We start from the raw sequence: 57,671 nt of genomic DNA, 5'->3' as shown, positions 1-57,671 counted from the left end.
GGAGCCACAAACGTTGGAAATATGCCGATTTGTAATTTTAAATATTCATGAAAACAGCAATTGCAATCCTAAATTGGAATGGCGAAAAATTATTGCCTCAATTTTTACCTTCAGTTATTAACAATTCTAAAAATGCAACAATTTATGTAATTGATAATGCGTCGACTGACAATTCAATCGAATTGTTGACAACTCAGTTTCCTTCTGTCAAAATCATTCAGAACAAAGGAAATTATGGTTTTGCACAAGGCTATAACGAAGGTTTAAAACAAATTGATGTAGAATATTTCTGTTTATTAAATTCGGATGTCGAAGTAACTGAGAATTGGATAGAACCAATTGAAAAGTTATTCGATAATAATTCTGATATTGCGGCTATTCAACCCAAAATATTAGACTACAAAAACAAAGAATATTTTGAATATGCTGGTGCCGGAGGAGGTTTCATCGATAAGTTTGGTTATCCATTTTGTCGCGGACGTGTTTTTTCAACTTTAGAAAAAGATAACGGACAATATAATGATTCCACACAAATTTTTTGGGCAACTGGCGCAAGCTTATTTATTCGAAAAAAAGATTTCTTTGAACAAAATGGTTTTGACGAAGAATTCTTTGCACACATGGAAGAAATCGACTTGTGTTGGCGATTAAACAATACTGGACGAAAAATTTATTATTGTGGAGAATCGACTGTTTATCATTTGGGCGGTGCAACTTTGGATAAAGCCAATCCAAAAAAATGGTATCTAAATTACCGAAATAGTTTGTGGATGATGCTTAAAAATCTACCTGCAAACAAACTTTTTCCGATGCTTTTCACACGTCTTTCTATGGATGGAATTGCTGCTGTTGCATTTTTACCAAAACAAGGACTTCCACATGTTTGGGCTGTTTTCTTATCACATATGCATTTTTATTTTGGTTTTATAAAAATGTATAAAAAACGTCAACAACATCAAATTAAAAATTATTCGGATAAAGAATTATTGCCATTTCAGTATTTCATACAAAAACGTCAGTACTTTAAGGATTTAAAATAATCTGTCTTCAAATATTAAATCATTTCTTAAAATTTCTATAAATTTTTAATTCTATTATTGTAGAATATAAAAATATTACTATCATTGTAGAACAAATCAAACTACAATGAAAAAAATAGTTACATTATTTACTTATTTCGTTCTACTTACCACTATTTCTTTTGCACAAAAGCTTGAAGTGAATTATCAAGAGATTGTAAAAGTAAATGCAGAAGAATTTAAAGGTTCTGTAAAATTTTCTACAAATGGTAAAGAAAGTACAATTCCGACTGATGTTTACAATGACATGATTAAGAATATGCAAGAGCCAAAAGATTTTATCTTAACAATCAATGAATACGAATCATCTTATAATAAAGTCGAAAAAATAGATAATCAACAAGGAGGAAATGGAATGAGAGTTTCGATGAGTTTTGGAGATTCAGGAAATGGTTTATTCAAAAATTTAACTACAAAAGATTATTTGAAAAGTGTAAAATCATTTGACAAAACTTATACAATAAAAGATAAATTAACCGAATACAAATGGCAACTGACGCGTGAAACAAAGAAATTAATTGGTTTTGATGTCAAAAAAGCAACAGCAATTGTGGATAGTACAACAACTGTAATCGCATGGTATGCTCCAAGTATTGCGATAAAAGATGGACCTGGAATTTATAATGGTTTGCCTGGTTTGATATTAGAAGTAGAAATCAAAAACTCAAAAAATAAAGGAATCGAAAGTAGTACTATTCGTGCAACAGAAGTCAAAGAAATCCCAAACCTCAAACCAATCGAAAAACCAAAAGATAAAAATACAATCACCAACGAAGAATATAAAGCGTTAAGTGAAAAAGCAATGGAAAGGCTAAAACAGATGAGTTCTGAAGGTGTTAGTAAGGATTAAAGAAAATATTTTCATCCTTCATTAAACATTTTATACTATTTCTTGTCTAAGAGCTATAATCACATTTAAAATGAAAAAAATAATTTCAGTTTTTATTTTACTAGTTAGTTTTTCAGCCTTTTCGCAACAAGAAAAAGTAGAAATTTCATACACAACGCGTATTATTTTGCCAGACGATTTTACGTTTCAACCTCCGGGAGGTGGCAATGGACGTACGATGTCAAAAGAAATGCAAGAGCAATTCAAGAAAAATATTCAAGAACCTCAAGAAGCTAAGTTGACTATTTTGGGAGATGAATCTTTGTATAAAATGGTTGAAAAAATATCAAACGATCAAAGTCAAGGAATAAGAGGTCCACGTGGAGGCGGAATGCGAATGATGTCGATGAATGGAGATAATATTTATAAAAATAGTACAAATCATTTGCTTTTAAAAGAGCAAAACATGATGGGGAAAAGTTATGTTGTGAAAGATTCTTTGCAAAATTTTGATTGGAAATTAACACGAGAAACAAAAACAATCTTAGGGAATGAAGCTAAAAAAGCAACTGCTATTATCGATAGCGTTCAGACAACAGTTTGGTACATTCCAACATTAAAATATAAAACTGGTCCAGAAAATTATTGGGGATTACCAGGTTTGATTGCAGAAGTACAAACAGAAATTAACAGAGGCATGTTTAAAGGCTCTAAAATTATTTCTTTGACGGATATCAAAACATCAACGAATTCAAAACCAATCGAAAAACCAAAAGATAAAGGTGCTATTTCGCAAACAGAATTTGATAAATTGATGCAAGAACAACGCTCACGTTTTGAAGAAATGCGAAATTCTGGCGTAAATAAACGAGATTAAGGTTTCTTAAAATTCGATTAATTTTCATAAAAAATTGGTTCAATTTCATATTATAAAACTTATATTTAATTCTAAATTAATCTTAAGAAATAAAATACTATGAAAGCTTTAATCATCGTAGATATGCAATACGATTTTTTACCAGAAGGTTCCTTAGCTGTGAATGATGGAGATAAAATTATCGAACGCATAAACAAATTACAAGAAAAGTATGATGTTGTTGTGGCAACGCAAGATTGGCATCCTGCAAATCACAAAAGTTTTGCTTCTCAACATACAGATAAACAACCTTTTGATGTAATCGAATTAGGTGGAAATCGTCAGGTTTTGTGGCCAGATCATTGTGTACAAGGCACTAAAGGAGCAGAAATACACAAAGATATCAAGCAAAATAAAATAAGTGCAATCATCCGAAAAGGTATGAATCCAGAAGTTGATTCGTATAGTGCTTTTTTTGATGTGAATAAAAAGAATCCAACAGGGCTAAATGGATTTTTGAAAGATCATAATGTAACGAGTGTATACATTTGCGGTTTAGCAGCTGATTATTGTGTGTATTATACAGCAAAAGATGCTTTAGAATTGGGATATACAACATATATTTTAGAAGGAACAACAAAGGCTATTAACCAAGAACTTTTTGATGAATTGAAAGAAGATTTTATCAAAAAAGGAGGAAATGTCTCGACGTATTTATTATAAAAAAATAATAAATTGCTAGATAAAAATGTCATTTGAAAATCCTTAACTTTTTGAATGACATTTTATTTTTAGAATAATTTAAGCAAATATCTGTAACATTAGTCAATAAAAGCAGACTAATTAGACAAATACAACAATTATGAGAAAAGCAATCTTAACATTTGCCTTAGGAATTATCACAACAACAATTTCTATCGCGCAAGACAATAAAACACAAAATATAGACGCAACTTATGTTTGCGAAATGAAATTGGATTATGACAAAACAATGGCACAAGTTCCTCAACAATATCGCTCACAAGTTGGTCCAATGTTGAAAGCTGAAATTGATGCTGGTGTTTTCATGAACTATTTCTTAAAAAGTAATTCAAAACAATCAACTTTTGTATTAGAACAAAAAGTAGGAAATGCTCAATCTCAAGGAGGAATGATTGCTCAACAAATGGCATCATTCGATAATAAACCAACTTATAAAGACTTTACAGTAACTCCAAATTTGTATTACAAAGAAGTTGATATGGGGGCAAAACAATATTTGATTAAAGACCAAATTCCTGATTACAAATGGAAAATTTCTCGTGAGAAAACTGATATTGCAGGATACAAAGCAACAAAAGCAGAAGGCGTTATGATGGATTCTATTCCAGTAACAGCTTGGTTTGCGCCAGAAATTCCAATAAAAGATGGACCAACTTCTTTAGCTGGCTTACCTGGTTTAATTGTAAAAGCTCAATTTGATTACCAAGGAACAACAATGATTTTCACTTTAAAAGAATTAAAACTTTCGGATAAAGAATTAAAAGTTAGCATTCCTACAAAAGGTGAAACTGTAACGCATAATCAATTCATGAAAATTGTAGAAGATATGCAAAAAAAGATGAAAGAAATGATGAATAGCGGTGTAGATACCCAATAATTCATTAAACAAAATATAAAACACATCTGTTTCTAACACATAAACAGATGTGTTTTACAAAAACTCTATTTTGAGTCATCAACTAAAAAATACATATGAAGAAATTACTCTATCTAATTTTATTTACTTCAGCTGCTCTAATCTCATTTGCACAAGAATGTAAATTAAAAGGTGCTGTTGCAAATGATGCTGGAATTCCTGTTACAGATGCTTCTGTCTCTATTTTTGATAGTAAAAACGAAGGAAAAGGTTTTGTTTTTACAAGTAACATGGGTGAATTTGAATTCAAATTGCCTTGTGGACAAAAATATGACATCGAAATTGAGCAAGCTGGTTACGAAACATATGTTGAGAATGTTGATTTGACTGAAAATGTCAACAAAAAAATAAAGCTTAAACAAGGAAAAGAAATTTCTTTAAAAGAAACAATTGTAAAAGCTCAACAAGCGATCAAAGTAAAAGGTGATACAATTGAGTTTGATGCAGATTCTTTCAAAGTTGGAAATGAGGAAACATTAGAAGATATCCTTAAAAAATTACCTGGAATTGAAGTTCAAAATGGAAAGGTAATGTACAAAGGTAAACCAATGTCGCAAGTAACAGTTGGTGGACGTGAAGTTTTGGGTGGTAACGAAAAATTATTGAACAAAAATTTACCTTCGGATGCGGTTTCTAAAATACAATTAAACACGAAGTTTAAATCAAATCCTTTTGCTTCTTCCTTACAAGAAGATGACGAACAATTCTCGTTAAACATCGAACTAAAAGATGATATGAAGCGTCTTGCTTTTGGTAATGTGACGTTAGGTGGAGATGCGGACAAACATACAGATGCGCAAGCTAAAATTTTCTATTTCTCAGAAAAAACGGACGGAACTTTAATCAATGATTTTAATACATTCGGGAAACAAGTTTTTGATCAAGATGATTATATGAGCTTCTTTGGTGGATATTCTGAATTTAATTCTGAAGGAAGTATTTATTCATTAAGAGGAAATTCGAACAATCTAAACCTGATGACAAAAAATGATGCGCCGAGTATGAATACCTATAATGGTGCTGTGCATTTTGGTGTTGAACCAAATAAGAAATTAAAAATCTCTGGTTTTGGTTTACTTAATACCAATAATATTCGTTACGATTCTAAATCTGAGCGTTATTACAATAACATCGAAACACCTTATACAACAGTCGATCAGGAACAAAATAAGAGCAATATTTTGATGGGAATGTCGCGCTTGCGTTTAGATTATAATCCGAATGATAAAGGACAAATTAAATATCGCTTAAATTTTAATTATTTAGATAGCGAAAACGAACAATTGGTTGATAGCTATTATAACGATCAAAAAAATAGCTTTAGAAATGTAAATTCTGAACAAAAGAATTACTCTTTATCACAAACTTTATCTTACATCCGTAAAGTTGGACGCGATGATAATGTTGGTTTATATTTCCGTCATCAATATCAAAAAGATACGCCAGATTACAATGTTTTATCAACAGCAAATCCGTTCTCATCTTTTAATTTGTTCAAGAATTTATCTCAAGTAAATAATCAATATAATATCAATCAAGATCAAAATTTTGTTTTGAATACTGTTCAATTATATGGAATCTACAATCACTTGTTGACAAATACATCTAACCTTAAAATTAAGGTTGGAACAAATTTTAGTACGCAAGATTTTGAAAATAAAATCTATGATTTTCAGAAATTAATGAATGATAATTCATTAATCACTAATACAGATTTAGATTACAACGAGACCTTTGCTGATGTAACTTTGACAAAGAAACTAGGAAACTTTCAAGTAGATGCGGGAGCTGGAGTTTCGTTCTTTAATGAGAAATCGAAATACCAAGATGGTGAAAAATTAAATCGTTCGGAAACGAAATTTTTACCTCACCTGAATTTGCAATACAAGTTCAACAATGCAACAAGTGTTCGCGCAAGTTATTCACAAAGCTATAGCTATCCGTACACAAAAGATTTTAATGATTCGTACACCATTCAAAGTTACCAATCTATTTTCTACGGAAATAGAAACTTAAGACAAGCTTTGACACATACAGCAAGTCTTAATTTTAGTCATTTTAACTCATTCACATTCTTTAATATTTTTGCGAATTTGAGTTATACATTACAAGAAAAAAGTATACAAACGCAATCTGTTTTAAACCGTGATTTTATCATCTCTGGAAACGATACAATTGTAAATAACTATCAATTCAATACCTTAATTAATTCTGGTAGTAACCAAGAAACTTATTCAGGATATTTCATGATTGGGAAACGTTTTGCTAAATGGTACAATGCACGATTAACAGGTAATATTTCTACTTCTAATTATTATACCATTACACGAAATATTGAATATGAAAATGGAGTTGTTAAAAATGATGATTTGAACAATGTAAACAACAAAAGTTTTAATCAAACATATAATTTAGAGAACTCATTCACATTCAAAAAGAAATTTGAATTGAAGGCTGGGGTTAATTTAAACCTAAGTAAATATCAATCATTATCTGAACAGAAATTTACGAACTGGCGTCCATACGGGGAAGCTGCTTGGTCCGCTACAAGTAAATTATTAGTTCAGACCGATTTCTCTTATCGCTTACAATACCGTGATGGAGTAGAAATAAACACAGCAAAAGAGTGGAATGCTTCTGCGCGATACAATATTGCGAAGAAAACTTATTTAACTCTTACAGGTGGAAACTTATTAGGAAACAACGTAATTGTTTCGAATGGATTTAATGATAACTACATATCGACTACAACTAAAAATGTTTTGGGAAGATATTTTATCGTGAGTTTACGATATAAGTTCTAAAATAAATGAATTAAATAGTAAAAGCCCTTCTATAGAAGGGCTTTTACTATTTAATCACTTGTGGATAATCAAACAAATTATTTGGATCATATTTCTTTTTCAACTTTTGTAATCGAACCAAATTATTTCCGAAATAAGCATTATTTGCATCAGGAAAATTAATATCTGGATAATTTCGGTACTGTTTTACATTTCCAAGATTTCTTAATAATTGTTGCACTTCTTCAAATGATTTTGTCAACTTTTCTTCTTGCGAAGGCAAATCCCAATATGCTTGTAATTCGCTCAAATAATTAATATCACGATGTGGATAAGCAGAATCTGAAGCTTTGACTTCATTGATTTTTCCTCCCAAAGTATTGATCTGATAAATCATTCCTTTAGAAGCAACAACTTTTGCAAAAATATCTTCCAAACCTTTTTCGATGTCTTCAATTCCTGTGTACAAACCAGCCGAAGAATTTTTGAAATAAATTGGTTCTGTTACACCATAATAATTTTTGAGCGCAGCAGCCAGATTTCTATTTTTCATCGGTTTGTAATCATTCGCTAGTGGAATTAAACTCGAAAATATTTTCTCAAAATCAGTTTGATTTGCTGCAAAATTGGTAAATAAAATCGTTAAAAATTTTCCATTCAACACAAAAGCCGAAAAAGCTTCGTTGGGTAACTTTTCCGTTGCTTGAAACCAAAATCGAATTAATTTGACAAATTTATCAGAAGTCAAATTATTAAACTTCATACGATATCCGCTGAAAGATTGTGGCGCAGGATAAGTTTTGAAATGTAATTCCGTCACAACTCCAAAATTTCCATTTCCGCCGCCTTTGCACCCCCAAAGTAAATCTGGATCTTTATCAGAGTCGATTGTATTTCCTTTGTAATCGATCATTTTTACACGAAGCAGATTATCACAGGTCAACCCATATTTTCGGCTAAAAAAACCATAGCCACCGCCCAAAGTCAAACCACCAATAGCCACAGTTCCACATGATCCAGCTGGAATAATTCTTTTCTTAGGTAAAAAATTCGCATAAATTTCTTGCAACAAACAAGCTGGTTGTAATTTTACTTTATTCTCTTGCAACCACGTAATTTTGTTCATCAATCCAAGATGAATCAACAATCCGTTATCAACATTCGAAAAACCTTCAAAACTATGCCCTCCACTTCGAATTGCAATTTTTAGTTTCTTTTCGTTTGCTAATGCAATTGCTTTTTTTATTCCAGTTTCTGATTTACAAACTGCTATAATCTTAGGAAATTTCTCAATTCTTTTATTGAATGATTTTCGGTATTGATTATACTTTTCATCATCTTTTGTCAAGATTATTAAATCATCATCCAAAAAATCATCAAACGAATAAAAAGACATAAAAAAAATCCCTAAACTACCTGTACCAAGTAGTTTTAGGAATTCTCTTTTTGTATAATTTGGTTGTTTCATCGCTAAAATTGGTTTAGCTAAAGATACAACTATTTAATATTATTCTCTTTTAACCAATTTCTATAATTCTCAGCATTTTTCAAATGTTCCTGATAATCATTGGTATAAATGTGGTAACCTGGTTTTTTAGGATCTGCAACAAAGAAAATAAAATCGTGATTTGCTGGTGATAAAACCGCATCAATTGCTCCTAAATTTGGTAAACAAATTGGCGCTGGTGGTAAACCTTTGTTACGATATGTGTTGTACGCATTCGAAGACCACGTCCATTTTTTGTACACACGTTGCACTTTTTGATCCCAACCATTTTCCATTTTATATGCATAAATAGAAGTTGGATCGGCTTCTAAACGCATATCTTTTGCCAAACGATTCATATATGCTCGTGCAACCTTTTGTTGTTCATCCATATTATCAGACGATTCTAATTGAACAATAGATGCTAATGTTGTCACTTGTAAAGGTGTCATGTTGAGCGCTTTTGCTTTTGCCAAACGATCTGCATTCCACACTTTGTCGTGTTGCGCCACCATTTTGTCCACAAACTTTTCTGGTGTTAATCCCCAATACACGAAATACGTTTCTGGAATGAAATATTGCTTTACCGTTTCGTCGTTTAACGTTGTATCGTTTTTTTCTTTCACAAAATCACGAATAGCTGTCAAAACTTCGATAGAATCCATATCAATTTGTTTGGAAACTGATCCCGCCAAATGGTAAATTGTTGGTTCATTTTTGATACGAAGTTTCACTTCTTCTTGCTCTCCTCCTTGCAAACGATCAATAATATCGCGGTTAGAATCTGAGCTTGAGATTTTATATTTTCCAGATTTTATCGTTGCTGGATAATCTGCATCTTCTGCATATTGTTTGAACAATTTTTCATCCTTCAAAAATGGTTTTAAAGAATCTAAAACTTGCTCAAATTTAGCTCCACGAGAGATATAGATATAACCATCTTTGGTTGCATTTCCTTTGAAACCGTCTATAAATGTACATCCTACAAATGCGAATGAACAGATTAATATTAATACTAAATTTAATTTTTTCATTGGATTGAATTAAATTTCAATTTCACCTTCAAAAACTTTTACTGCTGGTCCATTTAACCAAACATTGACAAAGTTATGATTATTTTCTTCAAAATTTACAGATAAATCTCCTCCCATTGCTTTTACTTTGATATCTTTTTTGTCTACCAAATTTTTAACATAAGCAGAAATCGCAGCAGCTGTAATTCCTGTTCCGCAAGCCAAGGTTTCGTCCTCAACTCCACGTTCATATGTACGTATCGTAAGACTTTTATCTGGCATTACTTCAACAAAATTTACATTAGAACCTTTCTCAAAATAGGGCGCTCCATTGCGAATCGCTTTTCCTTTTTTATAAACATTAACATCTTTTACATTTTCCACAAATTCTACGTGATGCGGCGAACCTGTGTTCATAAATAAATATTTGTCGTGATCTTCTACTTCATTTACATCAATCATCTGTAAACGAATAACTTCTTGATCTACGATACCATGATGCAAACCATCAATCGCATTAAATGTCATTTTGTCATTAGCCACATCCAAATCATTTGCAAATCGAATAATACAACGTCCTCCGTTTCCGCACATTGTACTTTCGTTTCCATCCGAATTGAAATACACCATTCTGAAGTCTGAATTTTCATCATTTTGTAACAAAATCAAACCATCAGCTCCTATCCCAAAATTACGATCACATAGCCTATTAATCAATTCTGTAGAGATTGGAAACGTTTTTTCTCGATCATCAATCATGACAAAATCATTCCCAGCTCCTTGGTATTTATAAAATTTTAATTTCAACTTCTTAAATTTTAAACAAAGTAAAGACATTTTTGTCACTCTTAACTAATGTTATAAAAGATTTATAATATAGTGTTAACATGCGTTAAACGGTTTGAAATGTTAAAATTTTGGTCTTAAATTTGATTTAATCTAAAAACATTAAAAACTTATATAATAAAAGATGAAAAAATATACAGGATACTTATTAGTTGGATTAGTGAGCTCTATGACAACTATGGGAGGTTTTTATTTGATGAATGATAATGGAAATAACCCATTTATTACGAATGCAAGTAATCAAAAGAATGGTGACTTTGAATTTGTAGATTATAAAGGAAATTACAATTACGATGCGCCAAACTTTGTGCAAGCATCTAATAAAGCTGTACATACAGTTGTGAGTATCAAAAATTATTCGAATCAAAGACAGCAACAACAACAGCAATTCTTTGATCCTTTTGATTTCTTTTTCGGGCAACCAGAACAACAACAAAGAGGAAGACAACAGCAACCAGATCAAGATCAACCATCTGGAATGGGTTCTGGTGTAATTATTTCACAAGATGGTTACATTGTTACAAATAATCACGTGATACAAGGCGCTTCTAAAATTGAAGTGACTTTGAATAATCAAAAAAGTTATATTGCTGAATTAGTTGGAACTGATCCAAGTACAGATATTGCCTTATTGAAAATTAGTGAAAAAGGTTTACCATTCACAAAATTTGTCGATTCTGATGCGATTAATGTTGGAGATTGGGTGTTAGCAGTTGGGAATCCATTTGGTTTGACTTCTACTGTTACAGCAGGTATTGTTTCGGCAAAAGGTCGTAGCATTAATATTTTAGGTAAAAATTCTGAATCACCAATCGAATCGTTTATTCAAACCGATGCAGCGATTAATCCAGGAAACTCTGGTGGTGCTTTGGTAAATGCAAACGGAGATTTAATTGGTATTAATACAGCTATTTCTTCACCAACAGGAGCTTATTCTGGTTACGGATTTGCTGTCCCTGCAAACTTGGTGAAAAAAGTTGTGGAGGATATCAAATCGTACGGAATTGTACAACGTGGATATTTAGGTATCAAAGGTTTTGATTTATCGAATGAAGATGCTGTAAAACAATACAACAAGCAATTCAAGAAAAATATTAAAACCGATAATGGAGTAATGGTAACTGAATTGGTAGCGAAAGGGTCTGCAATTGATTCTGGAATCGAAGAAGGCGATATTATTACAGCTGTAGATGGAAAACCAATTACATCTTTCTCTTCGTTATCGTTCATCGTAGGAAGCAAACGTCCTGGTGACAATGTTGCGCTTACTGTAAGACGTGGAAACTCTGAGAAAACATACAACATTACATTGAAAGATGCTAAAGGAAGCACTAAAGTGAGAAGCAAATCTGACTTAACGCCAACTGAAGTTCTTGGAGCAGAATTTGAGCCATTAACAGAACGTCAAAAAGATAGTTTCGGAATTAATTATGGTGTGATGGTAAAACATCTTGATAATTCAGGAAAATTAGCTGCAGCAGGTGTTCAAGAAGAATTTATTATCTTATCGATCAATGATAAAAATGTAAGTTCACAAGACGATATCGAAAAAATATTAAAAAATTATAAAGGTCGCGTATCAATTAAATTTGCAGATTATTACGGACGAATCTATACAAAAGGATTCACGATGGATTAAAATTTTGAGTCGATTTTAAATTTTAATAAATCATTATAAATAGCTACAACAAGATAAGTTGTAGCTATTTATCTTTACACTAAGTTTAATTTCAAAACCAAACGTATGACTTTAAGGAAAATCAGTACAATCTTCATTCTTTTATTCTCCTCTTTTGCATTCAGTCAAAACTTATTTGGCGTTTCAGGAAGTTATTCTAATCAATCTGGGAACTTTGCCAAACTAGGTCTGTTTTACACTTTTGGATTAGGTGATACATTTATCACTCCACGAATAGATGCCAACGCAAACATGGCTTATATGCGAGATAATTTTCATGTCATTCCAGAAATTGGTATTACAGGCTATTTTACCTCAGGCGGCTCATATATTTTTCCTTTTGTAGAAAGCGAGTTTACACCGTATACAATCACTCCAAAAGTTGGATTAACTTTTTTGACCATAGTTGAATTTGGAATAGGATATGGTTTTAAAATTAATGAGAAAGATAATTTCAAACCGATAAAAGGCTTTCAATTTTCTGCTGGAATTAATATTCCTTTCAATTGGAATTAGAGAAAGTAAAAACGACGAAAATTTATTTTTTTGGAAGAAAACTAAATAATTCATTAATTTTATCACATGAAAAAGTTCATCGCAATCTTTGTTTTTATCATTAGTTTTCAAGCGAAAGCACAACAAAATTTAACCGATTATTTTACAATTAATCTTGGTTATGAATATTGGAATGGAAATTATGGAAAAGTTGGAACAGATTTGTTCTTAGTACAAGATAACAACAATATTTTGACATTTAGCGCCAATGCAAATTTGGGTTATATGAAAGATAAATTTCGTGTAATTCCAGAAGTTGGAGCTGGATATATGTTCAATTTTCACAACAATACTGGTGATCCATATAGCTCTAACTTTAACTCCGCTTTTTATGTTATCCGTACTGAAGTTTCTCCGTGGACAATTACTCCAAAAGCTGGTATCGCAGTTTTGAGCATTGTAGAGTTAAATGCTGGTTATTCTTTCGAGTTTAGAGAAAATAAGAATTTTAAAGATATGAGCGGTTTCCGAGCTGGATTAACTATTCACTTGCCTACTCAGCTTTTTTAGCATTTCTAATACTTTTACGCAATTCTTTCAAACGAATATATAAATCTGAAGTCGACGCATTTTCTTCAATTGCATTAAAAATAAAGACACCTTTATCAATATAAAAGAAGATGATAGCTTCGTGATCTGCTACTTTAAAAGCATTTGTAATCCCATTTATTTTGTTCTCAACCCAAGATAATTTGCATGTTTTCAAATCAAAAATATGATCTTCATTACCCAAAATATCTTTGAAGATTAATTGTTCTCCTTGCGCATACAACACACCACTTCCTTGAAAAGATTTCATTTTAAGAAATCTACCTTGCGGACGCCCAATATTATAACGTACAACAGCCTTTAGATCTACCTGATCTGGTAAACTTTTCAGCGTATGTTGTTCATTTTTCTCTCTGACTTTCGCATCAGATACGGCAATAACAAAGAATATCGAAACAAAAATTCCGAAAATCAAAAATATTATTAGGATTGATATGATTGGTGCCATAATATATTAAATGTTAAGTAAAGTTATAAAAAAGCTTGAATTAATATCTAAATAAACCTTTTTTTTTACCTTAGCTTCGCAAACTGATAAAAATTACGAATGAATAAATTAATTTGGTTGTTATTTCCCGCCACAATCTTTGCTCAAAAAGGAGAAACACAAATAAAAGTTAATGCGTTAACAATGCCACTTGCAATGGTAAATCTTGGTGTTGAACATGCAATCACAGATAGAATAACTTTACAAGCTGACGGTTTTCTCTCTCCTTGGAAATCATTTGCAGGTAATCATTTATAAATGTATATGTTTTTTGGTGAAGGTAGATATTACTTTGATAAATCTTTTAGTAAATTTTATATAGGTCCAAACATTGGAGTTGGTTTCTTTGATATTCAAAAATGGAATTATTGGAACACTGATAAATATCAACGTGGAGTAGCAATCTTAACAGGAGCTACAATAGGTTATCAAGTAAAAATTAACGAACATTGGGGATTAGATGTTTTTGTTGGTGGAGGACACTCTCAAGGAAATTACAAAGGATATTATAAAGAAGATTCTCCTAATTTGGGACGATATGATTCTGCGCAATCATTTAATAAAAGTGGGGAGTGGCTGCTTTACAAAGGCGGTGTAATGCTTACTTATAAATTTAAACGAAAAAAATCCAACTAAAATTAGTTGGATTTTTTATATCTAGTATTATTTTACTCTTACACAGGCGTATTCATATCGAAAGCCTCTAGATATTCGGCAACACGTTTTACAAACATACCTCCTAAAGCTCCATCCACAACACGGTGATCGTAAGCATGAGATAAGTACATTTTATGACGAATTGCAATCATATCTCCTTGCGGAGTTTCGATAACAGCAGGTTTTTTCACAATTGCACCAACAGCCAAAATAGCTACTTGAGGTTGAGGAATAATTGGCGTTCCTAATGTATTTCCGAAAGAACCAATATTTGTAATTGTATACGTTCCTCCCTGTATTTCTGCTGGTTTCAATTTATTATTACGCGCACGATTTGCTAAATCATTAACCTGAGAAGCTAACCCCGCTAAATTAAATTGATCTGCATTTTTGATAACAGGAACAATTAAATTTCCACTTGGTAAAGCAGCCGCCATTCCAATATTGATATTTTTCTTCTTAATAATTTTATCTCCATCAACCGAAGCATTAATCATTGGGAAATCTTGAATTGCTTTTGCTACAGCTTCGATAAAAATTGGCATGAAGGTAATTTTCTCACCATGTTTTTTCTGAAATTCATTTTTATTTTTATCTCTCCACAACACAATATTCGTCATATCAACTTCTACGAAAGACGTTACGTGAGGAGCAATTTGTTTTGCTTGTAGCATATTTTGCGCAATAATTTTACGCATTCTATCCATTTCGATAATTTCGTCTCCTTCACCAACAGAAATTGGCGCAGATTGCACTTGCGGTGCTTGAGGTTGAGCAACTGGTGCAGCAACAGAAGTCGTAACAACTGTTTTCGCTGGTTGATTTCCTCTATTTTTAACGAAATCCAAAATATCATCTTTCGTTACACGTCCGTCTTTTCCTGAACCTAAAATTTGATCTAACTCAGCCTGAGAAACACCTTCTTCTTTCGCAATAGATTTTACTAAAGGAGAATAAAATTTATCATCTGACGAAGTAATAAGCGTTTCAGTTTTGATTGTTGCAACTTCAGCTTCGATAGATTTTGCTGTATCTGCAATTTCCTGATCGCTATTTGTATCTACTTCTTCTGCCGAATCAGCTTGTTCTACAACTCTATCAACAGACAAAATTGCGATAGGCTCACCTACTTTTGCAATTCCATCTACTGGAACTAAGATTTCTTTTAAAACTCCTGCAACTGGCGAAGGAACATCAGAATCTACTTTATCTGTTGCGATTTCTACAACCGATTCATCTTCACTAATCGAATCACCAATATTTTTGATCCAATTTGTTACAGTAGCTTCCATTACACCTTCTCCCATAGAAGGTAGAATTAATTTATAGTCAGACATTCTTGTGTTATTTGCTAAATACAAATCTAAACATTTTTTCGATTCAAAAAAATACTGTTAAAAAGATTAATGCTTTTTATTTTTAAATTATTCGCATTAATATCATAAATAATTATCAATTTAATAATTGATCTAACTTTTATAAGATTATTTTTAATGATTTGATAGTTTTGATTACATAAAAAAATCCCCCAATCTAAGATTGAGGGACTTTTTGAAATATTAAGAATGATTCTTAAGCTTCGTAAGTTGCAGTACCGTTGTTTACTTGAGGTTCTTTGATTTCACCAAAGCTTTTCTCGAAGTTAGTTACGTTTTCTGCTAACGATTGAGATAATTGTTTTGCTTGTAATGGAGACAAAATAATTCTTGATTTTACTGATGGTCTAGCACCTGGTAAAAATTGAACGAAATCTACAACGAACTCAGATGGTGAGTGGTTGATGATTGCTCCTGTAGCATAAACACCTTGAGCTACTAATTCGTTTAACTCAATGTTTAATCCTTCGTTTTGTTGATTTTCTGACATTATAATTCTTGTTTTGCGTTTATTAATTCCTCGTATTCACGGTTAGATCCTACGATGATGTTTTGATACTCTTTTAATCCAGTTCCGGCAGGAATTAAGTGACCAACAATAACGTTTTCTTTTAATCCTACTAAACCGTCTACTTTACCAGCTACAGCTGCTTCGTTAAGAACTTTTGTAGTTTCCTGGAACGATGCCGCAGACATGAAAGATTTAGTTTGTAAAGACGCTCTTGTAATACCTTGTAAAACGGCTTCTGCTGTTGCAGGTAAAGCCTCACGAGCTGTCACTAAGTTTTTGTCTTCACGTTTTAATTTAGAGTTTTCGTCACGTAATTCGCGAACTGTGATGATTTGTCCTGGACTTAATGTGTCAGAATCACCAGCATCTTCTACGACTTTCATTCCAAATAAACGATCGTTTTCTTGCATGAAATCGTCTTTGTGCTCTAAACTATCTTCTAAGAATCTTGAATCTCCTGAGTCTACAATACGAACTTTACGTAACATTTGACGTACGATAATTTCGAAGTGTTTGTCATCAATTTTTACCCCTTGTAAACGGTATACATCTTGAATCTCGTTTACTAAGTATTCTTGAACCGCTGTTGGCCCTAAGATTCTTAAAATATCTTCTGGTGTAATTGCTCCATCTGATAAAGGCTCACCTGCACGTACGAAGTCATTTTCTTGAACTAAGATCTGTGCTGATAATTTAACTAAGTAACGACGGATTTCACCATTTTTAGATTCAACGATGATTTCACGGTTACCACGTTTTATTTTACCAAAAGAAACAACTCCATCCATTTCACAAACAACTGCTGGATTAGATGGATTACGAGCCTCTAACAACTCTGTAATACGAGGTAAACCTCCTGTAATATCGCCAGATTTAGCTGACTTACGAGGAATCTTAACTAAGATTTTACCTGCATTAATTTTTTCACCATCATTTACCATTAAGTGTGCACCTACTGGTAAGTTGTATGTTTTTTCTTCACCATCAATTGTGATAACTCTTAACGCTGGAACTAATTTTTTATTACGTGATTCAGAAATAACTTTTTCTTGGAATCCTGTTTGCTCATCGATTTCAATTTGGAAAGTTACTCCTTGCTCTAATTGTTCGTACTCGATTTTACCAGTAGATTCCGCAATGATAACCCCGTTATAAGGGTCCCAACTTGCAATCTCTTGACCTTTTTGAACTTTAGCTCCGTTTTTAACAGATAAGATAGTACCATAAGCGATGTTAGTTTGTTGACGAACGTTTCCTAAATCGTCAATCACTTTCATCTCTGTAGAACGAGAAACAACTGTATCTACTTTGTTACCTGCATCATCTGTCGATTCAACAGTACGTAAGTCATCAAACTCAACTGTACCGTCAACTTTAGCATTAACTGTATTTTGCTCAGAAACGTTACCTGCAGTACCCCCAACGTGGAAAGTACGTAATGTTAACTGTGTACCAGGCTCACCAATAGATTGTGCAGCAACTACACCAACTGATTCACCTTTCTGAACACCTTTACCTGTAGCTAAGTTACGTCCGTAACATTTAGCACAAATTCCAGTTTTCGCTTCACAAGTTAATGGAGAACGAACTTCTACATTTTCGATACCTGCAGCTTCTAAAGCTTCACCAATATCTTCTGTGATAATGTTACCAGCAGCAATGATTAACTCACCATTATCTGGATTGTAAATATCATTTAATGAAGTACGACCTAATACACGAGAAGATAAACTTTCGATAATTTCTTCTTTTTTCTTAAGAGCAGATACTTCTAAACCTCTTAATGTACCACAATCTTCGTGCATTACTATAACGTCTTGTGCAACGTCAACTAAACGACGAGTCAAGTATCCAGCATCGGCAGTTTTTAAGGCAGTATCGGCAAGACCTTTACGCGCACCGTGCGAAGAAATAAAGTACTCTAAGATAGACAGACCTTCACGGAAGTTAGAGATAATTGGGTTTTCGATGATATCCCCACCAGTAGAACCAGCTTTTTGAGGTTTAGCCATCAATCCACGCATACCTGATAACTGACGAATTTGCTCTTTAGATCCACGCGCTCCAGAATCAAGCATCATGAATACAGAGTTAAATCCTTGTTGATCTTCTGTCATACGTTTCATTACAATTTCTGTTAATGTTGCGTTTGTTGTTGTCCAAACATCAATAACTTGGTTGTAACGTTCGTTATTTGTAATAAGACCCATGTTATAGTTCATCTTAATGTTCTCAACTTGGTTGATCGCACCTGAGATAAGGTCTTTCTTTTGTTCTGGGATTAAGATATCTCCTAATGAGAATGATAAACCACCCTCGAAGGCATTACGGTATCCTAATTGTTTCATATCATCTAAGAAAGCAGCCGTTGTAGGGAAATCTGTAATCTTGATGATTTTATTAATAATTGTACGTAACGATTTTTTCGTTAATACTTCATTAATATAACCTACTTGTTTCGGAACGATTTGGTTGAATAACACACGTCCTACAGAAGTTTCGATTAATTGATTTTCTATCAACTCCTCTCCTACACGAATTGTTCCTTTTACACGAATTGGCGCGTTTAAGTCAACAGCTCCTTCGTTGTATGCAATTTGAACTTCTTCATCTGAATAGAAAGTTAATCCTTCACCTTTTACTGTAAATTGGTGGTCTGTACGACGAATTTTCGTCATGTAGTAAAGACCTAAAACCATATCCTGAGAAGGTACAGTAATTGGAGAACCATTAGCAGGATTCAAAATATTTTGAGAAGCCAACATTAATAATTGTGCTTCTAAAACAGCTTCTGGTCCTAATGGTAAGTGAACAGCCATCTGGTCACCATCGAAATCGGCATTGAAGGCAGTACACACTAATGGGTGTAAACGAATTGCTTTACCTTCGATTAATTTCGGTTGGAATGCTTGGATACCTAAACGGTGTAACGTAGGGGCACGGTTTAATAAAACTGGATGACCTTTGATTACATTTTCTAAAATATCCCAAACAACTGGCTCTTTTCTATCGATAATTTTCTTAGCCGATTTAACTGTTTTTACAATTCCACGCTCGATTAATTTACGAACTACGAATGGTTTGTATAATTCAGCTGCCATATCTTTTGGTAAACCACATTCGTGTAATTTAAGTGTTGGTCCAACAACAATTACAGAACGAGCAGAATAATCTACACGTTTACCTAATAAGTTTTGACGGAAACGACCTTGTTTACCTTTTAATGAATCAGATAATGATTTTAACGGACGGTTACCATCAGCTTTTACAGCAGATGCTTTACGCGTGTTATCAAATAATGAATCAACCGCTTCTTGTAACATACGTTTTTCATTACGTAAGATTACTTCTGGCGCTTTGATTTCCATTAATCGTTTCAAACGATTGTTACGGATAATTACACGACGATATAAATCATTTAAATCTGATGTTGCAAAACGACCACCATCTAATGGAACTAACGGACGTAATTCTGGTGGAATAACCGGAATAACGCGCATTACCATCCATTCTGGACGGTTTACGTGGTGCATATTTGACTCACGTAACGACTCAACAACTTGTAAACGTTTTAACGCTTCTGTACGACGTTGTTTAGAAGTTTCGTTGTGTGCTTTGTGTCTTAATTCGTAAGATAACTCATCTAAATTGATACGAGATAATAGGTCTTCTAATGCTTCAGCACCCATTTTCGCAACGAATTTATTAGGATCTGTATCTTCTAGATATTGATTCTCGATTGGAAGAGTTTCTAAGATATCTAAATACTCTTCTTCTGATAAGAAATCTAATCTATTTAATTCTTCACCTTCTGGTCCTTTTGCGATACCTGGTTGAATCACTACATATCTTTCATAGTAAATTACCATGTCTAATTTCTTAGATGGTAATCCTAAGATGTAACCAATTTTGTTTGGTAATGAACGGAAATACCAAATATGTGCAATTGGCACAACAAGATTGATGTGTCCAATACGCTCACGACGAACTTTCTTTTCAGTAACTTCAACCCCACAACGGTCACAAACGATACCTTTATAACGGATTCTTTTATATTTTCCGCAGGCACATTCGTAATCTTTTACAGGTCCAAAGATACGCTCACAGAATAACCCGTCACGCTCTGGTTTGTGCGTTCTATAGTTAATCGTTTCAGGTTTTAAAACTTCACCTTTAGATTCTTGAAGAATCGATTCTGGAGAAGCTAACCCGATACGGATTTTTGAGAATTGACTTGTTTTATTTTTTGTTGACATATAGAAATGTATCTAACAATTATATTATTATAACGAAAAAGGTAGAATAATAGGTTGCCCTATTATTCTTCCAAGTTTATGTCTAATCCAAGACCTTGTAATTCATGTAACAATACGTTAAATGATTCTGGAATACCAGGTTCTGGCATTGGCTCTCCTTTTACGATTGCTTCGTAAGTTTTCGCACGTCCAATTACGTCATCCGACTTAACTGTTAAGATTTCGCGTAAGATATTAGATGCACCGAATGCTTCTAATGCCCAAACCTCCATCTCTCCGAAACGTTGTCCACCGAATTGTGCTTTACCTCCTAATGGTTGTTGAGTAATTAATGAGTATGGTCCGATAGAACGCGCGTGCATTTTGTCGTCAACCATGTGTCCTAATTTCAACATGTAAATCACCCCTACAGTAGCTTTTTGATCAAAACGTTCTCCAGTATTACCGTCATATAAATATGTTGTACCGTGTTTTGGAATACCTGCTTCTTCTGTGATGCGATCGATATCAGCGATTTCAGCACCATCGAAGATAGGTGTAGCAAATTTTTGACCCATTTTAAGTCCAGCCCATCCTAATACCGTTTCATAAATCTGACCGATATTCATACGAGATGGTACCCCAAGTGGATTAAGTACGATATTTACTGGCGTTCCGTCTTCTAAGAAAGGCATATCTTCGTCGCGAACGATACGTGCAACAATACCTTTGTTACCGTGACGTCCTGCCATTTTATCCCCTACTCTTAGTTTACGTTTTTTCGCAATGTAGATTTTTGCTAATTTAACGATACCTGCAGGTAACTCGTCTCCAACAGAGATTGTAAATCTTTCGCGGTTAAGTGCTCCTTGTAAATCATTGTACTTAATTTTGTAATTATGTAACAATTCTTTTACTAATTCGTTCTTATCCTCGTCTGTTGTCCAAAGAGATTCTGCTCCAGTTAAATTTAAGAAATCTTCAACATTAGATAAGATTTTTTGTGTGTATTTTACACCTTTCTTGATTACTTCTTCATTCAAGTCGTTGTAAATACCTTGAGAAGTTTTTCCGTTTAATAAAACGTATAATTTCTCTAATAAAATCTCTCTTAATTCGTTGAATTTAACGTCGTACTCAGCTTCTACACTATCAATAATAGCTTTGTCTTGAGAACGTTTACGTTTATCCTTAATACTACGTGAGAATAATTTTTTGTCGATAACAACACCACGTAATGATGGAGAGGCTTTAAGAGAAGCATCTTTTACATCACCTGCTTTGTCACCAAAGATCGCACGTAATAATTTTTCTTCTGGAGTTGGATCAGATTCTCCTTTTGGAGTAATCTTACCAATCAAGATATCACCAGGTTTTACTTCTGCTCCGATACGGATCATACCGTTTTCGTCTAAGTCTTTTGTAGCCTCTTCCGAAACGTTAGGAATGTCTGAAGTTAATTCTTCCATACCTAATTTTGTATCACGTACATCTAATGAATACTCATCGATGTGGATAGATGTAAACCAGTCTTCGCGAACAGCTTTTTCAGAGATTACAATAGCATCCTCGAAGTTGTACCCCTGCCAAGGCATAAAGGCAACAACCATGTTACGACCAATTGCTAATTCTCCTCCTTCTGTTGCATAACCTTCAGATAAAACTTGTCCTTTCTCTACACGATCACCAACTTTTACAATTGGTTTCAACGTAATTGTAGTTCCTTGATTCGTCTTTCTGAATTTTGTTAAATTATATGTTTTCTCAGCAGTATCGAAGCTTACTAATTCTTCGTCTTCTGAACGATCATATTTAATTGTTATAATGTCAGCATCAACATAAGTTACTGTACCTTCACGTTCTGCATTTACTAAGATTCTTGAATCTTTTGCAACTTGTTTTTCTAATCCAGTACCTACAATTGGTGCTTGAGGTTTTAATAATGGAACTGCCTGACGCATCATGTTCGATCCCATTAACGCACGGTTGGCGTCATCATGCTCCAAGAAAGGAATTAATGATGCTGAGATAGAAGCAATCTGGTTAGGTGCAACGTCAATTAAATCAACTTCTGCTGGCGTTACAACAGGGAAATCCCCATCTTCACGAGCAGTTACACGTTCAGTAGCAATAGTACCATCGTCTGTCATGTCGATATTGGCTTGAGCAATTACTTTTGATTCTTCCTCTTCCGCAGTTAAATAGATTGGTGCTGATTCGACGTCCACTTTTCCATCTTCTACTTTTCTGTACGGTGTTTCGATGAACCCTAAGTTATTAACTTTAGCGAATACACATAATGACGAAATCAAACCAATGTTTGGTCCCTCAGGAGTTTCAATTGGACATAAACGTCCGTAATGAGTGTGGTGTACGTCACGTACCTCGAATCCCGCTCTTTCTCTTGATAAACCTCCAGGTCCTAATGCTGATAAACGACGTTTGTGTGTAATCTCTGATAATGGATTTGTTTGGTCCATGAACTGAGATAACTGGTTCGTTCCGAAGAATGAGTTGATAACAGATGATAATGTTTTAGCATTAATCAAATCGATTGGTGTAAACACCTCGTTGTCACGAACATTCATTCTTTCACGGATAGTTCTAGCCATACGAGCTAAACCTACTCCGAATTGGCTAGCCATTTGCTCACCTACCGTTCTTACACGACGGTTAGATAAGTGGTCGATATCATCCACCTCTGCTTTAGAGTTGATTAATTCGATTAAGTATTTAATAATCGAAATGATATCTTCACGAGTCAATACTTGTACGTCCTCGCTAATGCTTAAGCCTAATTTTTTATTTAATCTGTAACGACCTACTTCACCTAATGAATAACGTTGATCAGAGAAGAATAATTTGTCAATAATTCCTCTTGCTGTTTCCTCATCTGGTGGCTCAGCGTTACGTAATTGTCTATAGATATACTCTACTGCCTCTTTTTCAGTATTAGTAGGGTCTTTTTGTAAAGTATTATGGATAATTCCATAATCAGCAGAATTGATGTCTTCTTTGTGTAATAAAATCGTCTTAACACCAGAATCTACGATTTGATCGATGTGATCTTTCTCTAAGATTGTTTCACGGTCTAAAATAATTTCATTACGCTCGATAGATACAACTTCTCCTGTATCTTCATCTACGAAATCCTCGTGCCATGTATTTAATACACGTGCAGCAAGTTTACGACCTACAACTTTCTTTAAATTAGCTTTATTAACTTTTACTTCTTCAGCTAAGTCGAAAATTTCTAAGATATCTTTATCTCTTTCGTATCCGATAGCACGTAATAAAGTAGTTAATGGTAACTTTTTCTTACGATCGATGTAAGCGTACATTACGCTGTTGATGTCTGTTGCGAACTCAATCCAAGATCCTTTGAAAGGAATGATACGAGATGAGTACAATTTTGTACCATTCGCGTGGAAAGATTGTCCGAAGAATACCCCAGGAGAACGGTGTAATTGAGATACAATAACACGCTCTGCACCATTAATAATGAATGATCCTGAAGGAGACATGTAAGGAATTGTTCCTAAGTATACGTCTTGCACTACAGTTTCGAAATCTTCGTGTTCTTCGTCCGTACAGTACAATTTAAGACGAGCTTTCAATGGTACGCTGTACGTTAATCCTCTTTCGATACACTCATCAATTGTGTAACGTGGTGGATCTACGAAATAATCTAAGAATTCTAAAACAAACTGATTGCGAGTATCCGTAATTGGAAAATTCTCAGCAAATGTTCGGTAAAGACCTTCATTTTTTCGTTGGTCAGGTCTTGTTTCCAACTGGAAAAAATCTTCAAACGATTTGATCTGAATGTCAAGGAAATCTGGGAACTGAGCGACTGCTTTTGCAGAAGAGAAGTTCAATCTTTCTTTTTTCTCAGTCGAGTTGCTTAATGTTGCTTTAGTGGCCAATTTCGAATGAATTTTGGTTTATATAATGACTTTATGCGTAAAAAGGTTTAGACCTAACACGTCCTGTGTTAGGTCCAAACCTATATTTTTGAGTAATAAAAATTACTTCAATTCTACTACTGCACCAGCTTCTTCTAGCTGTTTCTTTAAAGCTTCAGCTTCGTCTTTAGAAACTGCTTCTTTAACTGTTGCTGGAGTTGAATCTACTAAATCTTTAGCTTCTTTTAATCCTTTTCCAGTTAATTCTTTAACTAATTTAACAACTGCTAATTTAGATGCACCTGCTTCTTTTAAGATTACGTCGAATTCTGATTGCTCTTCAGCAGCTTCACCTGCTCCACCTGCAGCAACAACTACAGCAGCAGCAGCTGGTTCGATTCCGTACTCATCTTTTAAGATTGTAGATAATTCATTAACTTCTAAAACTGTTAAGTTTACTAACTCTTCAGCTAATTTTTTTAAATCTGCCATTTTAATGCTTTTTGTTTTTTAAACTTTTATTTGATATGAGTGTGTCTTATTCTTCTGAAGCTCCTTCTTCTGCTTTTGCAGCCTCTTTGTTCTCTAATTGAGAAACAACAGTTTTGATTGGAGATTGAAGTAACATGATGATGTCTGCGATTAATTCTTCGCGAGATTTCAATGCTACTAATTGTGGTAATTTGTCATCACCTACGAATGTATTATCTTCAATCCAAGCTCCTTTTAAAATAGGTTTTTCAGATTTTTTTCTGAAAGTATCGATTACTTTAGCTGGTGCATTACCAACTTCAGCAGTCATTAATGCTGTATTTCCTTTTAAAGATCCGTAAAGCTCTTCGAAGTTTTTGTCTTCGATTTGCTCCATAGCTTTCTTTAATAAAGTGTTTTTTACTACGCGTAAAGATACATTGCTTTTGAAGCAAGCTCTTCTTAATTCAGTAGTATTAACAGCGTTTAATCCGTCGATATCTGCTAAGTAGATGATTTTTGCTTCTGCTAATACAGCTTGCAATTCATCTATCATATTTGCTTTATCTTGTTTTGTCATTGCCATAATCTACTAATTTTAAGCGTTTACACTTTTTGGATCTACTGATACACCTACAGATTGAGTTGTAGAAAGCGTGATGCTTTTTACATATGTTCCTTTAGCAGCTGTTGGTTTTAATTTAATTAAAGTTTGAATTAACTCATTCGCATTTTCTTTAATTTTATCAGCATCGAAAGATACTTTACCAACTGCAGCGTGGATGATTCCGTAACGATCTACTTTGAAGTCGATTTTACCTGCTTTTACTTCAGAAACGGCTTTACCTACTTCTAAAGTTACAGTACCTGATTTTGGGTTAGGCATTAATCCACGAGGTCCTAAAACACGTCCTAATGGTCCTAATTTACCCATAACAGCTGGCATAGTAACGATAACGTCAACATCTGTCCAACCTTCTTTAATTTTTTGTAAGTATTCGTCTAATCCTACATAGTCTGCACCTGCTGCTTTAGCTTCTGCTTCTTTGTCTGGAGTAACTAATGCTAATACTTTTACATCTTTACCTGTTCCGTGTGGTAATGAAACTACACCACGAACCATTTGGTTAGCTTTCTTAGGATCTACACCTAAACGAACTGCTATATCTACAGAAGCATCAAACTTAGCGTAGTTAACTTCCTTTACTAATGATGATGCTTCATCAATAGAGTAAAGTTTGTTTTTTTCTACTTTAGCTAATACTTCTTTTTGTCTTTTTGTTAACTTTGCCATTTCCTAAAATGTTTTAATTATTCTGGAGCTTGCCCACCTTTTACAGTTATACCCATAGAACGTGCAGTTCCAGCAACCATTTTCATAGCAGATTCAACAGTAAAACAGTTCATGTCCGCTAATTTGTCTTCAGCAATAGCTCTAACTTGATCCCAAGTAACAGTACCAACTTTTTGACGGTTTGGTACACCTGATGCTTTTTTCAATTTCGCAGCTTCCATTAACTGAATAGCAGCTGGTGGAGTTTTAATTACGAAATCGAATGATTTGTCTTGATACACAGTAATAACAACTGGTAACACTGCACCTTGTTTTTCTTGTGTACGTCCATTAAATTGTTTACAAAACTCCATGATGTTAACACCTGCAGCACCTAAAGCTGGCCCTACTGGTGGCGAAGGATTTGCTTGTCCTCCTTTAACTTGAAGTTTTACAACTTTTTCAATTTTTTTTGCCATTTTTTTAATTCTTAAAATTAAGCGTTATGTGGAAGCAGCCTAAATTTCTACTTTTAATTTGTTGATAGATTGATTATGCAATCTTTTCAACTTGGTTAAAACTTAACTCTAGTGGTGTTTTACGTCCGAAGATTAAAACCATCACTTCAAGTTTACGTTTATCTTCAATGATTTTTTCAACTGTTCCGTTGAAGCCATTGAATGGTCCGTCGATTACTTTTACAGTTTCTCCTACGATGTAAGATATTCCTAAGTTTGTATCAACGTTTTCTGCTAATTCGTCAACTTTACCTAACATTCGGTTAACTTCCGATTGTCTCATTGGTACAGGATCACCTCCTTTCGTTGCACTCAAAAAGCTAATTACACCTGATGTATTCTTTACCATGTGAGGAATTTCCCCTACAAGTTCGGCTTCTATCATGATGTAACCAGGAAAGTGTACTTTTTCCTTTTGATATTTTTTACCGTTACGGATTTGAATCACTTTTTCCATAGGAACAACAATTTGTCCTACATAATCATTCAAATTTTGGTACTGAATTTCTCTTTCAATATAATCCTTAACTTTTAGCTCTTGTCCAGCTACAGTCTTGATTACATACCATTTCTTTTCACTCATGATTCTAATTACTAAACGGGATATTTTACAAACTAAAAAGCGCCGTAGATAAAGTTAAGCACTTGTGTGAATAATGTATCTACCGCATATAAAAATATAGCTAACAAAACTGTAGCTATTGCAACAATAATTGTGTCTCTTTGTAGATCTGAGAATGATGGCCATGTTACATGATCTTTAAATTCTACAAAGGAATCTTTAAAATATTGTACGACTTTCATATCGTTTTCATTTAGCACGGGCACAAGGATTCGAACCCTGATCAACGGTTTTGGAGACCGCTATTCTACCATTGAACTATGCCCGTAGATAAAAAGAGTGGTAATCATTGAAGATTACCACATCTTCTATATTATATTTTGACTAATTAGTCTAAAATTTCAGTTACCTGACCAGCACCAACTGTACGTCCACCTTCACGGATTGCGAAACGTAAACCTTCGTTTAATGCGATTGGTTGTAATAATTCAACTGTAATAGTTAAGTTATCTCCTGGTAAAACCATCTCAACTCCTTCTGGTAAGTTGATTTCCCCTGTTACGTCAGTTGTACGTACGTAGAACTGTGGACGGTAACGGTTGTGGAATGGAGTGTGACGACCACCTTCTTCTTTGGTTAAGATATAAACCTCAGCTTTGAATTTTTTGTGTGGTTTAACAGATCCTTGTTTCGCGATAACCATACCACGACGGATGTCAGTTTTATCAATACCACGTAATAATAAACCTACGTTATCACCAGCTTCACCTCTATCTAAGATTTTACGGAACATTTCAACACCTGTTACAGTAGAAGTTAATTTTTCTTCTCCCATACCAACGATGTCAACTGGATCACCAGAGTTAATTACACCAGCCTCGATACGTCCTGTAGCAACAGTACCACGTCCTGTAATAGAGAATACATCCTCTACCGGCATTAAGAATGGTTTATCTTGATCACGAACTGGTTGCTCGATCCACTCATCAACATTATTCATTAAGTTCAATACAGTTTCAACCCATTGAGGCTCACCATTTAATGCACCTAAAGCAGATCCTTGGATAACTGGAGTGTTATCTCCGTCATATTCGTAAGAAGATAATAAATCTCTCACTTCCATTTCTACTAACTCTAATAACTCAGCATCGTCAACCATATCAACTTTGTTTAAGAAAACAACGATACGAGGAACGTTTACTTGGCGACATAATAAGATGTGCTCACGAGTTTGAGGCATTGGACCATCAGTAGCAGCTACTACTAAGATACCACCATCCATTTGAGCAGCTCCTGTAACCATGTTTTTTACGTAATCCGCGTGACCTGGACAGTCAACGTGTGCGTAGTGACGGTTAGCAGTTTCGTACTCTACGTGAGATGTATTAATTGTAATACCACGCTCTTTTTCTTCTGGAGCATTATCGATTTGATCGAAAGCTTTTGCTTCTGAATAACCAGCATCAGCTAATACTTTAGTAATCGCTGCAGTCAAAGTTGTTTTACCGTGGTCAACGTGACCAATAGTACCAATATTTAAGTGCGGCTTATTACGGTTGAAAGTTTCCTTTGCCATTTTACTTTTTATTAATTTCTATTGTTATACTTAAATTAAAAAAATAACTTTAAATTATTTTCAAGTGTAAAAATACACTTTTTGATTTATATAAAGATATTAATTTTTGACTCGCGTTAACCTTGGTTTAAATGAGTCTCAACAACTACTTAAAAGATTAACTATACTGGACGAACCAGAATTTGAGCGGGAAACGGGACTCGAACCCGCAACATTCAGCTTGGAAGGCTGACGCTCTACCAATTGAGCTATTCCCGCATTTACTTCTAAAAAGCTTTGCAAATTTAAAGATTAAATCCTAAACCACAAAAAATTTTAAAAATTAAGTTTGTGGGGAGAGCAGGATTCGAACCTGCGAAGGTTACCCAACGGATTTACAGTCCGTCCTCGTTGGCCGCTTGAGTATCTCCCCGCCTTATTTTTTTGTTCTTCTAAAAACCTTGAGCCGATAGAGGGACTCGAACCCACGACCTGCTGATTACAAATCAGCTGCTCTAGCCAGCTGAGCTACATCGGCATTTTTGTTTTTAAAAGCATTATTTAAAAGAACAATCCGTTAAATATGTTTGTTTAACGGACTGCAAATTTACGTTGTTTTTTGAATTAACCAAATTTTTAGGTTCTTTTTTTAGTCAATTCGTTATTTTTTATCTTTCGCTAATTTTTTCTTTTTTTCTGATAATTAATTTTTTTAATGTATCTACCGCCAAATCAATACATTCCTCAAAAGACTGTCCTGTTTTACTCACAACAATGTCATCTCCTGGTACTTCTAACTTAATATCAACTGTCTTATTATTTTTTTCTGCAGTATTCTCTAACTTAAAAGAAACATTCGCTGCAATGATTTTGTCTGACAAAGTTTCTAATTTTTCTAATTTTTTCTCTAAATACTCCTCTAAACCTGGTTTAGTATTGAAGTTTACTGCTTGAAAGTTAATTGTCATAATTACTCTTTTTTGTTCTCACGCGGGTGAGCTTTGTTAAACACTTTTTTTAAATTTTCTATACTCCCATGTGTATAAATTTGAGTCGATGACAAACTTGAATGCCCTAAAATATCTTTTACTGCATTCAGATCTGCTCCTGAATCTAACATATGAGTCGCAAATGAATGCCTCAACATATGAGGACTTTTTTTATGTTTTACACTTATAAGACTAAGATAGTATTTTACTTTCGAATAAACAAGATTATCGTACAAAGGTTTTCCTTTTTCTGTTACAAAAACATTCGTACATTGTAAAGTAATTTCGTTATGTTTTCTAGTGTTATAATTCGCCAAATCCTCTAACAGAAAGGTAGAAATAGGAATTATGCGTTCTTTATTTCTTTTTCCAAGAACTTTTATAGAAAGTGTATTCGGATCGATATCATTTTCTTTCAAACCAATTAATTCGGCACGTCGAATTCCTGTTTGATACATTACATCAATCATTAATCGATCACGTAAACCTTCGAATGTGTCAGGGAAAAATTCATCATTATTCAACAAATCATTCAACTCTGCTTCTGTAAATGGCACCAAAACTTGTTTATTTTGTTTGAGTGAATGAATTTGTTCGATTGGATTAATGGAAAGATGATTTTCTTTGACCAAATATTTATAAAACGTTCGTAAAGCGCTTAATTTGCGATTAACTGTTTTCTCAGACTTTTCTAATTCTGATAAATGCATCACAAATGCACGAATATGATTTTTTGTTGCAAGTTGTATTTCTGACGAATTTTCTTCTTGTTGATAGAACTCAACAAAATCGTCCAAATCTCTTTTGTAGCTAGTAATTGTTAGCGTAGAATAGTTTTTCTCGAGCGCTAAATAATCTAAGAATAGTTGAATAAATTCCATAAAAAAACCTATTCATCAAAGTTACAACTTTAATAAATAGGTCAACAGAAATTAATTTCTTTATATCGTTTAAAACGGCAATTTATGCTTCCTCCTTTTCGATTAAGGCTTGTTTGTAGATTGCTCTACTCATCTTAATTCTATTTGTAACAGAAGGTTTTGTAAATTGTTGACGTGCTCTTAACTGACGTACAACACCTGTTTTATCAAATTTTCTTTTGTATTTTTTTAGAGCTCTTTCGATTGACTCTCCGTCTTTTACTGGTATAATCAACATAATTTTATCTATTTCTTTTTGAGATGGCAAATATACAACTCTTTAGTAATTAAACAAATCGTTTTGTATTAATCTTTCAAAATATTTCTTCCAATCACTAATTTTTGGATCTCAGTTGTTCCTTCACCGATTGTACACAACTTAGAATCACGGTAGAATTTCTCTACTGGAAAATCTTTTGTATATCCGTATCCACCAAATATTTGAACTGCTTCATTCGAGATTTTAACACACGCTTCCGATGCATAATATTTTGCCATTGCACCTTCTGTCGTCATTGGTTTTTTATGATTTTTTAAATAAGATGCTTTACGAATTAATAATTCTGAAGCTTCGATTTCTGTAATCATTTCAGCCAATTTAAAGTTAATTGCTTGGAAATTTGCAATTGCAGTTCCAAATTGATGACGCTCTTGTGCATATTTCAATGCTGCTTTGTATGCTCCTTTCGCGATTCCTAAAGATAAAGCTGCAATCGAGATACGACCACCATCTAAAATCTTAAGTGCTTGCTTGAAACCATCACCAACATTTCCTAAACGATTTGCATCCGAAACACGTACGTTATCGAAGATTAACTCTGCCGTTTCCGAAGCACGCATTCCTAATTTATTTTCTTTTTTACCCGATGTAAAACCTGGCGTTCCTTTTTCTATTACAAAAGCTGTCGCGTTATTTTTAGCTCCTTTCTCTCCTGTTCTTGTCATCACAACCGCAACATCACCAGAAATTGCATGTGTAATAAAGTTTTTTGCTCCGTTAATCACCCATTCATCTCCATCTTTTACAGCTGTTGTAGACATTCCTCCTGCATCAGATCCTGTGTTGTGCTCTGTTAATCCCCAAGCACCAATCCATTCTGCTGTTGCTAATTTTGGTAACCAACGTTGTTTTTGTTCTTCGTTACCGAATTCTAAAATATGATTTGTACAAAGTGAATTATGTGCCGCTACAGACAAACCGATAGAAGGATCAACTTGTGAAATTTCATCTACAATTGATACATATTCATCATATGACAAACCACTTCCTCCATATTCTTCTGGAACAACGATTCCCATGAATCCCATTTTTCCAAGTTCTTTGAAAACTTCAACTGGAAAAGTTTGAGCTTCATCCCACTCCATTATATTCGGTTGAATGTATTGTTTTGCAAAATCTCTTGCCGATTGCGCGATTAATGATAAATTTTCATTTTCTAAGAAATCCATTTTTTTGAGTTTTTTTGTTTTTTTATGACTTTCCTCCAAAAGTAATAAATTTCTATTAAGTGAAAAGTTTTTCTTTTACGATTATTTTTACTCATTAAAAATAATTGACTATCAGCGTGTTTAAGTTAATAATATCCTTAAAAAAAACAAATGTTTAAAGTCATTTTCGGAAATGATATTTGACATTTTAATTCGGATGAATTAATCCGAGTTTTGTTTCGAAAAATAAAATAAACATTATGAAAAAAGGACTATTAATAGTAGGAGCAATCTTTGCATCAGCAATTTCATTTGGACAAGAGGCTAGTGAATTACATATGCGTGTAAGAGCAACTGGTGTAGTTCCTATGGAAGATGCTAAAATAGAAGCAATAGGTGGAAATGTAGCGGTTACAAACAATCTTATTCCAGAAATTGACTTTACCTATTATATTACAAAAAATATCGCGGCCGAATTAATCTTAGGAACATCTAAACACGAAGTTGTAGCGGTAAATACTGCATTAGGAAATTTAGATTTGGGACGAGTAATGCTGTTACCTCCAACTCTTAATGTACAATATCATTTGTATCCAACCAAAAACCTAAAACCTTATGTTGGTGCTGGAATTAATTATACAATCTTCTATGATCAAGGGCAAGGAAAAGGGAGAAACGCAGCCGTAACTAGTGTAGATTACAAAAACAATGTAGGTTTCGGATTTCAATTAGGATTTGATTACAAAATCAATGATAAATTATACTGGAACGTAGATGTTAAAAAATTATACTTAAACACAGACGTTACAGTTGGTGCAGCTTTAGACAAACAAGTTTATGTACCAGCAGATGTAGATCTTAATCCTTGGTTAATCAGTACTGGTATTGGTTTCAAATTATTCTAAAATCGACCTTTTATATATATTATGATTTTTTATTAACCAACTAAAAGATCAAAAAGAGAAGCAATTGCTTCTCTTTTTTTATTTAAATTGATTTATTTTTACTCCTCCACTCTTTTATCTTCAATGTGATTTGTTCGAAAATATTCTCGAACCGAAACAAACGTAGGTTCTATATGCACTAAAACGTCTTTTACTTGTGGCATTTTGGCTTGTACAGCATCTTTCAGATCATGACTAATTTTATGTCCTTCCACTACCGAAATCGTTCCATCGACTATTGCATGTAAATCCACATAATAATTCATTCCGTTCTTACGCACATTACATTTTTCAGTCGCCATAACACCAGGAACATGCGAAGCGATTTCTCTGATTTGTTCAATTTCATTTTCGTACAATTGTTCATCCATAATTTCTCCCAACGCAGGTCGAAGGATTTTGTACGCATTATATAAAATAAAACTTGATGCAAAAAGTGCTGCAACATCATCTGCTGCCTCCCAACCTGGTCCCATTACCAATGAAATCGAAATTCCGATAAACGCCATTAACGATGTAATTGCATCCGAACGATGATGCCAAGCATCTGCTTTTAGAGAAGAACTATTGGTTTCAACACTTTTTCGCATTACATACTGAAACGATAATTCTTTGAATAAAATAATTCCTCCAAGTACTAATAAGGTAAATGGTTTGGGCTGATGATGTGGTGTAATAATATTGTTAATACTTTCTTTTGCAATGATAATCGCAGAAACAATAAGGAAAGTAACCACTAAAAATGTGATTAACGCTTCTGCTTTTCCGTGCCCGTAAGGATGATTTTCATCTGCAGGTTTTGCAGAATACTTTAGTCCAAAGAAAACAAATATAGAAGAAAAAACATCTGCCGAAGACTCGATTGCATCTGCAATAAGTGCGTAAGAATTCCCAAAATAACCAGCCAAAAACTTAATTCCAGCCAAAGAAGCGTTTCCTACAATACTAAAAATTGAAGCTTTGATTGCTTTTTCCGAATTATCATTCATACCAAAAAAATAAGCCCTACAAATGTAAGGCTTATTCTAATTTTATATCTCGAAAATATTATTTTTCTAAGAATGGGTATTTGTAATCTTTTGCAGGAACAAATGTTTCTTTGATTGTTTGAACAGAAGTCCAACGTAACAAGTTCATTGCAGAACCTGCTTTATCATTTGTACCAGAAGCACGTGCTCCACCAAATGGTTGTTGTCCTACAACTGCACCTGTTGGTTTATCGTTGATGTAGAAATTTCCACAAGCATTTTTCAATGCTTTAGCAGCTAATTCTACAGCAGCACGATCTTTCGCGAAGATTGATCCTGTTAATGCGTAAGCAGAAGTTTCGTCAACTAATTTTAAAGTTGCTTCAAATTCATTTTCATCATAAACATAAACTGATAATACAGGCCCGAAGATTTCTTCTACCATTGATTCATATTTAGGGTTCGTTGCTTTGATAACTGTTGGTTGAACAAAATATCCAACTGAATCATCATAAGTACCACCTATTACAACTTCAGCTTCAGAAGATGCTTGTGCACGATCGATATATGCTTTAGATTTTTCGAAAGAGTTTTTATCGATAACCGCTGTCATGAAATTAGAGAAATCCTCTGGAGATCCTAATGTAACAGTTGCTAACATTTCTTTCATTTGTTTCTCAACTTCGCTCCATAAGTTAGATGGAATATAAGCACGAGAAGCAGCAGAACATTTTTGTCCTTGGTATTCAAACGCTCCACGAACTAAACCTACAGCAACTTCTGTTGGACAAGCTGATTTGTGAACCATTACGAAATCTTTTCCTCCTGTTTCTCCTACGATACGTGGATAAGTTCTGTAATTGTTGATGTTATCTCCAATTTGTTTCCATAAAGTATTGAAAACTTTTGTAGAACCTGTGAAGTGTAAACCTGCAAAATCTTTATGTTCTAAAACTGTTTTTGCAGTTTCTGCTCCATCAGTTAAGATCATGTTGATTACACCATCTGGTAAACCAGCTTTTTTGAACACTTCCATTGTTACTTTAGCAGCTAAAGTTTGTTTATCAGAAGGTTTCCAAACTACAACGTTCCCCATCAAAGCCATACAAGATGGTAAGTTACCAGCAATTGCAGTAAAGTTGAAAGGAGTAATTGCAAAAGTAAACCCTTCTAATGGACGATAATCTACACGATTCCAAATTCCAGGAGAAGAAATTGGTTGATCTGCATAAATTTCTGTCATGTATTGTACATTGAAACGTAAAAAGTCAATCAACTCACAAGCTGAATCAATTTCTGCTTGCATTGCATTTTTAGATTGACCAATCATTGTTGCAGCATTTATTTTTGCACGGTAAGGACCAGCAATCAAATCTGCAGCTTTCAAGAAAATTGCCGCTCTATCTTCCCAAGGCATTGCAACCCAAGCTTCTTTTGCAGCTAAAGCTGTATCAATCGCTTTTCTTACATCATCTTGTGTTCCTTCGTGGAAATAACCAACAACTTTTTGGTGGTCATGTGGAGGACGAATTTCTTTTTTATTTCCTGAAAAAATTTCTTCAGAACCAATGTATTGAGGAACTTCAGTTACCTCGTTAAACATTTTTTTGTATGCGTCTAATAATTGCGCACGCTCTGGCGTTCCAGGAGCATATGATTTTACCTCTTCGTTAACAGCGTGAGGAATTTGAGCAAATGATTTTGACATTTTGATTATTTTGTTTGTTTATACTTTTCAAAGTTCAAATTTAAGAAAAATAAATGGAAATGTTTCAGTTCAGATAATTAAGTCTTTTATCACTTTAAACATAAAATCATCCATTATTCTTCCTTTTTATTTTCTTTTTTATCTTTTGTATGAAGAATTTGATTTTCGATATTTTCTAAATATTGAATCTGCATTTCCTGTATTTCTAATAATTTCTTATTCTGATGAACCAATAAATGATCTATTTTTTCGCTTAATAATTTTATTTCCAGTTCGGCTTTCAAATTAATTTTATAATCATGTTCGGCTCTATCACGGTCTTTATCTTCTTGACGATTTTGACTCATCATAATAATTGGAGCTTGTATTGCTGCTAAACAAGACAAAATCAAATTGAGTAAAATAAATGGATAGGGATCAAAACCTTTGTTGTGCAACATCCAGAAATTAAGAAACATCCAAGCCAATAAGAAAATAAAAAACGAAATAATAAATGTCCAACTTCCTCCGAAAGACGCTACTTTATCTGCAATTCTATCGCCTGTTGTCAATGGCTTTGATGTATTTTCTTTTATATTTTCGGAAAGAATAGAATTATCACGAATTGCTTCTACTACATCTTGATCCAATTTTTCCATTTCACCTTTTTCTTGCGAAATCAAATTTGCAAAAAATTGACGACGATATTTGTTCAATATTTTTATCGAAACATAATCTTCTTCGGTAATTGCTGGATAATCTTGCTCAATCAATTTAAAAATCTCTTGCTGAATTTCTTTTCCTTTTACAGCTTCGTAGCGATTAATTGGTTCTTGAGTTACAAAACATTTCATAATAATCTATTTTAGTCAAAAATCACATTACAAAAAACGCTCCTAAAATTAGAAGCGTTTTAATTATTAAAAGTTATTTGTGTAATAATCGAAATATTTACAATTTGATTTTATTTCTTGATATGTTTTCGTGTCCGAATATTGTTTCAAATTTTTAAAATTAGAACGATAATTTGCCACTTTAAACCCTAAAATTTTATCTTCGTTATCATATTGATTTTCGTACAAACGTTTCAACACAGGGTCTTTTGCATTATAAAATCTTCCTTGTTCATTCTTAGACAATGCAAACAAAATTTGCGCTTTCATTTCTTTGTCTTTTGTCGAATCAAAAGCTTTTTTCAAATAATTTTCTGACGGCGTAAAATTATCTACGTAGTTTCCACCCCAACCGAAACTTTTGTAAAAGAAGTTGCTTGTCGCTTCATATTGATCACCATAATTATTAAATTTTGGTCCATTATCATTGTTTCGATCAAATGTCAACAAATAACGATAATAGCCTAAAGTCGTCGTATTGTAAAAGAAATTCACCAACAAATAATTCGCTTTTGCAGCTTCTTCGGTATTCTTCTTTGCTATTTTATTCAATTCAATCATCGCATTTGTCAATTCTAATTTTGACATTTTTGGTTTGATAAATTTGAATTCATTCAAATATGGTGTTGCGATCACTTGATTTTCGTCACAATTGAAACATTCGATTTTATTGTAACCAAAAATTTTATTCGGAATATTATGATAGCCATCAAACTGATTTTCTACCCAAGTTTTGCTCTCTTTTTCTGTTGTATAATCGTAATCATAAACAAAATAAGCACTTTCTGACGTGTGATATTTTTGATCAATCTTCTCAAATTCTTTTTTCGCCAAATCAAATTTCATTTCGCCTAAATACAATGTTCCTTTGAAATCGGCTAAATAATCTGATAATTTAAACTGAATTTCTTTTGATTTTTCTGTTCTCCAATCCCATGAACTCGATTTTACTTTTGCATTAATCAAATATTTTTCGAAAGCTGTTTTATTCGATTTTTTATCCAATTTATCTAAATCATTGATAATCGTCCAATCTGGATTTGAACCTAATTGTGTAATTTCATTATGAATCAAAAATGCTTTTCCTTTGTCACCTTGCAAAAAATATCGATTTGCTAAAACATCTAAAATCACATTTTTCAAGTTCATTTTTTGATCATCTTCATCCGAATAACCATAGACATCTTCTGGTAATTTTGGATATTCATAATTCAAAATCGACGCATATTTTTGCATCAATTGATTCTCAAAACTATCTGTAATTTTCTTTTGTTCGAAAATTTCTAATAAAATTTCAATCACTTTTTTCTGTTGTTGAAATTCTTTCGAAGTTGAATTTACTTTTGCTAAATAATCCTTTGTTTCCGCAAAATTTTTGTTCAATAAATTAAGATACGCCACCGATAAATTCCAATATTCTTTGTCATTAGCTTTTGTTGCTTGCGATTTTGCCAAAGAAATTAATTCATTAATCTGAATTTCATCTTTCGAATTTTCATCAGAACTTCCATAATAATCGTTATTCGCTTTTACAGGCAAATACAAATCCGTGTATTTTTTTCGCACTTGCGACGAATCCCAATAATAATCTTCAGGATTTTGTTGCAAATATTCGCGCTCAATTAAATTGATAGAACGCGCAAATAAAATTCTCGCTTGTGGCGCATTTACATCATTTGCAATAATTTTTTTTGCAGGCGCCAACGGATTCGAAAAATCGTTGTAACCAATTAACAAATACAAATCATTTTTCTCTTGAATCGTTTTGGCATTGGCTAACATTTTCTCATAATTCAAATCTTCTGTCACGCGCATCGATTGATAAGCACTCATTTTTCGATCATTCGAATGAGAAAAAACTTCGAAAAAGTCATAATTCGCTTGAATATAATTTCCAAGTGCACGCTCCGCTCCACCTTTTTGATCTAATGCATAATAGTACATCGAATTTTTGAGTCCTTGCGAAGCCACATACATATTAAAATAGTTGATGGCATCTTTATATTCGTGGAAATAATGCGCAAAACGTACCAATTGATAACCATAACGGATTTTTAATTCTTTGTCCGTTTCTGCATTCCAACTTTTCTTTAGAACTTCAAGAACTTTTTTATAATTTAGATTATTGACATTTTTTTCGGGACGATCGACATACGACCATTCACCATTATCGATGTAATAAAAAGCCATGTAAGGCTCTAAATACTTAGCATACGACAGATAAAGTAAACTTTGTTTATTCTTTTTTACCCAATCTGTTGTTGCAAAATTATAGTTCGAATTCGACGATTTTCCATTCTTTACCATCATATCAATTTCTTGTTTCGATGCTTTAAAAACCAACTCAAATGCTTGTTGATAGCTAATTCCCAACGTTTTTTGCCAATCCAAAATATTTTCATTCTTTTGATTTGCATCCATTGTATAATATGGATTATCCAAAGTCATCAAAAATGGCTGATATTGCGGTGCTTCGCTTAATGTTTGCGAAAAAAGATTGTAGTAATAATAATCTTCTCCACCACCATCAGCACACGCAAATACTTTGGTTAAACCAAAAGTTAAGCATAAAGTAAGTACTATTTTTTTCATAATTGTGTTGGTATTGTTTTCAAAAATTTTGAGTCTAAATGATAATAAATCAAGCGATAATTGTAAGATAATTTTGTATCGATAAATGATTTTGTTTCAACTAATAATTCGGGAGAAATCCTTTCAACTTTTATTGTAAAACCTTTACTCACATAAAAATTTCGAACAAAAAAATCATCTTCCACTTCATAAAATCCATTTCTGATTTTCTTTACAGGTTTTCATATCAAATCTTGCTCCGAAAAGGAATTGATTAATTTTATTCTTCCTTGATGATTTGTCAAAATTGCCCACGAATAAATTGGCAAAGCAACATCTAATCTGATTGGATAATCGTTCAAGTTTTTTAAATAATCTTTTGCTATTTTCAAATCTAAAATCGAATTATTTTCAGATTGATCGGTTGGATTTTCTGTTGCATAACACATCAAAACCATTTTATCTAAAGGCGGAACACCTTCTTGTTCTTTAAATTTGACTTGATGCAAACGTAAAGTCGCTGAAAGTTTTTTGCCCGAAATATGTTTCAATTCTGACAAAAACATAAAATAATTTTCTCGCGTAGATTTCGTCCAATCACAATCTATCTGAATTTCATTGAAGTTTTTCAGACTTCCTCTTTCAGCCGTTTCACTCAAAAAATTATACACATCTTTTGCTAAAATTTTGACTTGATCTTTTGAAGTATTCAGAAAAGTTTGATTGGTAATAAAAACCGTCGGAATATAATTGACATTGAGCTTCGTTGCATCAAAATTCTGAATAATTCCAACTGGAGAAATTTTATTCAACTTTTTATCCACATCAAAAAAACGAACATAAATATTTTCCACTTTTAGTGAATCAACCGCTTTTTTCTCTGTTTCATTCACCGAATAATTACTTCGCCAATAATAAAAATCAATTGGTGATTTTTTGGTTTCAGAAATACATCCAACCAAACTAATTATCGTAAACAGTGTTAAAAATCTAAATAAAAATTTCATACTCAAATTTAACTCAAAATCTATAAATCACAATCGATGAAAATAGTGAGATTTTATCAAATTAATTGTCGAAATTTATCCTCTATAATATTCTTAAAAAATGAATGATAAAAATTTTCAGCGTGTAATCGAAATGTCTTTTGCAAGTGTTTATCCGCATTATATCACGAAAGCAGAAAAGAAAAACCGAACAAAAACGGAAGTTGATCAAATTATTTTTTGGTTAACAGGTTATACTGAAAAAGATTTGGAAGAAATTTTAACAAAGAAAACTAACTTTCAGGATTTTTTTGAAAATGCACCAAAGTTTAATCCAAATGCGGCTAAAATAAAAGGTGTAATTTGCGGCTATCGTGTGGAAGAAATTGAAAATCCATTGATGCAAAAAATTCGATATTTAGACAAATTAATCGATGAATTAGCCAAAGGAAAAACGATGGAAAAGATTTTGAGAAGTTAGATTATTTCCACTTTTTGATATGTTCAATTGGTTGCTTTAATTGAAAACTTAACGATTTTATTTTTGCTTTGATCAACTTTTTTCGTCCATAATAACTTCTTGTGTAATGCAATTCTGCATCGCCTACAAGTTGCAACCATTGTTGATGAAAATATTCAGCCTTTTTCTTGTGTTGACCAATAATTTCGGGAACCGAATGATAATCTCTTTGTTTGAAAAGCTTCATCAGCACACTTTTTCGTTCGATAAAATAACGTGGATTATCAATTGGATTTAAAATATTTTCGAGCGAATGTAAAAAAGTCGCCTTATCATAAGTTGTTGCCGACAATAAACTACACGAAATATTTCCCGATTTATCTACAGTTGTCAAAATATTTGTTTCTCGCAATTCATTAGACAATAAATTAAAATGTTGCAAAGTATTGAATAACGCAACAGCTATTTTCTGAAAATCTTTGGTGATATCTCTATATTGAATATAAAGTTTGATGTTTTTGTAAAAATTAACTCCGAAATACACAATTCCGACCGTTGAGAGAAAAATTATGGTTGAAAGAAAGCTTTTTTTCGACATCGAAAATAAAAGTGTTCGAATACTTTCTTCGAAAAAGAAAACGATAAAAGAGATGAATGAAAGAAGTAAACTTGTTGTTAAACTTTTTATCGACTTCGAATAATACAAATGTTTTGAGAAATCATATTCTTTTTCTCCGTCATAAAAATACTTTAATTCATTATCAATCTTTGTTCCTTCGGCAATAGAATTTGTCCAAGAATCTCTAATTTGAACATCATTTTTACTCCATTCTATCGTTTGCTGATTGTAATTTTCAATAGATTCCTCTGTAAATTGTTCAGGAAGATTCAGACGAGAAATACCATTCGAAATCGTGTTTTCTTTTTGCGAAATCCCAACAAAAGCCTCAAATCGTTGTCTCATTTTATCCAAATCTCCACCTCCATTTTGCGCAAACAAATCCAACGTAACCAAATGCCAAACGTTACTCACTTTATTTGGTTCTTCAGAATTCACACGAATCGCACGCCCACGCATCTGATTTGATGTTACAAAAGAACCTACATTACTCGCTAAAATCAAACTATTGATACTCGGCGCATCCCAACCTTCGCCCAAATAAGCGCGAGTTCCGACAATTATTTTGATAACACCTTTGTTAAATAATTTTGTTAAAACAGCCAATAAATTTCCTCTTGAATTATCTTCCGTAACAACTTCGAAAAAATTATCATCGAACATCACCGATTTAAACTGAATCGCTTCTGCTCTATCTTTGAACTGATAAATTATTTTTGGAAGAATTGTTTTCGAAACGATTACCATCGAACCTGTAATAATCGCAAGATGTGGAATTATTTCTGAATTTAGATTTCGAAGTTTTTCGAAAATTGGAAAAACGCCTAACTTTATTTTACTTGGTTCATTCTGTAAATTATCCGAATAAAATTCTTTTCGAATATAATCGGTCAAAATTACCATGTGCAACTTATCGCCCAAATGTTGGTATTCTGATTTTACAATTTCTGCAATACTATCAATCTTTTTTACACTATTTATCAGCGAATTTTTAACTTTTTGATTATAATGTAACGTAACTTTTATCTGATCGATTGCTCCGATTCGTTTTAAATTCGTTAAAAAAGGTTTCAAAAATTTCTCGTGTTTTAAATAAAATTCTTCATCTTTAAAAAACAAATAATTAAACATACATTCTGCCCAATAATAATTGAAAGGCGGAAAATCTATCGTTTCATTTTCTAATAAATCCAAATGCTGAAAATCCAATGGCGTATCAAACGATTTCAGATAAATCACAAAAGACGCATACACATCAAAATCTGCATAAATTTCGTCGAAACAACTTGCGGGTGTTTTGATAAAATCTAACGTCAAAACAAAATCATACAAAGCTGTATTCTGTTTAACTTCTTGGAAAAAAGCTTCTACTTCTTCAAGATTTTTAGAAATAATTTCACTCTCAAAATTTATGGGAAATGAACACAACAACAAATCTTGATGCGGACACAAATCTTTTTGTTTGACTAATTCTGGAATAGATATTTCGCAATCAATCGGACCACAAAAAGTGAGATAACGATTCCATTCTTCTTTCGCAACATCAAAAGGCGGCGTAGCAGTTAACGCCACAATCTTTGGTGATAATTCACTTTTGATTTTATTGAGACTTTTCCACCATTCATTTTTTAGATGATGCGCTTCATCTACAATCAAAGTTTTGACGTTATTTTCTTTTAATAATTGAATCAAAGATTGTTCGTCTTTTACCATCGAAGCATGTAATCCTTGATAAGTAGAAATGGTAAGAAATTTTGGTTGATGAATATCCATCGAAATCCAATCGACTTCCTGATTATCAAGAAAAAGCTCAATAAATCGATCTTTCCATTGATTACGAATCGCTAAAGTTGGCGCTAAAATAAGCGTAGGCTCATTAATTCGAAGCATTACTTCCAATCCCAAAACCGTTTTTCCAGAGCCAGGCGGTGCTACAATATTAAGATGCGCATCTTTTAAATGAAATTCTAATTCATCTAAAACACGCTGTTGATAATCGCGCCAAGAATACTTAAATTTTATTGGTTGGAAATTGAAAGTCATGATTGATAAAAAACTGAATGATTTATCTCCTCGAATTTCCAGTTCCATATCCCATTAACACATCGTATCGTTGTCCCCAAGGGCGATAGTAAAACAATGCTTGATATTGATTTTCGGTTTGCCAAAAACTTCCGCTCACATAACTTGGATCGATTTTGCCTGTTTTGGTATTTTTTACGACATATTGATAATTGTAATAACCTTGTTTCAAGAATAATTCGGTTACCCAAAATCCTGCATCGTCTTTTTCTAATTTCGAATTTTCATCAATTTCCCAATTATTAAAAGCACCTACAACATACGGAACGTATAATCCATTTTGATCTTCGAAAGCGTCTAACGCAAAATAAACCCACGAATAATCTGCTTCAGAATTTGCTGCATATTCGTTTCCATAACGGTTATTTCGGATATAAAAATTACCATTAATGTCTGGATAATCATCATAAGGTAGATTATATTTCGGAATATCTGCACGCAAAACAGTGTGATAAACACTATCTTTTCTGAATGTTTTTTCTGTTGTTAAACTCGGAACTTCTAAATTTTTGTTATCAAACCAATTGTATTCGGCACCACCGTCAAACAAAATATTGGTATCATTATATGTTAATTGATTTGGACGAGAAAAAGATGGTCGATTGATAAAATAACCTTCGTTCCAATTGTTATTTTTCATCAAAAATAATCTTGCGCCATCAGGAACTTCAGTTAAATTTTGTGTTCCACTTGAAACTTGAACTTGCAAACGCTGATTCAATTCTTTTACGGTTGGATTATTGTAACGAGAAACCATCACACCAACATCCGCAATTGGTTGATAAACGGCAAAACGTTTCGTGAAAATTGGGTTTGAATCATTTTCTAAATACACTTTTAACACATAATTTCCAGGTAATTTTACATTCATTTGATCATTCGGAAATTGAATTTGATAATTGGTATATTTTTGATACGTATTGAATGAATTCTTATATGTTCGCGCATAATCAGCATTAACACCATTTAAAAATTCGGTTTGAAAAATATTCGATTCTGACCAATCTGCATTTCTGTGTTCAATAGAATATTGATAACGCTTATAACCTGCACTGATATCATCAAAAAGAAAAATTAATCTTTCGCTAGAACCTAACTTGACAACGGGTGTATTATCGTTTGTTTGCGGATTAAAAACTTGAACCGTCTTGATATTCTTTGGAGGAATTATATCCTGAAATTGTCCAAAAAGAACAGAAGTTAACAGACAAAGTATGATTGAATAAAATTTCATTTACATTATAATTTTGATTGTTAAAAATACAAAAAAAGCGCATGCCTTTTTTGAAAAAGACATACGCTTATATAACTCTAAAATTTATTTTTTAGTACAAAGCAGGAAACTCATTTGGTTTTGCTTCGCGCATCAATTCATAAACTTGTTCTGTAATATCATCAACAGAAGGTTTTGAGAAATAATCTCCATCAGTTGCATACGCAGGACGGTGAGCTTTCGCTGTAATCGTTAATGGTGCGCTATCTAATGTAAAATATCCACCTTGTTTCTCGATAATTTCTTGTAATAAGAATGCACTTGCTCCGCCCGGAACATCTTCGTCAACAATCACTAAACGATTCGTTTTGTTCAAACTTTTCGCTACATCAGCATTAATATCGAAAGGCAATAAAGATTGTGCATCAATTACTTCAACAGAAATACCTAATTGCTCCAATTCTTTCGCTGCATCCATCACAATTCTCCAAGTAGAACCATATGTTAACAACGTTACATCTTTTCCTTCTTTTGTAATTTCTACTTCACCAATTGGCGTTGTAAATTCACCGATATTAGTTGGTGCAGGCTCTTTTAGACGATAACCGTTCAAACTTTCTACTACAATTGCAGGTTCATCTGCTTGCATCAATGTATTGTAAAAACCTGCGGCTTTTGTTAAATCACGCGGAACCAAAACATTCACGCCACGAACCAAATTCAAAATTCCTCCCATTGGCGAACCTGAATGCCAAACACCTTCTAAACGGTGACCACGCGTTCTGATAATCACAGGCGCTTTTTGACCTCCATTCGAACGATAAAGCACAGTTGCCAAATCATCAGAAATTCCTTGTAAACAATAAAGTATATAATCTAAATATTGAATTTCTGCAATTGGACGTAAACCACGCATCGCTAATCCAATTCCTTGACCAAGAATTGTTGCTTCGCGAATACCTGTATCCGAAATACGATCGATACCATATTTTGCTTGAAGACCTTCTAAACCTTGGTTTACATCACCAATATTTCCAGCATCTTCACCAAAAACTAATGCCTTTGGATATTTTTCGAAAATTTTATCAAAGTTATCACGAACAATTACACGACCATCTTCTAACGCTGGATTTTCTCCAAACTCAGGTTTTACTTGTGGTACTTGAGTTGCCGTTCCTGAAACTAATTTAGTCGAATAGATTTCTTCTTCGCGCTTCATTTTGGCATCTAACCAAGAAATTAATTCAGCTTTTGTAACTAAATTTTCTGAACGTATTAAACGAATTACTTTACGAACAGCTCCATAAACATCACGTTTGAAAGGACTTTTCTTTGATTTTAGATTACTAATTTCAATGTTGATAAAAGCACCGTTTGCACTTTCTGAAGCAATTTTCGTTAATAATTCTAACGCTTCATTTTTCAAATCCAAAATTGGATTCAAATAATCGTCCCAACATTGTTTTTGAGAAGCTTTTACTTCAGCTTTTACTTCAGCTTCTAATTGATCCAACTCTTCCGCAGAAATAATTGCTTCTGAATGATCTGCAAATGCTAAAATATATTCACGGAATTTTGAGATTCCATCAAATTCTTTTTCCCATGTCAAACGCTCCTCTGATTTATAACGCTCGTGCGAACCAGAAGTCGAGTGACCTTGCGGTTGCGTACATTCTTGCACGTGTACAATACACGGAATGTGATGCTCACGCGCAAATCTTTCTGCACGTGTATACGCTTCAATCAAAGCAGGATAATCCCACGCTTTTACAGTAATAATTTCGTAACCTCTTTCCTCTTCCGTTCTTCCGAAACCTGATAATAATTCAGAAAGATTCGATTTTGTGCGTTGAAATTTAGCTGGTACAGAAATTCCGTAACCATCGTCCCAAATAGAAACAACCATTGGCACTTGCAAAACTCCACCTGCATTTATCGTTTCCCAAAAATGACCTTCAGAAGTACTTGCGTCACCAATTGTTCCGAAAGCAATTTCATTTCCGTTTACAGAAAATTGTTGATCTTCGTCTGATTGAGGAACATTTCTAAAATATTTTGAAGCTTGTGCTAAACCTAATAAACGTGGCATTTGACCAGCTGTTGGAGAAATATCTGCACTCGAATTTTTTTGCTCTGTTAATTTTTTCCAAGAACCATCTTCGTTTAAAGAACGTGTTCCGAAATGAGATGTCATTTGACGACCTCCTGATGAAGGTTCTTTTTCTAAATCTGTTAAAGCGTATAATTGTGCAAAAAATTGTTCAACTGTTAATTGACCAATTGCGAACATAAATGTTTGATCGCGGTAGTATCCAGAACGGAAATCTCCATTTTTGAATACTTTTGCCATTGCAATTTGTGGTAATTCTTTTCCATCACCAAAAATTCCAAATTTTGCTTTCCCAGTAAGTACTTCTCTTCTCCCTAAAAGACTTACTTCGCGAGACATAAAAGCCGTCTTGTAATCATTAATGATTTGACTTTTAAACTCTTCGAAAGTAATTTTATTTACCTCTTTTGTTTCCATTTCTTTTGTTTGTTGCATCACAAATTTAACAAAAGATTTGTAACTTACACCATACAATTTGCGTCTAACGAATAGATTATAGAATTGTATCATCCAATTAATAACTATAAAAATAAATACATGAAAAAAACTTTACTGAGTATTTGTCTGGTTTTTGCCTTTGCAAATTCACCTTACTTAATGGCTCAAACGAAATCTGGAAGCGCAACTTTTGTGACGCAAGTAGAAGGAATTAAGGAATACAAACTACCAAATGGATTACAAGTTTTATTGGTTCCTGATCAATCGCAAAGTAATGTTGTGGTTAACATTGTGTACAATGTTGGATCTAAACATGAAGGTTATGGCGAAAAAGGAATGGCGCACTTGTTAGAACATATGTTGTTTAAATCAACTAAGAATTTAGGTGATATCAAGAAAATGTTATCTGACAAAGGTGGACGCGCAAATGGAACGACATATTATGATCGTACAAATTATTACGAAGTTTTCCCTTCAAGCGACGAAAATTTACGTTGGAGTTTGGAAATGGAAGCTGATCGAATGATTAACGCAACCATTAAACAAGAAGATTTGGACAAAGAATTTTCGGTTGTGCGTAATGAATTTGAAATTGGTGAAAATGATCCTTCAAGTGTTTTAATGGAACGCGTTATTTCTGCTGGCTATTTATGGCACAATTACGGAAAATCTACCATTGGATCTAAAGAAGATATTGAGCGTGTAAAAACACCACAGTTGCGCAAATTCTACGAAAAATATTATCAACCAGATAATGCAACTTTAATTATTGCTGGAAAATTTGACGAAAAAAAAACAATGGAATATGTGAATCAGTATTTTGCTTCGATTCCAAAACCAACTCGTGTTTTAGACGAAATTTTAACAGTTGAGCCAGCGCAAGATGGTGAAAAATTTGTTGAAGTAAAACGTGCAGGAGATTCACAATCTGTTGGTGTAATGTATCACGTTGCGGCATATAGCGATAAAGATTATGCAGCGATTGATGTTTTAAATAATATTTTAACTTCAGATCCTTCGGGATATTTGTACAAATCTTTAGTTGACACACACAAAATTGCTTCAATTTGGGCGTATAGTCCAGAAGTTCGTGATGCAAGTTTCTTCTATATCGGAACTGAAATTCCAAAAGAGAAAAACATCGAACAAACGAAAAATGATATTCGTGCAGAATTAGACAAAGTTGCTACAATTAATTATACTGATCAAGATGTACAACGTGCGAAAGCAAGTATTGTGAAAAACATCGAAAATCAAAAAAATAATACGATTAATTATGCCATTGGTTTAACAGAAATTGTTGGTGCGGGTGATTATCGTTTAGGTTTCTTATACCGCGATAATATCGAAAAAGTAACCAAAGAAGATGTAAAACGTGTAGCTGAAAAATATTTTAAAGCGAATAATAGAACAGTTGGAACTTTTATTCCGACAAAAGATGAAATTCGTGTAAAACCAGCTGAATTAACGAATAAACAGATTACAGAATTAGTTTCGAATTACAAAGGTCGTGCAGTTGAGAAAGAAGCAAAACCATTTGAAGCTTCAATCAAAAACTTAAAAGCTCATTATGCAGAAGGAAAATTGAACAATGGTCTAAAATATGGAATCATCGACAAAGAAATTAAAGGTGAAAAAGTAATTCTTTCATTTAATTTACCTGTTTCGAATGAAAAAGATTTGGCAAACAAAGGAATGATCGGTCAATTAACGGCTGAATTGTTAATGTCTGGAACGAAGAATTTAACAAAAGAACAAATCAAAGATCAATTAGATGCTTTAAAATCTTCGGTTGGATTTAGATTTGGAGGACAAAATTTATCTGTAACAATTAATACGTACAAAAATTCATTAGACAAAACAATGGATATCGTGCGTCAAATCATTACAGAACCAACTTTTCCTGAAGCTGAATTAGCAAAATCTGTAAATGAATACACAACATATTTAGATGCAAATACAAACGATCCGCAAGCATTAGCCTTCAACGAAATTAGTCGTTTAACATCTAATTATCCTAAATCTTCTATTTTCTACACAGCTTCTTTTGCTGAAACGAAAGATGATTTGAAGAAAATCAAACAAGCTGATTTAGTTGATTTTTATAAAAATATTTTAGGTGCGCAAAATGGTGTTGTTTCTATTGTTGGAACAAATGACAAAGCGAAAGTTGAAAAATTATTGAATGATACTTTTGGTAAATGGAACAGCAAATCGAAGTACGAAAAGGCGTATCCAACTTTTACAGCAACGAAGAAAGAGGATAAACTTTACAACATTCCAGACAAAGAAAATGCTGCTGCAGTTGGATCAATTAACTTCAAAATGAATCGTGAGAGTGCTGATTACGCCGCAATGGTTATGGCAAATGAAATGATTGGAAGTGGAGGATTTTTATCTGCTCGTATTCCAATGCGATTAAGAGAAAAAGAAGGAATCAGCTACGGCGCAGGTTCTTATGTTTCGATTCCAAGCGATCCTAAAAACGACGTTTCTTCTTGGGGATATTATGCATTCTTGAATCCAACAAAACGTGAAGCGGTTGAAAAAGCATTGAAAGAAGAAGTTGCAAAAGCATTGAAAGATGGTTTCACAGCGGACGAATTGAAAACAAATATTGTAAGTTGGAAAAACGGACGTACGACTTCTTTGGGAACTGACGGAACTTTATTAGGTTTATCGAATGGTTATTTATTGAACGGAATTTCGTTTGATGAATTTGATAATTTAGAGAAAAAAGTAGATGCATTGAATGTAAACCAAGTAAACGAGGTTTTCAAAAAGTACATTTCTTTGGATAAATTGACTTCTGTTTACACAGGAACTTTTGATAAAAAGTAAATACAATTCATATTAATTAAAAGAAAGCTTCAGATTATTCTGGAGCTTTTTTTATGATTTATTTAGAATAAAATTCTATCTGATTATTCATTTTCGGTCTAAAATGTGAAAAAATTTGTTAAAAAACCCTCATTTTAACATCATCATAAGTTTTTGGCATCATAATTTCTTAACACTAGAAACAATAAAAAAACAATTAACCTTAAATAATAATTCATATGCAAGGATTAGAAGAAAACAATCAACCAACAAACAAAGGAAAAAACGGTTTAGTAGTTCCTTTGGCATTAGTCGGAATCTTATTAGCAGGAAGCGTAGGATATAATATTTATCAAGCAAACCAAATCGGGAATCTTGAAAAAAATGAATCTTTAAATTCTCAAATCCTTAAAAACGAAACGGGTCAAAAAGATCAAATTCGTAAACAATATGATTCTATTTTAAACGACTATACACAATATAAAGCTCGTATCGAAGATCGTAACAATTTATTGGGCGATAAAGAAAATATGATTCAGTTAAAGAATCAAGATATTCAAGAAATTCTAGATAAAGACAATCCTACTGCAGAAGAAATGAATCGTGCTCGTAAAATGATCAACGATTTAGAAGGAAGTGTAAAAAATTACAAATCTGAAGTTGCGCGTTTACAAAAAGAAAATGCAATTCTTGTACGTAGTGTTGACGAATTAAATAATAAAAATTCTGCTTTAACAACAGACAACAATAATTTAAGAGAAAACAATAAAGAGTTAACATATAACTACGAAACAGAAAAAAGTGTTCGTCAAAAAGACAATGCAATTTCGAAAGGAAAGATTAATGAATTAAGTTCAACTTTATCTGTTTCGAATCAACAAATCAAAGGAATTCGTGTAAGAAATAGCGGAAAAGAAGTTGAAAAAACACGTGCAAAACGTATAGATAAAATTCGTGTTTCTTTTGATGTAGATCGTAATTCGAGAACAGAATCTGGAGAGAAAAAATTATATGTTGCTATCTATAATCCTGATGGAACTTTAGGAAGATATGGAAATGCACAAGGTGGACAAATTGAATTGAGATCTGGAGATACAGTAAATTTCTCTGATGCAATCAACTTTAATTACACAAACGGACAAACAAAAAATATTACGTTTGATTGGGAAAACGAGGAATTCCAAAAAGGAGTTTACACGTTCAATGTTTACGAAAATGGATTTAAGATTAGTCAAGCAAAAATAACCCTAAACTAATTATTGATACAAGACTAACCAAGAAAGCTCAGCAATTGCTGAGCTTTTTTTTGATTTAATATATTTTTTAAATATTATCGTTTCAAAAGATTAATACTAACTGTTGCCAACTCATTATTTGGATATTTTTTGAACAATGTTTTATCTGGAACCAAACCTGTTTCTTGACAAATACGATGAAAAACATCTACTTCCACAATATATTGATCCGAGAATCCATGCGTCGCATCATACGCTGTTGCCGGCGTATTTCCTAAATTCTTCGCCGTTAAATCTGGAGCAATTGTATGTAATTCGATCAATAACAATCCAAATTTATCTACATAAGGCGCCCATTTTTTGAGATGATTCAATAAATTTTGTTCCACATCATTGTTTGACAATCGTTTTCCTCTAAACGCAAAAGCTCCTGTAGAAGCACTAATTCGATTTGTTTTGACATCTTCTACATCTTCCCAAATTCGGTTATGATCTAAAAATGTTCGGATATTTAATAAATCACTCAACTCTATTGAATAATCATTTTTCAAATCCGTTGCCAAACGATCTGGATCGCCAATATCGCCCCAAATCACTTTTGCCCAAATATCATTTTTAATTAAATTGGCACGCGTTACTTTCAATGCTGCTTGATTATAATCTGCACCAACCAAGAAAAGCGGATATTCGTCTAGATGTTTTCCGCGTAAGGTTTGACGTTCTATGACATCATACAAATGTTGCAAAAGCGCTCCATTTCCACATCCCATATCCAAAATCCCTTTCGGTTGCTCTTCTATTGGACGATTAAAAATATCAACAATAAACTCATCAATCACTTTGAAATAAGTGGAATGCGCTCCTCCGCTACCCCAAACATTCATTTCGCGATTCACGTGTTGTTCATCTTCGCCTTCGGTAATTTCACGCAATTTTGTTGGCGAACCAAAAAGCAAATCATTCAACTTCGCGAACATTGGTAAATAAGAAACTGTAACACCATAAGATGTTGCACGGCGCGCAAAAAATAATCCTATTTCTGTGAATTTATAGTTTTTTTCGTGTTTTGTAAACCAACCTAATTCGGTTAATCGTTCCAATATTTTCTCGAAAGTTTGTGGGTTTTTGTGAAATTCATCTGGATTGAAAGAAGCTTCCATAAAGTATTTATGAAACAAACCACTCATTCCCATTCGCACAATAATTGGTCCAACTAAAACGCCTTCGATATGTTTGGTAATTTGATAATGCAAAGGTTTTTCAAGAAACTCTTCGTCGTCAGCAGTCATCAAATAAGTTTTATATTTATCAAATAATTTAATCCATTTTTTACAAAATTCATCCGAAAAATCATGTTGATTAATTACTTCATTTTCTGCCAAAAAAACAGCTAAATCATGGTAAATATCAACATTAGTAAATGCGCGATCTGAATATTTATTGGTTTGAATCTCGACGCTATTTTCTGCATTATTCACTGAATATTCTAACATATTCTGCGAAGCCAACACACGCAAAGCAACATTTAGATAACCTTCGTTTGCCTGAAATTCGTTTGTCAATTCTTCTAACTGTATAGTTTTACGCTCGACGATATAATGCAAAGCTCCTTTTTTAGCCAAAGCACTTAATACCGGAGCCGTTACCAAACCATCGAGATGTCTAAAAATTAGCGATCTCAAATATTTTTTATCCATTTTGGTTGATTTTTTCTACTATAAATATATTGAAAATTGCGAAAAGTTGATGTGAAGGTTATTGTAAATTTTAAAAATCAGAAATAAAAAAAACCTCATCTATTGATAAGGTTTTTGATGTATGTGATTAATCAATTTTGATAAAATTACCATTCAAATCAAATTTCAAATCGACATTATTTTGTAACAATTCTACTTTTATTTCTTTATCTTTTGTATCCATTTCAATTGATTTCGCATCAATTTTAGGATATTTAGTTTGAAGATATTTTTGAATATTATCTGGGAAAAATTTAATCGGAATCGCTTTTCCTAGACCATTTTTCACCTCCTTCCAATCTCCATTATCTGTAAATTCTATTTTTGTTCCGTCTTTCAACTGAATATTATATGTTGTGATATTGCGTTCAACTTCTTTTATTGCATTCACGAACTCCATATTACCAAAGTTTTTCGAAACAAAATTTTGTGCATTAACAGGCAAATTATTTGCTGAAATAACGGTTTCATTCGGGTCAATATTTACTGTTTTTTGTTGACCATTATCTTGCAAAACCACATAGGTATTTGACGAAGTCGATGACTCTGGATGATTCGCAATATCACTCTCCAAAACAATTGGCTGTTCTGCAACTTCAGATTTATTTGTTACAACTTCTGTGTTTTCTGTTTTCTTCGATTCGCACGAAGATAAAACTAAACTTAAAATGGCGGCTGTTGATAAAATTATTTTTCTCATGATTTGGATTTTAAACGTTTATCAACAAGCATTATACCATAAAAAAAACTGGTTAAAAATTTAACCAGCTTTTAAGAAATTATTTTTTCTTCTGAACTAAAATCAGGTACTCCCAAGGTTTTAATTTCAGTTTTGTTGTTGCATCAAATGTGACATCTTCGTTGTTCATAAAGTTTTTATACACCCCATTGATTGGAACTGTAATTTCTTTATTTGCTTTCGTAAAATTCGCAATAAAATAAGCTTCTGTCGTATTTTTTTGACGCTTAAACGCTAAGATAGATTTATCATCAGATGTTTTCAAACGTTCGTAAGAAGCCGCTTTTTTCGCTCCATTAAATGCTTCATTTGTGATTTTAAGTTCTCCTAACTTTTCGTAAACGCCACGCATTTTTGAAGTTGGATTACGATCAATAGAATCTTTAACAAAGAATTTTAAACGACGATTAAAATCTTCTTCTTGTCCATTATAAATCAACGGAATTCCTGGTAAAGTATATGTTAATGCAGCAAATGTTTCCACTGCATCACCCATTCTTTCATATTCAGTACCAGCCCAAGAATTTTCGTCATGATTTGATGTGAACAATAATTTATAATCATCGGCTTGCCATTTTTTCGGAATCGAATCCATGTACGCATCAATCGCAGAAACGTTTTTCTTACCTTTTGCAATATCATTCATGATATGATGAATTTCCCAACCGTAAGCGGCGTCGAATGCATTATTTGCTAACAAATCTGGCTTCTCTGTTTCACCTAACATAAAAATTTCACGACCATTTGTCAATTGTGGTTTTGCTTCGTTCCAAAAATCTGTCGGAACTTCATGCGCCATATCACAACGGAAACCATCAATTTTGAAATCATCTAACCAATATTTCATATCGGCAATCATCTGTTTGCGCATTTCTTTGTTATCGAAATTTAATGCCACAACATCCGACCAATCGTAAGGAGAATGCATTTTTCCGTTCTTATCTTGTTCGTACCAATCGGGATGTTGTTTTACCCAAGGATGATCCCAAGCCGTGTGATTCGCAACCCAATCCAAAATCACATAGATTCCGTTTTTGTGCGCTTCATCAACTAATTTCTTAAAATCTTCGGCATTTCCAAATTCTGGATTGATTCCTCTATAATCTTTGATCGAATAATACGAACCTAAACCTTCTTTTCGATTTTCTTCTCCAATTGGATAAATAGGCATAATCCAAAGGATTTTAACACCTAATTTTTTGATATTCGAAATCTCATTTGTTACCGCAGCAAAAGTTCCTTCTGGCGAAAATTGACGAACATTCACTTCATAAATCACAGAAGTTTCCGCCATATCAGCCGTAAAAGGCAAAATACTTTGTTCTTTCCTTTCTTTTTTAACGTCTTCTGACTTTGTTTCCTTTTTGCTTTCACAACTTGTCAAAAACAAAGTTGTTATCAAGGTTAAACCAACTATTTTTTTTATCATTTTTCTTCTATTACTTCTCAAAAAATTAATTCACTTTTTCCAATAATACAATATCAGAAGTCGTATTCAATTCTAAATTTCCGTTCACAACTTTTCCAGAAAAACCTGAATAAGCATCGCGAACTTTGGTACCATCTTTCCAGATAGAACTTACATTAATTGTTTTTTTACCAATTGGCATTTCCAATCCAATCACCACTTCGTCTGTTTTATATTTTCTTGTAAAAATATACGGAGAATTTTGCAAATCTGTTTGATTTCCTGCTCCAACCGCTGGATGATCTCGTCTAAATTGTCCTAATTTTTGGTAATGATTCAATAATGATTCCGTTTCTGAATTTGGTTTAATATCTTCCCAGTTCATATTCGAACGAAGATTTGCATCTCCATCAACACCTTCAATCTCTAAAGGACGAGCCGTTTCGTCTCCATAATAAATTTGCGAAATTCCTGGCGCCAACAACAATCGAGTTCCAGCGTCCCAAGGATTTTGACGATCTTTATCAAAAGGCGAACCATCATCGTGCGAGGTAATATAGCTCATCACAGATTTTCCTTTCATTTTGTTTTGAAGAATATCATTGTATCGATCAAAAACAGTTTGATTAGATTCTTTCTGAGTTGAACGCAAATTGAAATTGATTAACGCATCAAATCCATTCTCGAAATAATTAACCGTTTTATCAGGAAAATTATATTGTTGACCATCATTAATCGAATATCCATAAACTTCTCCTAACAAGAAAAATTTATTCTGATCCAATACTTTTGTAGGATTATTCGTTTTATATTCTGCGAAAGCATCTTGACAAATTTCCTCGAATTTCTTCCAAACATTTTCTTCCGTATGTTTCACCGTATCGACACGATAACCATCAATTCCATACTTTCTAATATAATCTGAAAGCCATTTCATAATGTAATATTTCGGTGCTTTTGGAAGATTATATTTCGCGAAAAAAGCATTCAATTCAGCAACTTCTTTGTCTAAACGACCTTCTTGCGACCATTTTGCTAACAATTGCGGGGGCAACATCACATCATTTTCTGATTCCGTTAAAATGTCTGGAAGATTTTTTACCAACGTACATTCAATCGTCGTTTTGTAAGATTCATAGGTACATTGTGGCGAAACACGAACCCAATCAGCAGGAAACACACCATCCGAATTTGTAACTGGACCTGTGTGATTAATCACCGCGTCCAACATAATACGAATGCCTTTCGCATGTGCTTTGTCTACTAATTCCTGTAACTCTTTTTCAGTTCCCCAGTTTTTATCAATCGACGTCCAATCTTTTGTCCAATAACCGTGAAATCCATATGTTTTTCCTTGTCCTTCATCAACATATCCATGAATTTGCTCCACAATCGGTGTCATCCAAATCGCATTAACTCCTAAATCTGAAAAATAATTATCTTCGATTTTATTGATTACCCCACGAAAATCTCCTCCTTCAAAACCTCTTAATTTAGATGTTTTAGCAGTTCTCCCGTAATTAACATCATTCTTTTTATCTCCATTCTCGAAACGATCGGTCAATAAAAAATAAATATTTGCACCATTCCAAACAAATAGTTGTTTTTCTGAATGATTTGTCTGCGTAGCTTGTGTTGTTGTTTTTGAACAAGAGCTTAAAAACAATGAAGCTATTCCTAACGTGAAAAGTATTTTTTTCATAATTGTGTTGTACGCTTTAAGTTCTACGTTTTAAGTATTTTCACCCAACTTATAACGTAGAACATATTACTTAAAACTTTCTCAGATTCCTCCTTACGTCGGAATGATATTTACTTTAATGAAATTGTCATTCTGAGTTTATCGAAGAATCTTTTAATCTCTTGTCAAGCTGAACTTGTTTCAGCTTCTCATCCTCCACTTCATTAATCCTGAAAACGAGTTCAGGATGACTTTTATTCGTCATTTCGAGTGATTCTGATAAGAATCGTATCGAGAAATTAGGCAAATTTTCACATCTTACTTCTCGATACAAATTTTCTTCATTATCATTTCGAAAATTTACTCGAAGTGACATGAAATTAGAACTTAAAACTTTTTAAATCTAAAATTTATTTAATCTCTTTGATACTAATTGCAAAACCTCCACCAGCTTGAGATGTTAAATCTAAAACAGATTTTGAATCAACCTTTTTTGTTTCAATTTTATAGGCTTGTGGATTTGTTTTGTAATGCGCATCTTTTGCATCTGCATAAATTTTCGCTTCGTATTTTTTTCCTTTATCTAAGAAATCTAATTTAATTTTTGTTGAACGAGGCGTTTCACCATTTACATTTCCAACAAACCAATTGTTCGAATTTTTATCTTTACGCGCAATTGTTAAATATCTTCCTGGTTCAGCTTCCAAATAATTAGAATCTTGCCAATCTACAGGCACATCTTTGATGAATTGAAATGCATCAGAAAATTGTTTGTAATGCTCGATAATATCAGCAGCCATTTGTAAAGGAGAATACATTGTCACGTATAAAGCCAACTGATT

46 protein-coding genes, 4 tRNA genes and 1 pseudogene (2 of these 51 running past the window's edge) are annotated in these 57,671 nt (G+C 33.1%); 15 read left to right on the top strand and 36 right to left on the bottom strand.

The window, feature by feature from the left end:
* The 7 genes from N5D03_RS01970 to N5D03_RS01940 all read left to right on the top strand — a co-directional run.
* Positions 1-35 carry the final stretch of a lipid A biosynthesis acyltransferase gene (locus N5D03_RS01970; RefSeq protein WP_280050788.1) on the top strand. Its footprint begins 826 nt before the window's first position, so the window shows 35 of its 861 coding nt (coding positions 827-861); the start codon falls outside the window, past its left edge; the stop codon is at positions 33-35.
* 12 nt (positions 36-47) lie between these two features.
* Positions 48-1,040: a glycosyltransferase family 2 protein gene (locus tag N5D03_RS01965; RefSeq protein ID WP_280050787.1), complete on the top strand. Its 993-nt coding sequence runs from the start codon at positions 48-50 to the stop codon at positions 1,038-1,040.
* A 106-nt stretch (positions 1,041-1,146) separates the two neighbouring features.
* Positions 1,147-1,929 carry a GLPGLI family protein gene (locus N5D03_RS01960; protein WP_280050786.1) on the top strand — a complete coding sequence of 261 codons (783 nt, stop codon included), beginning with the start codon at positions 1,147-1,149 and terminating at the stop codon, positions 1,927-1,929.
* A 70-nt stretch (positions 1,930-1,999) separates the two neighbouring features.
* A complete protein-coding gene (locus N5D03_RS01955) occupies positions 2,000-2,785 on the top strand; it encodes a GLPGLI family protein (protein ID WP_280050785.1) in 786 nt (261 codons plus the stop codon).
* A gap of 99 nt (positions 2,786-2,884) precedes the next feature.
* On the top strand, positions 2,885-3,487 hold the full coding sequence (gene pncA / locus N5D03_RS01950; protein WP_280050784.1) for a bifunctional nicotinamidase/pyrazinamidase: 603 nt from the start codon (positions 2,885-2,887) through the stop codon (positions 3,485-3,487).
* A gap of 139 nt (positions 3,488-3,626) precedes the next feature.
* Positions 3,627-4,403, top strand: coding sequence for a GLPGLI family protein (locus tag N5D03_RS01945; RefSeq protein ID WP_280050783.1), 777 nt, complete (start codon positions 3,627-3,629; stop codon positions 4,401-4,403).
* A 95-nt stretch (positions 4,404-4,498) separates the two neighbouring features.
* A complete protein-coding gene (locus N5D03_RS01940) occupies positions 4,499-7,246 on the top strand; it encodes a TonB-dependent receptor (protein WP_280050782.1) in 2,748 nt (915 codons plus the stop codon).
* A gap of 46 nt (positions 7,247-7,292) precedes the next feature.
* Here N5D03_RS01940 and N5D03_RS01935 read toward each other — a convergent pair whose 3' ends face one another.
* The 3 genes from N5D03_RS01935 to dapF are packed head-to-tail and all read right to left on the bottom strand — an operon-like array spanning position 7,293 to position 10,531.
* Complete coding sequence (locus N5D03_RS01935) at positions 7,293-8,693, bottom strand: FAD-binding protein (RefSeq protein ID WP_280050781.1); 1,401 nt, start codon at positions 8,691-8,693, stop codon at positions 7,293-7,295.
* A 29-nt stretch (positions 8,694-8,722) separates the two neighbouring features.
* Positions 8,723-9,745, bottom strand: a complete 1,023-nt coding sequence (gene mltG / locus N5D03_RS01930) for an endolytic transglycosylase MltG (protein ID WP_114998867.1) — start codon at positions 9,743-9,745, stop codon at positions 8,723-8,725.
* 9 nt (positions 9,746-9,754) lie between these two features.
* Positions 9,755-10,531 (bottom strand): diaminopimelate epimerase, encoded by a 777-nt coding sequence (gene dapF / locus N5D03_RS01925; RefSeq protein WP_125349427.1) that lies wholly within the window; start codon positions 10,529-10,531, stop codon positions 9,755-9,757.
* 163 nt (positions 10,532-10,694) lie between these two features.
* Here dapF and N5D03_RS01920 point away from each other — a divergent pair, with 163 nt between their 5' ends.
* The 3 genes from N5D03_RS01920 (at position 10,695) to N5D03_RS01910 (ending at position 13,313) form a co-directional block, all read left to right on the top strand.
* Positions 10,695-12,209: a Do family serine endopeptidase gene (locus tag N5D03_RS01920; protein WP_280050780.1), complete on the top strand. Its 1,515-nt coding sequence runs from the start codon at positions 10,695-10,697 to the stop codon at positions 12,207-12,209.
* A gap of 105 nt (positions 12,210-12,314) precedes the next feature.
* Entirely contained in the window at positions 12,315-12,764 is a 450-nt protein-coding gene (locus N5D03_RS01915) for a hypothetical protein (protein ID WP_038331079.1), read from the top strand.
* Between the two features lie 66 nt (positions 12,765-12,830).
* Positions 12,831-13,313 (top strand): hypothetical protein, encoded by a 483-nt coding sequence (locus N5D03_RS01910; RefSeq protein ID WP_280050779.1) that lies wholly within the window; start codon positions 12,831-12,833, stop codon positions 13,311-13,313.
* Here N5D03_RS01910 and N5D03_RS01905 read toward each other — a convergent pair.
* Positions 13,297-13,800 (bottom strand): hypothetical protein, encoded by a 504-nt coding sequence (locus tag N5D03_RS01905; RefSeq protein ID WP_280050778.1) that lies wholly within the window; start codon positions 13,798-13,800, stop codon positions 13,297-13,299. The genes N5D03_RS01910 and N5D03_RS01905 overlap by 17 nt on opposite strands.
* A gap of 99 nt (positions 13,801-13,899) precedes the next feature.
* On the opposite strand from N5D03_RS01905, the pseudogene N5D03_RS01900 reads away from it, so the two are divergent.
* Positions 13,900-14,475, top strand: a pseudogene (locus tag N5D03_RS01900) (DUF3575 domain-containing protein).
* A 38-nt stretch (positions 14,476-14,513) separates the two neighbouring features.
* On the opposite strand, the gene N5D03_RS01895 reads toward N5D03_RS01900, so the two are convergent.
* The 19 genes from N5D03_RS01895 to N5D03_RS01805 form a co-directional block, all read right to left on the bottom strand.
* Positions 14,514-15,833 carry a dihydrolipoamide acetyltransferase family protein gene (locus N5D03_RS01895; protein WP_280050777.1) on the bottom strand — a complete coding sequence of 440 codons (1,320 nt, stop codon included), beginning with the start codon at positions 15,831-15,833 and terminating at the stop codon, positions 14,514-14,516.
* Between the two features lie 235 nt (positions 15,834-16,068).
* Positions 16,069-16,362 (bottom strand): DUF3467 domain-containing protein, encoded by a 294-nt coding sequence (locus tag N5D03_RS01890; protein WP_038331074.1) that lies wholly within the window; start codon positions 16,360-16,362, stop codon positions 16,069-16,071.
* Positions 16,362-20,639 (bottom strand): DNA-directed RNA polymerase subunit beta', encoded by a 4,278-nt coding sequence (gene rpoC, locus N5D03_RS01885; protein ID WP_280050776.1) that lies wholly within the window; start codon positions 20,637-20,639, stop codon positions 16,362-16,364. The genes N5D03_RS01890 and rpoC overlap by 1 nt, the downstream gene beginning before the upstream one ends.
* A gap of 62 nt (positions 20,640-20,701) precedes the next feature.
* Entirely contained in the window at positions 20,702-24,544 is a 3,843-nt protein-coding gene (gene rpoB / locus N5D03_RS01880; protein WP_125349434.1) for a DNA-directed RNA polymerase subunit beta, read from the bottom strand.
* Between the two features lie 102 nt (positions 24,545-24,646).
* Positions 24,647-25,015: a 50S ribosomal protein L7/L12 gene (rplL, locus tag N5D03_RS01875; protein WP_019974307.1), complete on the bottom strand. Its 369-nt coding sequence runs from the start codon at positions 25,013-25,015 to the stop codon at positions 24,647-24,649.
* A gap of 46 nt (positions 25,016-25,061) precedes the next feature.
* Positions 25,062-25,574, bottom strand: coding sequence for a 50S ribosomal protein L10 (rplJ, locus tag N5D03_RS01870; RefSeq protein WP_125349460.1), 513 nt, complete (start codon positions 25,572-25,574; stop codon positions 25,062-25,064).
* A gap of 18 nt (positions 25,575-25,592) precedes the next feature.
* Positions 25,593-26,288 carry a 50S ribosomal protein L1 gene (gene rplA / locus N5D03_RS01865; RefSeq protein WP_038331070.1) on the bottom strand — a complete coding sequence of 232 codons (696 nt, stop codon included), beginning with the start codon at positions 26,286-26,288 and terminating at the stop codon, positions 25,593-25,595.
* Between the two features lie 17 nt (positions 26,289-26,305).
* A complete protein-coding gene (gene rplK / locus N5D03_RS01860) occupies positions 26,306-26,746 on the bottom strand; it encodes a 50S ribosomal protein L11 (protein ID WP_038331069.1) in 441 nt (146 codons plus the stop codon).
* A 73-nt stretch (positions 26,747-26,819) separates the two neighbouring features.
* Positions 26,820-27,368 carry a transcription termination/antitermination protein NusG gene (nusG, locus tag N5D03_RS01855; RefSeq protein WP_219033762.1) on the bottom strand — a complete coding sequence of 183 codons (549 nt, stop codon included), beginning with the start codon at positions 27,366-27,368 and terminating at the stop codon, positions 26,820-26,822.
* Between the two features lie 32 nt (positions 27,369-27,400).
* The gene (secE, locus tag N5D03_RS01850) at positions 27,401-27,589 is read right to left on the bottom strand and encodes a preprotein translocase subunit SecE (protein WP_038331172.1); all 189 of its coding nucleotides are present in this window, start codon (positions 27,587-27,589) and stop codon (positions 27,401-27,403) included.
* Positions 27,590-27,604: 15 nt separating this feature from the next.
* Positions 27,605-27,675, bottom strand: a tRNA-Trp gene (locus N5D03_RS01845).
* A 60-nt stretch (positions 27,676-27,735) separates the two neighbouring features.
* Positions 27,736-28,923, bottom strand: a complete 1,188-nt coding sequence (tuf, locus tag N5D03_RS01840) for an elongation factor Tu (RefSeq protein ID WP_280050775.1) — start codon at positions 28,921-28,923, stop codon at positions 27,736-27,738.
* A gap of 185 nt (positions 28,924-29,108) precedes the next feature.
* A tRNA-Gly gene (locus N5D03_RS01835) sits at positions 29,109-29,181 on the bottom strand.
* A 73-nt stretch (positions 29,182-29,254) separates the two neighbouring features.
* Positions 29,255-29,335 (bottom strand) — tRNA-Tyr (locus N5D03_RS01830).
* A 31-nt stretch (positions 29,336-29,366) separates the two neighbouring features.
* A tRNA-Thr gene (locus tag N5D03_RS01825) sits at positions 29,367-29,440 on the bottom strand.
* A gap of 130 nt (positions 29,441-29,570) precedes the next feature.
* Complete coding sequence (raiA, locus tag N5D03_RS01820; RefSeq protein ID WP_038331066.1) at positions 29,571-29,870, bottom strand: ribosome-associated translation inhibitor RaiA; 300 nt, start codon at positions 29,868-29,870, stop codon at positions 29,571-29,573.
* Between the two features lie 2 nt (positions 29,871-29,872).
* On the bottom strand, positions 29,873-30,772 hold the full coding sequence (locus N5D03_RS01815) for a tyrosine-type recombinase/integrase (protein ID WP_125349436.1): 900 nt from the start codon (positions 30,770-30,772) through the stop codon (positions 29,873-29,875).
* A gap of 82 nt (positions 30,773-30,854) precedes the next feature.
* A complete protein-coding gene (rpsU, locus tag N5D03_RS01810) occupies positions 30,855-31,049 on the bottom strand; it encodes a 30S ribosomal protein S21 (RefSeq protein WP_038331168.1) in 195 nt (64 codons plus the stop codon).
* A 68-nt stretch (positions 31,050-31,117) separates the two neighbouring features.
* A complete protein-coding gene (locus N5D03_RS01805; RefSeq protein ID WP_038331167.1) occupies positions 31,118-32,260 on the bottom strand; it encodes an acyl-CoA dehydrogenase family protein in 1,143 nt (380 codons plus the stop codon).
* 239 nt (positions 32,261-32,499) lie between these two features.
* Here N5D03_RS01805 and N5D03_RS01800 point away from each other — a divergent pair, with 239 nt between their 5' ends.
* The gene (locus N5D03_RS01800; protein ID WP_280050774.1) at positions 32,500-33,144 is read left to right on the top strand and encodes an OmpW family outer membrane protein; all 645 of its coding nucleotides are present in this window, start codon (positions 32,500-32,502) and stop codon (positions 33,142-33,144) included.
* Between the two features lie 98 nt (positions 33,145-33,242).
* Here the strand turns inward: N5D03_RS01800 and N5D03_RS01795 are convergent, their stop codons facing one another.
* From N5D03_RS01795 to N5D03_RS01775, 5 genes are all read right to left on the bottom strand, one after another.
* Positions 33,243-34,172 (bottom strand): cation diffusion facilitator family transporter, encoded by a 930-nt coding sequence (locus tag N5D03_RS01795; RefSeq protein ID WP_125349438.1) that lies wholly within the window; start codon positions 34,170-34,172, stop codon positions 33,243-33,245.
* A 58-nt stretch (positions 34,173-34,230) separates the two neighbouring features.
* The gene (gene pruA / locus N5D03_RS01790; protein WP_125349439.1) at positions 34,231-35,859 is read right to left on the bottom strand and encodes an L-glutamate gamma-semialdehyde dehydrogenase; all 1,629 of its coding nucleotides are present in this window, start codon (positions 35,857-35,859) and stop codon (positions 34,231-34,233) included.
* Between the two features lie 113 nt (positions 35,860-35,972).
* Entirely contained in the window at positions 35,973-36,692 is a 720-nt protein-coding gene (locus tag N5D03_RS01785) for a DUF1003 domain-containing protein (RefSeq protein ID WP_114998848.1), read from the bottom strand.
* Positions 36,693-36,758: 66 nt separating this feature from the next.
* Positions 36,759-39,323 carry a hypothetical protein gene (locus N5D03_RS01780; RefSeq protein ID WP_280050773.1) on the bottom strand — a complete coding sequence of 855 codons (2,565 nt, stop codon included), beginning with the start codon at positions 39,321-39,323 and terminating at the stop codon, positions 36,759-36,761.
* 221 nt (positions 39,324-39,544) lie between these two features.
* Positions 39,545-40,309: a hypothetical protein gene (locus N5D03_RS01775; RefSeq protein WP_280050772.1), complete on the bottom strand. Its 765-nt coding sequence runs from the start codon at positions 40,307-40,309 to the stop codon at positions 39,545-39,547.
* 100 nt (positions 40,310-40,409) lie between these two features.
* On the opposite strand from N5D03_RS01775, the gene N5D03_RS01770 reads away from it, so the two are divergent.
* Positions 40,410-40,769, top strand: a complete 360-nt coding sequence (locus N5D03_RS01770) for a DUF2200 domain-containing protein (RefSeq protein ID WP_280050771.1) — start codon at positions 40,410-40,412, stop codon at positions 40,767-40,769.
* Position 40,770: 1 nt separating this feature from the next.
* Here N5D03_RS01770 and N5D03_RS01765 read toward each other — a convergent pair whose 3' ends face one another.
* The 3 genes from N5D03_RS01765 to N5D03_RS01755 all read right to left on the bottom strand — a co-directional run bounded on the left by N5D03_RS01765 (position 40,771) and on the right by N5D03_RS01755 (position 47,189).
* The gene (locus tag N5D03_RS01765; protein ID WP_280050770.1) at positions 40,771-43,410 is read right to left on the bottom strand and encodes a DEAD/DEAH box helicase family protein; all 2,640 of its coding nucleotides are present in this window, start codon (positions 43,408-43,410) and stop codon (positions 40,771-40,773) included.
* A gap of 22 nt (positions 43,411-43,432) precedes the next feature.
* Positions 43,433-44,683 carry a type IX secretion system plug protein domain-containing protein gene (locus N5D03_RS01760; RefSeq protein WP_260391957.1) on the bottom strand — a complete coding sequence of 417 codons (1,251 nt, stop codon included), beginning with the start codon at positions 44,681-44,683 and terminating at the stop codon, positions 43,433-43,435.
* A gap of 91 nt (positions 44,684-44,774) precedes the next feature.
* Entirely contained in the window at positions 44,775-47,189 is a 2,415-nt protein-coding gene (locus N5D03_RS01755) for an alpha-ketoacid dehydrogenase subunit alpha/beta (protein ID WP_280045494.1), read from the bottom strand.
* A 120-nt stretch (positions 47,190-47,309) separates the two neighbouring features.
* Between N5D03_RS01755 and N5D03_RS01750 the strand changes: the two genes are divergently transcribed.
* Together N5D03_RS01750 and N5D03_RS01745 are read left to right on the top strand one after the other, a co-directional pair.
* The gene (locus N5D03_RS01750) at positions 47,310-50,051 is read left to right on the top strand and encodes a pitrilysin family protein (RefSeq protein ID WP_280050769.1); all 2,742 of its coding nucleotides are present in this window, start codon (positions 47,310-47,312) and stop codon (positions 50,049-50,051) included.
* Positions 50,052-50,269: 218 nt separating this feature from the next.
* The gene (locus N5D03_RS01745; protein ID WP_280050768.1) at positions 50,270-51,286 is read left to right on the top strand and encodes a hypothetical protein; all 1,017 of its coding nucleotides are present in this window, start codon (positions 50,270-50,272) and stop codon (positions 51,284-51,286) included.
* A gap of 74 nt (positions 51,287-51,360) precedes the next feature.
* On the opposite strand, the gene N5D03_RS01740 is transcribed toward N5D03_RS01745, so the two are convergent.
* The 5 genes from N5D03_RS01740 to N5D03_RS01720 all read right to left on the bottom strand — a co-directional run.
* The gene (locus N5D03_RS01740; RefSeq protein ID WP_280050767.1) at positions 51,361-52,962 is read right to left on the bottom strand and encodes a class I SAM-dependent methyltransferase; all 1,602 of its coding nucleotides are present in this window, start codon (positions 52,960-52,962) and stop codon (positions 51,361-51,363) included.
* Positions 52,963-53,089: 127 nt separating this feature from the next.
* Positions 53,090-53,701 carry a PepSY-like domain-containing protein gene (locus N5D03_RS01735; protein WP_280050766.1) on the bottom strand — a complete coding sequence of 204 codons (612 nt, stop codon included), beginning with the start codon at positions 53,699-53,701 and terminating at the stop codon, positions 53,090-53,092.
* Positions 53,702-53,780: 79 nt separating this feature from the next.
* Entirely contained in the window at positions 53,781-55,169 is a 1,389-nt protein-coding gene (locus N5D03_RS01730) for an alpha-amylase family glycosyl hydrolase (protein ID WP_280050765.1), read from the bottom strand.
* Positions 55,170-55,194: 25 nt separating this feature from the next.
* Positions 55,195-56,850 (bottom strand): alpha-amylase family glycosyl hydrolase, encoded by a 1,656-nt coding sequence (locus N5D03_RS01725; RefSeq protein WP_280050764.1) that lies wholly within the window; start codon positions 56,848-56,850, stop codon positions 55,195-55,197.
* A gap of 389 nt (positions 56,851-57,239) precedes the next feature.
* A protein-coding gene (locus tag N5D03_RS01720) for a glycoside hydrolase family 97 protein (protein ID WP_280050763.1) crosses the window boundary here: on the bottom strand, positions 57,240-57,671 show its 3' end. It continues 1,746 nt past the right edge of the window; only the last 432 of its 2,178 coding nucleotides appear in the window; the start codon falls outside the window, past its right edge — the gene reads right to left on this strand; its stop codon occupies positions 57,240-57,242.

The organism is Empedobacter sp. GD03861 (assembly GCF_029840885.1).
Classification (GTDB): domain Bacteria; phylum Bacteroidota; class Bacteroidia; order Flavobacteriales; family Weeksellaceae; genus Empedobacter; species Empedobacter falsenii_B.
The sequence above is the reverse complement of the archived record's forward strand: the minus strand, read 5'-3'. Positions and strand labels throughout refer to the sequence as shown.

Bases quoted from the DNA above. Each gene is read 5' to 3' on its own strand.
- N5D03_RS01775 (WP_280050772.1), bottom strand. From the start codon at position 40,309: ATGAAATTTTTATTTAGATTTTTAACACTGTTTACGATAATTAGTTTG.
- N5D03_RS01800 (WP_280050774.1), top strand. From the start codon at position 32,500: ATGAAAAAAGGACTATTAATAGTAGGAGCAATCTTTGCATCAGCAATT.
- N5D03_RS01955 (WP_280050785.1), top strand. From the start codon at position 2,000: ATGAAAAAAATAATTTCAGTTTTTATTTTACTAGTTAGTTTTTCAGCC.
- N5D03_RS01770 (WP_280050771.1), top strand. From the start codon at position 40,410: ATGAATGATAAAAATTTTCAGCGTGTAATCGAAATGTCTTTTGCAAGT.
- N5D03_RS01815 (WP_125349436.1), bottom strand. From the start codon at position 30,772: ATGGAATTTATTCAACTATTCTTAGATTATTTAGCGCTCGAGAAAAAC.
- N5D03_RS01960 (WP_280050786.1), top strand. From the start codon at position 1,147: ATGAAAAAAATAGTTACATTATTTACTTATTTCGTTCTACTTACCACT.
- N5D03_RS01945 (WP_280050783.1), top strand. From the start codon at position 3,627: ATGAGAAAAGCAATCTTAACATTTGCCTTAGGAATTATCACAACAACA.
- N5D03_RS01765 (WP_280050770.1), bottom strand. From the start codon at position 43,410: ATGACTTTCAATTTCCAACCAATAAAATTTAAGTATTCTTGGCGCGAT.
- N5D03_RS01750 (WP_280050769.1), top strand. From the start codon at position 47,310: ATGAAAAAAACTTTACTGAGTATTTGTCTGGTTTTTGCCTTTGCAAAT.
- rplL (WP_019974307.1), bottom strand. From the start codon at position 25,015: ATGGCAGATTTAAAAAAATTAGCTGAAGAGTTAGTAAACTTAACAGTT.
- N5D03_RS01730 (WP_280050765.1), bottom strand. From the start codon at position 55,169: ATGATAAAAAAAATAGTTGGTTTAACCTTGATAACAACTTTGTTTTTG.
- rplA (WP_038331070.1), bottom strand. From the start codon at position 26,288: ATGGCAAAGTTAACAAAAAGACAAAAAGAAGTATTAGCTAAAGTAGAA.
- secE (WP_038331172.1), bottom strand. From the start codon at position 27,589: ATGAAAGTCGTACAATATTTTAAAGATTCCTTTGTAGAATTTAAAGAT.
- N5D03_RS01935 (WP_280050781.1), bottom strand. From the start codon at position 8,693: ATGAAACAACCAAATTATACAAAAAGAGAATTCCTAAAACTACTTGGT.
- N5D03_RS01915 (WP_038331079.1), top strand. From the start codon at position 12,315: ATGACTTTAAGGAAAATCAGTACAATCTTCATTCTTTTATTCTCCTCT.
- N5D03_RS01780 (WP_280050773.1), bottom strand. From the start codon at position 39,323: ATGAAAAAAATAGTACTTACTTTATGCTTAACTTTTGGTTTAACCAAA.
- rpsU (WP_038331168.1), bottom strand. From the start codon at position 31,049: ATGTTGATTATACCAGTAAAAGACGGAGAGTCAATCGAAAGAGCTCTA.
- tuf (WP_280050775.1), bottom strand. From the start codon at position 28,923: ATGGCAAAGGAAACTTTCAACCGTAATAAGCCGCACTTAAATATTGGT.
- N5D03_RS01965 (WP_280050787.1), top strand. From the start codon at position 48: ATGAAAACAGCAATTGCAATCCTAAATTGGAATGGCGAAAAATTATTG.
- N5D03_RS01795 (WP_125349438.1), bottom strand. From the start codon at position 34,172: ATGAATGATAATTCGGAAAAAGCAATCAAAGCTTCAATTTTTAGTATT.
- N5D03_RS01745 (WP_280050768.1), top strand. From the start codon at position 50,270: ATGCAAGGATTAGAAGAAAACAATCAACCAACAAACAAAGGAAAAAAC.
- N5D03_RS01905 (WP_280050778.1), bottom strand. From the start codon at position 13,800: ATGGCACCAATCATATCAATCCTAATAATATTTTTGATTTTCGGAATT.
- pncA (WP_280050784.1), top strand. From the start codon at position 2,885: ATGAAAGCTTTAATCATCGTAGATATGCAATACGATTTTTTACCAGAA.
- N5D03_RS01740 (WP_280050767.1), bottom strand. From the start codon at position 52,962: ATGGATAAAAAATATTTGAGATCGCTAATTTTTAGACATCTCGATGGT.
- rplJ (WP_125349460.1), bottom strand. From the start codon at position 25,574: ATGACAAAACAAGATAAAGCAAATATGATAGATGAATTGCAAGCTGTA.
- N5D03_RS01890 (WP_038331074.1), bottom strand. From the start codon at position 16,362: ATGTCAGAAAATCAACAAAACGAAGGATTAAACATTGAGTTAAACGAA.
- nusG (WP_219033762.1), bottom strand. From the start codon at position 27,368: ATGAGTGAAAAGAAATGGTATGTAATCAAGACTGTAGCTGGACAAGAG.
- N5D03_RS01910 (WP_280050779.1), top strand. From the start codon at position 12,831: ATGAAAAAGTTCATCGCAATCTTTGTTTTTATCATTAGTTTTCAAGCG.
- N5D03_RS01940 (WP_280050782.1), top strand. From the start codon at position 4,499: ATGAAGAAATTACTCTATCTAATTTTATTTACTTCAGCTGCTCTAATC.
- N5D03_RS01785 (WP_114998848.1), bottom strand. From the start codon at position 36,692: ATGAAATGTTTTGTAACTCAAGAACCAATTAATCGCTACGAAGCTGTA.
- N5D03_RS01735 (WP_280050766.1), bottom strand. From the start codon at position 53,701: ATGAGAAAAATAATTTTATCAACAGCCGCCATTTTAAGTTTAGTTTTA.
- rpoC (WP_280050776.1), bottom strand. From the start codon at position 20,639: ATGTCAACAAAAAATAAAACAAGTCAATTCTCAAAAATCCGTATCGGG.
- N5D03_RS01895 (WP_280050777.1), bottom strand. From the start codon at position 15,833: ATGTCTGACTATAAATTAATTCTACCTTCTATGGGAGAAGGTGTAATG.
- N5D03_RS01725 (WP_280050764.1), bottom strand. From the start codon at position 56,850: ATGAAAAAAATACTTTTCACGTTAGGAATAGCTTCATTGTTTTTAAGC.
- N5D03_RS01920 (WP_280050780.1), top strand. From the start codon at position 10,695: ATGAAAAAATATACAGGATACTTATTAGTTGGATTAGTGAGCTCTATG.
- raiA (WP_038331066.1), bottom strand. From the start codon at position 29,870: ATGACAATTAACTTTCAAGCAGTAAACTTCAATACTAAACCAGGTTTA.
- N5D03_RS01755 (WP_280045494.1), bottom strand. From the start codon at position 47,189: ATGGAAACAAAAGAGGTAAATAAAATTACTTTCGAAGAGTTTAAAAGT.
- pruA (WP_125349439.1), bottom strand. From the start codon at position 35,859: ATGTCAAAATCATTTGCTCAAATTCCTCACGCTGTTAACGAAGAGGTA.
- N5D03_RS01805 (WP_038331167.1), bottom strand. From the start codon at position 32,260: ATGGATTTCTTAGAAAATGAAAATTTATCATTAATCGCGCAATCGGCA.
- rplK (WP_038331069.1), bottom strand. From the start codon at position 26,746: ATGGCAAAAAAAATTGAAAAAGTTGTAAAACTTCAAGTTAAAGGAGGA.
- N5D03_RS01760 (WP_260391957.1), bottom strand. From the start codon at position 44,683: ATGAAATTTTATTCAATCATACTTTGTCTGTTAACTTCTGTTCTTTTT.
- mltG (WP_114998867.1), bottom strand. From the start codon at position 9,745: ATGAAAAAATTAAATTTAGTATTAATATTAATCTGTTCATTCGCATTT.